The sequence below is a fragment of the Bowmanella yangjiangensis genome (assembly GCF_017255015.1).
GTDB classification, from domain to species: domain Bacteria; phylum Pseudomonadota; class Gammaproteobacteria; order Enterobacterales; family Alteromonadaceae; genus Bowmanella; species Bowmanella yangjiangensis.
In genome coordinates this window covers 1-57,671 of the sequence record NZ_JAFKCS010000013.1, presented here as the reverse complement: position 1 = coordinate 57,671, position 57,671 = coordinate 1, and the positions used below count along the sequence as shown (strand labels likewise).

At 48.1% G+C, this 57,671-nt stretch carries 56 protein-coding genes, 1 other RNA gene and 1 other annotated feature; of the genes, 20 read left to right on the top strand and 37 right to left on the bottom strand.

Going from position 1 to position 57,671, the window contains the following annotated elements:
* The first annotated feature begins 257 nt into the window (after window positions 1–257).
* Window positions 258–380: a sequence feature (His leader region), on the top strand.
* Window positions 381–411: 31 nt separating this feature from the next.
* From hisG to J0A65_RS13620, 11 genes are all read left to right on the top strand, one after another.
* Entirely contained in the window at window positions 412–1,311 is a 900-nt protein-coding gene (hisG, locus tag J0A65_RS13670) for an ATP phosphoribosyltransferase (RefSeq protein ID WP_206594746.1), read from the top strand.
* A 2-nt stretch (window positions 1,312–1,313) separates the two neighbouring features.
* On the top strand, window positions 1,314–2,606 hold the full coding sequence (hisD, locus tag J0A65_RS13665) for a histidinol dehydrogenase (protein WP_206594745.1): 1,293 nt from the start codon (window positions 1,314–1,316) through the stop codon (window positions 2,604–2,606).
* A complete protein-coding gene (gene hisC, locus J0A65_RS13660; RefSeq protein WP_206594744.1) occupies window positions 2,603–3,685 on the top strand; it encodes a histidinol-phosphate transaminase in 1,083 nt (360 codons plus the stop codon). Before hisD ends, hisC begins: the two co-directional genes overlap by 4 nt.
* A complete protein-coding gene (gene hisB, locus J0A65_RS13655) occupies window positions 3,682–4,752 on the top strand; it encodes a bifunctional histidinol-phosphatase/imidazoleglycerol-phosphate dehydratase HisB (RefSeq protein WP_206594743.1) in 1,071 nt (356 codons plus the stop codon). The genes hisC and hisB overlap by 4 nt, the downstream gene beginning before the upstream one ends.
* On the top strand, window positions 4,752–5,342 hold the full coding sequence (gene hisH / locus J0A65_RS13650) for an imidazole glycerol phosphate synthase subunit HisH (RefSeq protein WP_206594742.1): 591 nt from the start codon (window positions 4,752–4,754) through the stop codon (window positions 5,340–5,342). The genes hisB and hisH overlap by 1 nt, the downstream gene beginning before the upstream one ends.
* A gap of 67 nt (window positions 5,343–5,409) precedes the next feature.
* Window positions 5,410–6,147, top strand: coding sequence for a 1-(5-phosphoribosyl)-5-[(5-phosphoribosylamino)methylideneamino]imidazole-4-carboxamide isomerase (hisA, locus tag J0A65_RS13645; RefSeq protein WP_206594741.1), 738 nt, complete (start codon window positions 5,410–5,412; stop codon window positions 6,145–6,147).
* Window positions 6,147–6,920, top strand: a complete 774-nt coding sequence (gene hisF, locus J0A65_RS13640) for an imidazole glycerol phosphate synthase subunit HisF (protein WP_206594740.1) — start codon at window positions 6,147–6,149, stop codon at window positions 6,918–6,920. The genes hisA and hisF overlap by 1 nt, the downstream gene beginning before the upstream one ends.
* Window positions 6,921–6,963: 43 nt before the next feature.
* Window positions 6,964–7,590 (top strand): bifunctional phosphoribosyl-AMP cyclohydrolase/phosphoribosyl-ATP diphosphatase HisIE, encoded by a 627-nt coding sequence (gene hisIE / locus J0A65_RS13635; protein WP_206594739.1) that lies wholly within the window; start codon window positions 6,964–6,966, stop codon window positions 7,588–7,590.
* A gap of 115 nt (window positions 7,591–7,705) precedes the next feature.
* Complete coding sequence (locus J0A65_RS13630) at window positions 7,706–8,239, top strand: cytochrome b (RefSeq protein ID WP_206594738.1); 534 nt, start codon at window positions 7,706–7,708, stop codon at window positions 8,237–8,239.
* Between the two features lie 17 nt (window positions 8,240–8,256).
* On the top strand, window positions 8,257–8,832 hold the full coding sequence (locus J0A65_RS13625) for a YceI family protein (protein ID WP_206594737.1): 576 nt from the start codon (window positions 8,257–8,259) through the stop codon (window positions 8,830–8,832).
* Window positions 8,833–9,054: 222 nt separating this feature from the next.
* A complete protein-coding gene (locus J0A65_RS13620) occupies window positions 9,055–9,630 on the top strand; it encodes a 2OG-Fe(II) oxygenase (protein WP_206594798.1) in 576 nt (191 codons plus the stop codon).
* 36 nt (window positions 9,631–9,666) lie between these two features.
* Here J0A65_RS13620 and J0A65_RS13615 read toward each other — a convergent pair whose 3' ends face one another.
* Both J0A65_RS13615 and J0A65_RS13610 read right to left on the bottom strand, forming a co-directional pair.
* Window positions 9,667–10,803, bottom strand: coding sequence for a 1-acyl-sn-glycerol-3-phosphate acyltransferase (locus J0A65_RS13615; protein ID WP_206594736.1), 1,137 nt, complete (start codon window positions 10,801–10,803; stop codon window positions 9,667–9,669).
* A gap of 118 nt (window positions 10,804–10,921) precedes the next feature.
* Window positions 10,922–11,554 (bottom strand): DUF924 family protein, encoded by a 633-nt coding sequence (locus J0A65_RS13610; RefSeq protein ID WP_206594735.1) that lies wholly within the window; start codon window positions 11,552–11,554, stop codon window positions 10,922–10,924.
* 167 nt (window positions 11,555–11,721) lie between these two features.
* Here J0A65_RS13610 and J0A65_RS13605 point away from each other — a divergent pair, with 167 nt between their 5' ends.
* Window positions 11,722–12,162, top strand: coding sequence for an Hsp20 family protein (locus J0A65_RS13605; protein WP_206594734.1), 441 nt, complete (start codon window positions 11,722–11,724; stop codon window positions 12,160–12,162).
* Window positions 12,163–12,242: 80 nt separating this feature from the next.
* On the opposite strand, the gene J0A65_RS13600 is transcribed toward J0A65_RS13605, so the two are convergent.
* The 19 genes from J0A65_RS13600 to J0A65_RS13510 form a co-directional block, all read right to left on the bottom strand.
* Window positions 12,243–13,019 (bottom strand): alpha/beta fold hydrolase, encoded by a 777-nt coding sequence (locus tag J0A65_RS13600; RefSeq protein ID WP_206594733.1) that lies wholly within the window; start codon window positions 13,017–13,019, stop codon window positions 12,243–12,245.
* 66 nt (window positions 13,020–13,085) lie between these two features.
* Complete coding sequence (gene adk, locus J0A65_RS13595) at window positions 13,086–13,730, bottom strand: adenylate kinase (protein ID WP_206594732.1); 645 nt, start codon at window positions 13,728–13,730, stop codon at window positions 13,086–13,088.
* A gap of 181 nt (window positions 13,731–13,911) precedes the next feature.
* A complete protein-coding gene (htpG, locus tag J0A65_RS13590) occupies window positions 13,912–15,834 on the bottom strand; it encodes a molecular chaperone HtpG (protein ID WP_206594731.1) in 1,923 nt (640 codons plus the stop codon).
* 138 nt (window positions 15,835–15,972) lie between these two features.
* A complete protein-coding gene (gene recR / locus J0A65_RS13585) occupies window positions 15,973–16,572 on the bottom strand; it encodes a recombination mediator RecR (protein ID WP_206594730.1) in 600 nt (199 codons plus the stop codon).
* A 65-nt stretch (window positions 16,573–16,637) separates the two neighbouring features.
* The gene (locus J0A65_RS13580; protein ID WP_206594729.1) at window positions 16,638–16,964 is read right to left on the bottom strand and encodes a YbaB/EbfC family nucleoid-associated protein; all 327 of its coding nucleotides are present in this window, start codon (window positions 16,962–16,964) and stop codon (window positions 16,638–16,640) included.
* Between the two features lie 40 nt (window positions 16,965–17,004).
* A complete protein-coding gene (gene dnaX, locus J0A65_RS13575) occupies window positions 17,005–19,356 on the bottom strand; it encodes a DNA polymerase III subunit gamma/tau (RefSeq protein ID WP_206594728.1) in 2,352 nt (783 codons plus the stop codon).
* The gene (gene apt, locus J0A65_RS13570; protein ID WP_206594727.1) at window positions 19,357–19,893 is read right to left on the bottom strand and encodes an adenine phosphoribosyltransferase; all 537 of its coding nucleotides are present in this window, start codon (window positions 19,891–19,893) and stop codon (window positions 19,357–19,359) included.
* 234 nt (window positions 19,894–20,127) lie between these two features.
* Window positions 20,128–20,856, bottom strand: coding sequence for an HvfC family RiPP maturation protein (locus tag J0A65_RS13565; RefSeq protein WP_206594726.1), 729 nt, complete (start codon window positions 20,854–20,856; stop codon window positions 20,128–20,130).
* Window positions 20,856–21,695, bottom strand: a complete 840-nt coding sequence (locus J0A65_RS13560) for an HvfB family MNIO-type RiPP peptide maturase (protein ID WP_206594725.1) — start codon at window positions 21,693–21,695, stop codon at window positions 20,856–20,858. Before J0A65_RS13560 ends, J0A65_RS13565 begins: the two co-directional genes overlap by 1 nt.
* A 66-nt stretch (window positions 21,696–21,761) precedes the next feature.
* The gene (locus J0A65_RS13555) at window positions 21,762–22,301 is read right to left on the bottom strand and encodes an HvfA family oxazolone/thioamide-modified RiPP metallophore (protein ID WP_206594724.1); all 540 of its coding nucleotides are present in this window, start codon (window positions 22,299–22,301) and stop codon (window positions 21,762–21,764) included.
* A gap of 393 nt (window positions 22,302–22,694) precedes the next feature.
* Window positions 22,695–23,966 (bottom strand): hypothetical protein, encoded by a 1,272-nt coding sequence (locus tag J0A65_RS13550; RefSeq protein WP_206594723.1) that lies wholly within the window; start codon window positions 23,964–23,966, stop codon window positions 22,695–22,697.
* The gene (locus tag J0A65_RS13545; protein WP_206594722.1) at window positions 23,966–24,580 is read right to left on the bottom strand and encodes an energy transducer TonB; all 615 of its coding nucleotides are present in this window, start codon (window positions 24,578–24,580) and stop codon (window positions 23,966–23,968) included. The genes J0A65_RS13550 and J0A65_RS13545 overlap by 1 nt, the downstream gene beginning before the upstream one ends.
* A 1-nt stretch (window position 24,581) precedes the next feature.
* Entirely contained in the window at window positions 24,582–24,983 is a 402-nt protein-coding gene (locus J0A65_RS13540; RefSeq protein WP_188696923.1) for an ExbD/TolR family protein, read from the bottom strand.
* 12 nt (window positions 24,984–24,995) lie between these two features.
* Window positions 24,996–25,520, bottom strand: coding sequence for a MotA/TolQ/ExbB proton channel family protein (locus J0A65_RS13535; protein WP_102796662.1), 525 nt, complete (start codon window positions 25,518–25,520; stop codon window positions 24,996–24,998).
* A 1-nt stretch (window position 25,521) separates the two neighbouring features.
* Complete coding sequence (locus J0A65_RS13530) at window positions 25,522–26,874, bottom strand: MotA/TolQ/ExbB proton channel family protein (protein WP_206594721.1); 1,353 nt, start codon at window positions 26,872–26,874, stop codon at window positions 25,522–25,524.
* Window positions 26,875–26,879: 5 nt separating this feature from the next.
* A complete protein-coding gene (locus J0A65_RS13525) occupies window positions 26,880–27,644 on the bottom strand; it encodes a DUF3450 domain-containing protein (protein WP_206594720.1) in 765 nt (254 codons plus the stop codon).
* A gap of 381 nt (window positions 27,645–28,025) precedes the next feature.
* Window positions 28,026–29,516, bottom strand: a complete 1,491-nt coding sequence (locus J0A65_RS13520) for a sulfotransferase family protein (RefSeq protein WP_206594719.1) — start codon at window positions 29,514–29,516, stop codon at window positions 28,026–28,028.
* Window positions 29,517–29,584: 68 nt separating this feature from the next.
* Window positions 29,585–32,536 carry a TonB-dependent receptor gene (locus J0A65_RS13515; RefSeq protein ID WP_206594718.1) on the bottom strand — a complete coding sequence of 984 codons (2,952 nt, stop codon included), beginning with the start codon at window positions 32,534–32,536 and terminating at the stop codon, window positions 29,585–29,587.
* Window positions 32,537–32,831: 295 nt separating this feature from the next.
* Window positions 32,832–33,926, bottom strand: a complete 1,095-nt coding sequence (locus J0A65_RS13510; RefSeq protein ID WP_206594717.1) for a tryptophan 2,3-dioxygenase family protein — start codon at window positions 33,924–33,926, stop codon at window positions 32,832–32,834.
* Window positions 33,927–34,043: 117 nt separating this feature from the next.
* On the opposite strand from J0A65_RS13510, the gene J0A65_RS13505 reads away from it, so the two are divergent.
* Window positions 34,044–34,319 carry a late competence development ComFB family protein gene (locus J0A65_RS13505; protein ID WP_206594716.1) on the top strand — a complete coding sequence of 92 codons (276 nt, stop codon included), beginning with the start codon at window positions 34,044–34,046 and terminating at the stop codon, window positions 34,317–34,319.
* Window positions 34,320–34,331: 12 nt separating this feature from the next.
* Here J0A65_RS13505 and ffs read toward each other — a convergent pair.
* Together ffs and J0A65_RS13495 are read right to left on the bottom strand one after the other, a co-directional pair.
* Window positions 34,332–34,428, bottom strand: an RNA gene (gene ffs, locus J0A65_RS13500) — signal recognition particle sRNA small type.
* 106 nt (window positions 34,429–34,534) lie between these two features.
* On the bottom strand, window positions 34,535–35,587 hold the full coding sequence (locus tag J0A65_RS13495) for a Leu/Phe/Val dehydrogenase (protein WP_206594715.1): 1,053 nt from the start codon (window positions 35,585–35,587) through the stop codon (window positions 34,535–34,537).
* 220 nt (window positions 35,588–35,807) lie between these two features.
* Here J0A65_RS13495 and J0A65_RS13490 point away from each other — a divergent pair, with 220 nt between their 5' ends.
* Window positions 35,808–36,275, top strand: a complete 468-nt coding sequence (locus tag J0A65_RS13490) for an Lrp/AsnC family transcriptional regulator (protein ID WP_188696899.1) — start codon at window positions 35,808–35,810, stop codon at window positions 36,273–36,275.
* A 38-nt stretch (window positions 36,276–36,313) separates the two neighbouring features.
* Here J0A65_RS13490 and maiA read toward each other — a convergent pair whose 3' ends face one another.
* The 10 genes from maiA to pspA all read right to left on the bottom strand — a co-directional run bounded on the left by maiA (window position 36,314) and on the right by pspA (window position 45,110).
* Window positions 36,314–36,967 carry a maleylacetoacetate isomerase gene (gene maiA, locus J0A65_RS13485; RefSeq protein ID WP_206594714.1) on the bottom strand — a complete coding sequence of 218 codons (654 nt, stop codon included), beginning with the start codon at window positions 36,965–36,967 and terminating at the stop codon, window positions 36,314–36,316.
* Window positions 36,967–37,980: a fumarylacetoacetate hydrolase family protein gene (locus tag J0A65_RS13480; protein WP_206594713.1), complete on the bottom strand. Its 1,014-nt coding sequence runs from the start codon at window positions 37,978–37,980 to the stop codon at window positions 36,967–36,969. The genes maiA and J0A65_RS13480 overlap by 1 nt, the downstream gene beginning before the upstream one ends.
* A gap of 189 nt (window positions 37,981–38,169) precedes the next feature.
* Window positions 38,170–39,726, bottom strand: a complete 1,557-nt coding sequence (tyrR, locus tag J0A65_RS13475) for a transcriptional regulator TyrR (protein WP_206594712.1) — start codon at window positions 39,724–39,726, stop codon at window positions 38,170–38,172.
* A gap of 141 nt (window positions 39,727–39,867) precedes the next feature.
* Entirely contained in the window at window positions 39,868–40,206 is a 339-nt protein-coding gene (locus J0A65_RS13470) for a 4a-hydroxytetrahydrobiopterin dehydratase (protein ID WP_206594711.1), read from the bottom strand.
* 29 nt (window positions 40,207–40,235) lie between these two features.
* A complete protein-coding gene (gene phhA / locus J0A65_RS13465; RefSeq protein WP_332874348.1) occupies window positions 40,236–41,045 on the bottom strand; it encodes a phenylalanine 4-monooxygenase in 810 nt (269 codons plus the stop codon).
* A gap of 169 nt (window positions 41,046–41,214) precedes the next feature.
* A complete protein-coding gene (locus J0A65_RS13460) occupies window positions 41,215–42,168 on the bottom strand; it encodes a TIGR01620 family protein (RefSeq protein WP_206594709.1) in 954 nt (317 codons plus the stop codon).
* A gap of 89 nt (window positions 42,169–42,257) precedes the next feature.
* Window positions 42,258–43,676, bottom strand: coding sequence for a YcjX family GTP-binding protein (locus J0A65_RS13455; RefSeq protein ID WP_206594708.1), 1,419 nt, complete (start codon window positions 43,674–43,676; stop codon window positions 42,258–42,260).
* A gap of 65 nt (window positions 43,677–43,741) precedes the next feature.
* Window positions 43,742–44,161 (bottom strand): envelope stress response membrane protein PspC, encoded by a 420-nt coding sequence (gene pspC / locus J0A65_RS13450; RefSeq protein ID WP_206594707.1) that lies wholly within the window; start codon window positions 44,159–44,161, stop codon window positions 43,742–43,744.
* Window positions 44,158–44,349: an envelope stress response membrane protein PspB gene (pspB, locus tag J0A65_RS13445; RefSeq protein ID WP_232848779.1), complete on the bottom strand. Its 192-nt coding sequence runs from the start codon at window positions 44,347–44,349 to the stop codon at window positions 44,158–44,160. The genes pspC and pspB overlap by 4 nt, the downstream gene beginning before the upstream one ends.
* A 77-nt stretch (window positions 44,350–44,426) precedes the next feature.
* On the bottom strand, window positions 44,427–45,110 hold the full coding sequence (gene pspA / locus J0A65_RS13440) for a phage shock protein PspA (RefSeq protein WP_206594797.1): 684 nt from the start codon (window positions 45,108–45,110) through the stop codon (window positions 44,427–44,429).
* Between the two features lie 210 nt (window positions 45,111–45,320).
* On the opposite strand from pspA, the gene pspF reads away from it, so the two are divergent.
* The 6 genes from pspF to J0A65_RS13410 are packed head-to-tail and all read left to right on the top strand — an operon-like array spanning window position 45,321 to window position 51,712.
* Entirely contained in the window at window positions 45,321–46,415 is a 1,095-nt protein-coding gene (gene pspF / locus J0A65_RS13435; protein ID WP_206594705.1) for a phage shock protein operon transcriptional activator, read from the top strand.
* Window positions 46,415–48,031: an ABC transporter substrate-binding protein gene (locus J0A65_RS13430; RefSeq protein WP_206594704.1), complete on the top strand. Its 1,617-nt coding sequence runs from the start codon at window positions 46,415–46,417 to the stop codon at window positions 48,029–48,031. The genes pspF and J0A65_RS13430 overlap by 1 nt, the downstream gene beginning before the upstream one ends.
* A 1-nt stretch (window position 48,032) precedes the next feature.
* Window positions 48,033–49,064, top strand: a complete 1,032-nt coding sequence (locus J0A65_RS13425) for an ABC transporter permease (protein WP_206594703.1) — start codon at window positions 48,033–48,035, stop codon at window positions 49,062–49,064.
* Entirely contained in the window at window positions 49,051–49,944 is an 894-nt protein-coding gene (locus J0A65_RS13420) for an ABC transporter permease subunit (RefSeq protein WP_206594702.1), read from the top strand. The genes J0A65_RS13425 and J0A65_RS13420 overlap by 14 nt, the downstream gene beginning before the upstream one ends.
* Window positions 49,944–50,939, top strand: a complete 996-nt coding sequence (locus J0A65_RS13415) for an oligopeptide/dipeptide ABC transporter ATP-binding protein (protein WP_206594701.1) — start codon at window positions 49,944–49,946, stop codon at window positions 50,937–50,939. The genes J0A65_RS13420 and J0A65_RS13415 overlap by 1 nt, the downstream gene beginning before the upstream one ends.
* A complete protein-coding gene (locus J0A65_RS13410) occupies window positions 50,936–51,712 on the top strand; it encodes an ATP-binding cassette domain-containing protein (RefSeq protein ID WP_206594700.1) in 777 nt (258 codons plus the stop codon). The genes J0A65_RS13415 and J0A65_RS13410 overlap by 4 nt, the downstream gene beginning before the upstream one ends.
* 76 nt (window positions 51,713–51,788) lie before the next feature.
* Here J0A65_RS13410 and J0A65_RS13405 read toward each other — a convergent pair whose 3' ends face one another.
* The 4 genes from J0A65_RS13405 to J0A65_RS13390 form a co-directional block, all read right to left on the bottom strand.
* Window positions 51,789–53,675 carry a SurA N-terminal domain-containing protein gene (locus J0A65_RS13405; RefSeq protein WP_206594699.1) on the bottom strand — a complete coding sequence of 629 codons (1,887 nt, stop codon included), beginning with the start codon at window positions 53,673–53,675 and terminating at the stop codon, window positions 51,789–51,791.
* Window positions 53,676–53,901: 226 nt separating this feature from the next.
* On the bottom strand, window positions 53,902–54,174 hold the full coding sequence (gene hupB, locus J0A65_RS13400; protein ID WP_206594796.1) for a nucleoid-associated protein HU-beta: 273 nt from the start codon (window positions 54,172–54,174) through the stop codon (window positions 53,902–53,904).
* A 295-nt stretch (window positions 54,175–54,469) separates the two neighbouring features.
* Entirely contained in the window at window positions 54,470–56,839 is a 2,370-nt protein-coding gene (gene lon / locus J0A65_RS13395; RefSeq protein WP_206594698.1) for an endopeptidase La, read from the bottom strand.
* A gap of 124 nt (window positions 56,840–56,963) precedes the next feature.
* The coding region (locus tag J0A65_RS13390) for an AAA family ATPase (RefSeq protein WP_206594697.1) at window positions 56,964–57,671 on the bottom strand (708 nt) is incomplete at its 5' end.

The following is a 57,671-nucleotide window of genomic DNA, read 5'->3' as shown; positions in this document are numbered from 1 at the left end:
ATACTCCCATCGCTCTTTTCTGGTCTGAAGCCACTCTTTTATCGGTCATATTTTAAACACACTTAATCATTGGACTCGAGTTTTTGGGTTTTGTGCCATCAATTTCTAACTACTTATTCTTTTTTGCTTTAACCAATGTCAATTTTTGCACCAATTTCCACTTGCCTTAGGACCATGCCATGCAGTAAGTTAAAGGCCGAACAAAGATAGCCTGAATAATTAATTAGCAACATGATTACTGAGAACCTGAAAGCGATTCATCATCACCATCATATAGCATAACCTTTCAGGTTCGTGCTGGAAGGTCTATGGTTACCTTCCAGTGGCATATCGAACCTAATCAGATACCCCCGGAAGGCAACTTCCGGGGGTTTTTCGTTTTAGGGCTCGTGAAAATTAAGGTAGGAAAATATGACAGACCGCAACAGACTCAGAATTGCCGTACAGAAATCCGGCCGCCTTTGCGAAGGCAGTATGGAGTTACTCAAAGCTATCGGCGTCAAGCTGTCGATTCGCGACCGCTTGTTGATTGCCCATGCCACCAACTTGCCCATCGATCTGCTGCGAGTCAGAGACGACGACATTCCGGGTTTGGTGATGGATGGTGTGGTTGATTTGGGCTTCATCGGCGAAAACGAACTGGAAGAAAAAATGCTTGAGCGTCAGGCCCAAGGTAAACAGTTCCAATATAAGACTCTGGAACGCTTAGAGTTTGGCGGTTGCCGTTTGTCCCTGGCGGTACCGAATGAAATGGATTACCAAAACGTGCAGTCTCTGCAAGGTAAAAAAGTCGCCACCACCTACCCCTTTTTGCTGGAGCGCTTTTTCCGCGAACAGAATGTCGATGCTAAAGCCGTCATGCTTAATGGCTCGGTTGAAGTCGCCCCGCGCGCCGGACTAGCCGATGCCATCTGCGATCTGGTCAGTACCGGCGCAACCTTGGAAGCCAATGGTCTGGTAGAAAAGGACGTCATTTTCCGCTCTAAGGCCGTACTGATTCAACGCAGTGGCGACATGCTGGACAGCAAACAGCAACTTATCGACAAACTACTGACCCGCATTAACGGCGTAATGCAAGCGCGGGAAAGCAAGTACATCATGCTGCACGCGCCAAAAGATAAGATAGAGCAGGTGAAACAGCTTTTACCTGGTGCAGAGAACCCGACACTTCTACCTCTGGCCGGCAATGAAAATAGCGTTGCTGTGCACGTAGTTAGTACCGAAACTTTGTTCTGGGAAACCATGGAAAAACTTAAGGCCCTGGGTTGCAGCAGTATTCTGGTGCTCCCTATCGAAAAGATGTTGGGTTAAACATGCAAGACTGGAATCAATTAACCCAGCAGCAGCAAGCACAGTTATTATCCCGCCCGGCACTGGCCGATAATCAACGCCTTAGCCAGGCGGTGGCGGATATTATCAAACAGGTTGCCGAGCAAACCGACGACGCTTTATTCAGCCTGGCCAAACGCTTTGATGGGGTAGAACTTACTGATCTACGTTTATCCAAGGTCACTATTGAGCAGGCCATCGCCACACTCAGCAATGAACGTAAAGCTGCTATTGAACTTGCTTATCAGAACATACGTAAGTTCCATGCAGCGCAGCGCCCTCAGGATGTCAGGGTACAAACCAGCCCCGGCGTCATCTGCGAGCTTAAACACCAAGCCATCGCTGCAGTAGGCCTTTACATTCCTGGCGGTACGGCGCCCCTGCCCTCCACAGTATTGATGCTTGGCGTGACTGCCCAGGTAGCAGGTTGCCCACGTAAAGTGCTGTGTAGCCCGCCTAACAAGCAAGGTTCACTGGCCGCTGAAATACTTTATGCCGCCACTCTTTGTGAAATAGACGAAATTTATCTGTGCGGTGGTGCTCAGGCCATTGCCGCCATGGCCCTTGGCACGCCAAGCATTGCCAAGGTGGATAAAATATTTGGTCCGGGTAACAGCTATGTTACCGAGGCCAAACAGCAAGTCAGTCGAATTCCAGGAGGCCCTGCCATCGATATGCCCGCGGGTCCTTCTGAAGTGCTGGTTATCGCCGACAAATTCACCAATCCGGCTTTTGTTGCCTCTGACCTGCTCTCTCAGGCTGAACACGGCATTGACTCACAAGCAGTGCTGGTGAGCGATTCAGAACCGCTAATCAGCGCAGTAAAACAAGCCGTTGAGCAGCAGCTTAGCCGGCTAGGCCGCGCTGATATTGCCCGTCAGAGTATGCAACACGGCCGCTATATCCTGACCAGGGATATGGCAGAGGCGGTTGAGGTATCAAATCAGTACGGCCCCGAGCATTTAATTCTGCAGATGGACAATCCACGCAGTTGGCTGGATAAGATCACTAATGCAGGCTCCATTTTTGTCGGCCCCTGGTCGCCTGAGTCTGCCGGTGACTATGCCAGCGGCACAAACCATGTGCTACCGACTTATGGTTATGCCAGAAATACCTCAAGCCTGGGTCTGCTGGATTTTCTGCGCCGCTACACCGTTCAGGAATTAAGCCAGGAAGGCCTCAAGCAGATTGGCCCGGCCATTATGTGCCTGGCCGATGCCGAAGGCCTGGATGCGCACAAACAAGCCGTAGCCCTTAGATTGGATGCATTGAAATGACCGATAGCCTGATTGACGCTTTACAAGCAAAACACCTTAGAGATCTGAAGCCGTATGAGTCGGCGCGACGCTTATTCTCAGGCGGACAAGACTGGTTAAATGCAAACGAATCGCCCTTTGTCGGCGAGTACAACCTGGACAGTCGCAAACTAAACCGCTATCCGGACTGCCAGCCTAAAGCCGTTATACAAGCCTATGCTGCTTACGCTGGTGTCACACCCGAACAGGTTCTGGTCAGTCGCGGTGCGGATGAAGGTATCGAACTATTAATTCGGGCCTTCTGTGATGCCGGACAGGACAGTATTCTTATCTGTCCACCCACTTATGGCATGTATGCCATCAGCGCCGAGACCTTTAACGTTAAGGTAAATAAAGCCCCCCTTAATGCGGATTTTAGCCTCAACCTGGATGCCATGGCCGAATTTGTCGGTAAGGTCAAAGTGGTATTTATCTGTTCGCCGAATAACCCTACCGGTACGCAGGTCGCGCCTGAACAAATCGAGCAGGCGCTGGCGCTTTTTGCAGGTTCTGCCCTGGTCGCCGTGGACGAAGCCTATATTGAGTTTGCGCAAGGCCAGGGCTGGGCTGGGCAGTTAGCCAATTACCCGAATCTGGTGGTACTGCGCACCTTATCCAAGGCCTTTGGTCTGGCGGGCATTCGCTGCGGCTTCACCCTAGCCTCCCCTGCGATTATTCAGGTGCTACTCAAAGCCATCGCGCCCTATCCTTTGGCTGAGCCTGTCGCCCAGATTGCCGCCCAGGCCCTGTCACCACAAGGACTGGCATGGATGCAGGAGAAAGTCGAAGTCCTGAATGTGCTAAGACAACGGTTGCAAGATCAGTTGCAACCCCTAGGCGACTTTGTCCGGGTTGGCGACTGCCAGGCCAACTTTATTTTACTGCGCAGCCAATATAAACAAGGGCTGATGGATGATCTGGTCGCTCAGGGTATTTTGATCCGCGATCAGTCCAAGCAACTAGGGTTGGAAAACTGCCTGCGTATCAGTATCGGCACAGAAGAACAAAATCAGCGGCTCGTGGCCGCCATGCAACGCTTTTTTGAGGAGAAGGCCATATGAGCCAGCAAGCTATTTTATTTATCGACCGCGACGGTACACTGGTAGAAGAACCGGCCATTGATAAACAGTTAGACAGTCTGGAAAAACTGGTCTTTGAACCTATGGTGATTCCAGTCTTAACCCGTCTGCAGCAAGCAGGATTTAAGCTGGTTATCGTCAGTAACCAGGACGGCCTTGGCACCGACAGTTTCCCGCAGGCGGACTTTGATGCGCCGCACAATAAAATGATGGAACTGTTCGCCAGTCAGGGAGTGACCTTTGACGACGTGTTAATTTGCCCGCACTTTGATGCAGACAATTGCAGTTGCCGCAAACCCAAGCTGGGGCTGGTTAAAGACTATCTGCAACAAGGCAAAATCGATTTCACCCGTTCCTATGTGATTGGTGATCGCCCCACCGATATCCAACTGGCAGACAATATGGGAATTGTCGGTATTCGCTATGACAGGCAGGACAACAACTGGCTGGCCATTGAGAAACAATTAAAAGGTCAGGGCCGCATCGCCGAGGTTATTCGTACCACCTCGGAAACCAATATCCGTATTAAGGTGGACCTGGACAATCAGGCCAAATCGCAAATAAGCACTGGCCTTGGCTTTTTTGACCATATGCTGGATCAAATTGCCACCCACGGCGGTTTTACCATGCAGGTTGAGGTAAACGGCGATCTGCATATTGACGACCACCACTCAGTGGAAGACACCGCCTTAGCTCTGGGTGATGCGCTGCGTAAAGCACTAGGTGATAAACGCGGTATAGGTCGCTTTGGCTTTGCCCTGCCGATGGATGAATGCCGCGCCGAGTGTGTGTTAGATATTTCGGCCCGTCCTTATTTAAAGTTCGATGCTGAGTTTAGCCAGGAACGGGTTGGTGAAATGTCGACACAGATGGTATCGCACTTTTTCCGCTCCTTGGCCGACTCTATGGGGGTCTCTCTGCACCTTTCCACCACCGAAGGCAATGCCCACCATCAGGTAGAAAGTCTGTTTAAGGTATTCGGCCGGGCCTTGCGCCAGGCCATCACTAAACAAGGTGATGTACTGCCGAGCAGCAAGGGGGCGCTCTAGTGGAACTCGTGATTGTAGATACCGGCTGCGCCAATATTGCCTCGGTACGCTTTGCCGTTGAGCGACTCGGGTGTCCGGTGACGGTCTCCGATGACCCCGAGGTTATTAAAAATGCCGACAAAGTTATTCTGCCCGGCGTGGGCTCTGCCCCTGCTGCCATGCAAAAAATTGAAGCCAAAGGACTGATCACTGTGGTCAGAGAACTTACCCAGCCAACACTGGGCATTTGCCTGGGCATGCAGCTAATGACCCGTCAGTCTGAAGAGGGTCATGTGGCTTGCCTTGGCATGATTGCCAGTGAAGTTAAACGCATGCAGGTCGGCAACCTACGTTTACCTCATATGGGTTGGAATACCATCACACCCAATCCAGACAGCCCGCTATTTGATGGCATCGCCGATGGCAGCTATTTCTATTTTGTGCACAGTTTTGCCGTATCGGTATGTGATTACACCCTGGCGCGCTGCGAATACGGCATGCCATTCAGTGCCAGTATTGGCCAGGGCAATTTTATGGGTGTGCAATTCCACCCTGAGCGCTCCGGCGAGGCAGGCAGCCGTTTGTTGAACAATTTTATCAGCCAGTGCTGATCCAGACTCGACCGCTGGCAACGCCTTTGGTCAGTCGGGCATTGGCCCGAACAAGACGAGAGAAAACATGATAATTCCAGCCATAGACCTTATTGATGGTGAAGTGGTACGCCTTTATCAGGGCGATTACCAACAAAAAACCCGTTACACCCAAAAGCCACTGGATGTAGCTAAAGCCTATGCCGATGCTGGCGCAAGCTGGCTGCATATTGTTGATCTGACCGGCGCCAAAGACCCGGCCAAACGCCAACTTGGCCTTATCCGCGAATTGGCTGACAGCAAACTAATGAAGTTTCAGGCCGGCGGCGGTATTCGCAGCGAGCAGGATGTGAAGGACTTGCTCAGTACCGGAATTGAGCGCGTGGTAATTGGCTCACTGGCGGCCAAACAGCCGGAGCTCGTAAAGGGCTGGCTGCGTGAATACGGTAGCGATGCCATAGTGTTGGCCCTGGACATCAATATTGATACTCAGGGCAAGAAGTGCATTGCCACGCACGGCTGGCAACAGGACAGCGGTGTGGAGCTGGCCCCCTTGCTGGATGGTTTTTTAGAGGCCGGTGCCAAACACGTACTTTGTACCGATATTGCCTGCGACGGCACTCTGCAAGGCCCCAATCAGGCCTTGTATCAGGAAATGAAAGCCGCCTTCCCGCAAATTATCTGGCAAGCATCCGGCGGGATTGGCAACCTTGAGCATATTCAGGCACTTAAAGGCACCCAGGTCGACTCAGTGATCTTGGGCCGCGCTCTGCTGGAAGGCAAATTTGGACTGGCTGAAGCCATTGCATTATGGGAGCAAAACTGATGCTGGCCAGACGTATTATTCCCTGTTTGGATGTAAAAGACGGCAAAGTGGTTAAAGGCGTGCAATTTCGTAACCATGAAATTGTCGGTGATATTGTGCCGCTGGCTGAGCAATATGCTTTGGCAGGCGCTGACGAATTGGTATTCTACGATATCACCGCTTCCAGTGATGCTCGGGTGGTGGACAAAAGCTGGGTAAGCCGGATTGCCGAAGTCATTAACATCCCATTTTGTGTTGCTGGCGGGATTAAATCGGTAGAAGAAGCTGGCAAGGTACTGGAAATGGGCGCCGATAAGGTTTCCATCAACTCTCCGGCGCTGGCCGATCCCACCCTGATCACAAAGCTACATGACCAATTTGGCCAGCAATGCGTGGTTATTGGTATCGACAGCTATTTTGACCAGTCCTCCAATACCTACCAGGTCAAACAGTTTACCGGCGACGAGAAACGCACTCTGACCACCGGCTGGCAAACCGCTGACTGGGTAAAGGAAGTGCAGCAGCGAGGCGCCGGTGAAATTGTACTCAACTGCATGAATCAGGACGGGGTGCGTCAGGGCTATGACATTGCCCAGTTATCCGCGATTCGTGCTGGCTGTCAGGTGCCGCTGATCGCCTCAGGCGGCGCGGGAACCATGGAGCACTTCAAGGCGGTGTTTGAACAGGCAGATGTGGACGGTGCGCTGGCCGCCTCGGTTTTTCACAAAGGCATCATCGCTATCCCCGAATTAAAACAGTATCTGCGTGCCCAACAAATCCCTATGAGGAGTTAGTAGCGAGGATCGAGCTTCGTAGCTAAAAAATAATGAGACAATTATGATTATCAACCAAGACAATATAGACGCGCTGGCCTGGGACAAGATGGACGGCATGTTGCCGGTTGTGGTGCAGCATGCCATCTCGGGCAAAATTCAGATGCAGGGCTATATGGATCGTGCAGCCCTGCAAAAAAGTCTGGATACCGGTCATGTCACCTTTTTCAGCCGCTCCAAACAAAGGTTGTGGACCAAGGGTGAAAGTTCAGGCCATACACTGGATTTAGTGGAATTGAGCTGTGATTGTGACCAGGATGCCCTGATCGCCCTGGCCCTGCCTAACGGCCCAACCTGCCATACCGGCGACCCAAGCTGCTGGCATCAGGGTGCTACCCCTAGCCTGACCTTTGTTGCTGAACTTGAACAGCTTTTAGCGCTGCGTAAATCGGCTGCACCAGACAGCAGTTACACTGCCAGTCTTTATGCCAAAGGGATCAAACGGATCGCCCAAAAAGTCGGTGAGGAAGGGGTAGAAACAGCCCTGGCTGCCACGGTTGGCGATCTGGAAGAGTTGAAAAATGAAAGTGCCGATCTCCTTTACCATCTGCTGGTTCTGCTGCAGGCCAGTAATATTAGCCTTCAGGATGTTATTCAGGTACTGCAGACCCGTCACCAAAAGCCGGAGTAATCTCCGGCCTTCCTACCTATCCATTCGATTTTATCGATATAATTCCTCGATATTCAGGCATATTAATTTTCATATACAAGCCGTAAGCTATTGCTATCGAATATAAGGAGGTAATTTGCGTAATTCCGAAACCAGCTGGGGGTGGACCAGCATCGTTTTACACTGGCTCAGTGCATTGGCAGTGATTGGCTTGTTTGCGCTGGGTTGGTGGATGGTAGACCTGGATTACTACAGTGAGTGGTATAGAGAGGCCCCGCACCTACACAAAAGTATTGGAATACTGCTGGCCTTAACAACCTTATTGCGACTGTTGTGGCGCTTCAAGAAACCACGCCCTGAGACGCTTGGGAAACCATGGGAAGTGAATCTATCCCATTTCACTCATGTGCTGATGTATATATTGCTACTGGCCATTTTTACCAGCGGCTACCTGATTTCCACCGCCGACTCACGTGGTATTGATGTATTTAACTGGTTCACTGTACCCGGCTTAGGTGAATGGATAGAAAATCAGGAAGATCTGGCAGGTGAAGTTCACGAGTGGCTGGCATGGAGTTTGATAGGTCTAGTGGTACTGCATGCCCTGGCAGCCATCAAACACCACGTTATTGATAAAGACAACACCTTAACCCGAATGCTTAAACCTTGATAAGGAGATTACCTTTTATGAAGAAACAACTACTTGCAGCCAGTCTGTTGGCACTGATGGGCACGGCCCCTTTAGCTCACGCCGCCGACTATGCCATCGACACCAAAGGCGCGCACGCCTCGGTAAATTTTAAGGTAAAGCACATTGGCTTTTCCTGGCTGACTGGACGTTTCAACAAGTTTGATGGCCAGTTCAGCTACGATGCTGAAAACCCAACAGCCTCAACCATTGAAGTAAACATCGACACCACCAGCATAGATTCCAACCATGCTGAACGTGATAAACATATTCGCAGTGGTGACTTCCTGAATGTCAGCAAGTTCCCTACCGCCAGGTTTGTCAGCACTAAGGTGGTAAAGGATGATGACAATGAGTTGAATATCCACGGTAACCTGACGCTGCACGGCGTGACCAAGCCAGTAGTTATCGACGTGGAAAAAGTCGGCGAAGGCAAAGATCCCTGGGGCGGCTACCGCGTGGGTTTCGAAGGTTCAACCACCATCAGCATGCGCGAATTCGGTATTGAACATAAGCTCGGCGACCTAGCCGACACCGTAGAGCTGGAATTGCATGTAGAAGGCATTCGTAAGTAATTCGCTAGTAGCTAGTAAATTAAGGCAGACCCCGGTCTGCCTCATCTTTTCTGCCCCGCCCTCTCCCAAGCAAAAACAGATGACAAGCCGACGAAAACGGAGTAAAAAGCGCCAATTTTAGTTTGTGCCGAGATCCCCTTGAGCGCCCTTATTCAATTACCGACGGAACTTAGTCAGCACAGCCTGGACAATCTCGCTGACAATCTGGCCGAGAAAGGCTACATGGTAATGCCTGAACTGCTGCCCCCGCATATCACCGAATCCTTGCTGTTAGAGGTGTCCGAATATGGTCGACAACATTTCCAACCGGCAGGCATAGGCCGAGAGCAGCAACAACAGCAAAACCAGTTTGTGCGCACAGATGAAATTCGCTGGTTAACCGGTCAGACCGAAGCACAGCAAGAGTTCCTGATGGTAATGGAGCAACTGCGCCTGGGATTAAATCGTCGCTTGTTTATGGGCTTGTTCGACTATGAGTGTCACTTTGCACACTATGGCCCAGGGGATTTCTATAAAAAGCATCTGGATGCCTTTAAAGGGCGCACAAACCGTGTACTCAGTACGGTTTTATATCTCAACCCTGGTTGGACTACCGAAGACGGTGGTGAGCTGCTGATGTATGAGAAAAAGCAAAAAGCCCCTTTTCTTAAACTAACCCCACTGTTTGGCCAGATGGTGATCTTCTTAAGTGAGCGTTTCCCTCACGAAGTGCTAGCTGCCAACCGTGATCGCTACAGTATCGCTGGCTGGTTCAGGGTCAATGCCAGTATCGGCGGCGCAATCGACCCTGCCCGCTAACTAGGAATATTGGACTAAGCCGACTGCGGGTCTGGCTTAGTCAACATGTTCAGGATTGAGCGGTGCCGCATACATGCTCAGCATGCGCTGACGGATTTCTTCTGGCACATCAGCCAAACGCTGGTTAAAGCGCTCACGCTCAACCTTGAGTTGACTGGCACTAAAATGGGCGTTCTCGTGACTGGTATCCAAGCCCAGTTTTTCAGCCGCCAAATGGGTGGTGGTCAAAGTCGGATAAAGCGCGCGAATCTGCTTATCGATTTCTTCTGCAACCTGTTTGGCTGAATCAAACTGCGGCCCCTTTATCGGTTGCCCAAAGCACACTTCGACTTTGCCTTTGTAACCAACAATGCCGCGAGAAATACTGGCCACATCTTCATGGTCTTCCTTCTCATACTGTCCCGTCATAGCTTGCTGATGCAATTCTTTGGCTTTTGCCAGATCGCAGGGATCGTATTCATAACCAATAGCCACAGGCACGATACGTAGTTGACTCAGGTACTCAGAAAATTCCTGCTCTTTGGGTTTATTGAGCATCAACATGGAAATAATCGCCGGGTTGGTCTTATCCACGCCGTCTTTGGCCCGGCCTTCCCGCTGTGCCAGCCAGATATGCGCATTTTCTTCATGCAAGGAATGCTGGATATAGGCAGCGAGTTCTTTACTGGCCTGCAGTTTTTCCCTTTTGCTTGGTACAGAACGTTTAACGATAAAACTCTTGTTCAAACGCATCAGATCTGACACCCAAGGCTTGGTTAACAGGTTATCTCCAATAGCGATACGCACCGTATCCTGCCCCTTTAAATGCAGCGCCCAACAGACAAACGCTGGATCCAGCGCAATATCTCTGTGATTGGAGATAAACAAACAAGGACGCGTCAGGTCGAGCTGCTCCAAACCATGGATACTCAGCCCAGTCGTACTGGTGTCGATCATGCGCTGAATAAAAGGCTCCAGCTGTTTCTGAAAATCACGTACCGTTCGAATAGCACCAAAGCGCCTTTTCAAATGCCAGCGCAATGCCACAGCCAAAGGCTTGCCCAACCACTTAGGCCAATTGGCAAAGCGAAAACGCACCAAAGCATCCAACAATTCAGGATCGTTGAACAATCGCTGCAGCACAGTCTGAACTTCATCGTCCTGATAAGGACGGATTTGAGCAAAGGTATCCATGAACAACCGATTCACGCCATAAAAAACGCGCCAATTTACCTGTAGACAAGCAGAAGCTCAATGCCTTGCATGGTAAATTTTTGTTAACACAGAGCAGCTTAATACCACTATCTTACTTTTATTGGCCGAAGCGTTTACCACCATGCTGCAGGTAGTTTTGTTCTTCTTCACTCGCGACACGCCCCAGTACCTGGTTACGATGTGGAAAACGCCCAAATCTGGCAATGATATCTCGGTGTTCTATGGCATAGCGCAGGGCATTTGAGGCCAATTGCAGTTGCTCGCCCTCAGTATACAACGAGGTCAGCTGCAAAAACTGTTGCACAGACAAGGCCTGTATATCCTGCTGTTCTGCATGTTCCAATGGATGATAGAAGAATATCCGCTCTATTAGCGATAATTGCTGATCATGACCAAGGGTTATTCCCTCCAGGCAAAGTCCCAGAGCCTTTTCATCATAGGCAAAGGCTTGAGCTGTCCCACGGTGAATGTTTCGACTGAATTGGTCAAACAACAGGATCTGTGCCAACCTTCCTTTGGCAGTTTGCAGCCAGTTATCCAGTTTGCCCTGATAAGCCTGTTCAAGCAGGCTGGCATACGCCTTGCGGATATGCTCATCAGTCTGGGGATCTGCGCCATACCAGATACCTGACTTACCCGACTCGGCTATTCCATCCCGAATCTCACCGAACCAGTACATCAGGATCCTATCCGCTTCTTCCGGAATTGTTTTCTCAAAATTATTACTCATATTATTCAATCACTTAGATGTATTTTATGAAATTTCTCAAGATCTTGTATTGAAAGCAACTTGCCCAACCCTATATAGATATTGTCGATGCCTGAGGGGTCGACAAATTAAATCAGCCGCCGCGTTGCGGGGCTACAACAACCCATATTGCTTACGAGGATATGACTATGCGTAATATTGATCTGTCTCCACTTTATCGTTCTTTCATCGGTTTTGACCACCTTGCATCTATGATTGATGCCGCCAGCCGTAACGAAAAGCAGCCTTCTTATCCCCCCTACAATATTGAATTGCTGGGTGAGGACAAGTATCGCATCACCATGGCGGTAGCGGGCTTTGCTGAGTCAGAACTGGAAATCCAGGTTGAAGAGAACACTTTACATGTTACCGGCAACAAAGTGGAAAAAGAGGAAGCGCGTAATTTCCTGCATAAAGGAATTTCAGAGCGTAACTTTGAGCGTAAGTTCCAGCTTGGTGACCATGTCAAAGTGCTGGGTGCCGATTTAAAAAATGGCCTGCTGCACATTGATCTTGAGCGTGTTATCCCCGAGGCGAAAAAGCCTCGCAAGATTGAAATAGGTAGCAGTCTGTTGGAAAACAAAGGCTAAGCCCTAAAGCCCTCACCTCTCTCCCTGGAAGCGGCTCTTATGAGCCGCTTTTTTATCATTCAAGCTCGCTTAACAGACCTTCAGACTATCTGCTTAACCAGAAAATCGATCAACAGCTTGTTTACTTCTTTACTATGGCTGATGGGTGACATGTGTCCACCAGATACCCATAAGCGCTGCACTCTAGGTAAATACTCAACCAGAGCATCTGTAACCGCCAATGCAGAAGTACGGGACTGTTTGCCACTTAGCAGCAATACCGGGCATTGAATTTGGGCGTAATCAGCAAGCTGGTAGGCTTCGCCGGTCAGGCCAATAAAGTCCATTCTGACCTTTTTAACCTGTCCAGCAAAAACCTGCTGAACCGCCAACGGCATAGACTCAAAATAGCCCGCCCCATTCCAGTAGTTAACAAAGCAAGCCCCCGCCTGCGCCGCATCCAAGTGCGCGACCTTTTTCCCCAGCTCCTGCACCTCAAGCCAACCTGCAGATTCGTGTGACAGTAAATGGAAAGCGACCGGCTCGAACAAGCTAAGCGACAGCGCCGCATTAGGCCGCTCGTGAGCAAGTTTAAGCGCTACAGCACCACCAAAAGAATGAGCGCATATATGAAACTGCTCAACCCCTAAGTCAGATAGATGTTGCTCAATGCGCTGCGTTTCGTTCTCCAGACTAAACGGTACGGTAAGTGTTGGAGCAGGCGCCTGACCATAACCAAGCAGGTCAAAATTAACTATGCGAAACGTGTCTTCCAATTGGTCTACTAACTCCCGCCATTGACGGGCACTACTCATCGAGCTGTGCAGCAATACCAGGGCGGGTCCCTCAGGATTACCACTGACATACAGACCTTGCATAGACATTTCCCTTTTCCCCATAAAAAAAGGAGCTGACGCTCCTTTTTGATCAAAAATCAATTTTGATCAAGCAAGCAAGGCAGATAATTCCTGGCTAACTTGTTCAACCGGCTTAGTACCATCTACTTTATGGTAAGCACAACGACCAGAAGCGGCTTCATTGCTGTAATAGTTAACCAAAGGCTTGGTCTGTTCGTGGTAGATACCCAGACGCTTGCGTACGGTTTCTTCCTCGTCGTCAGCACGAATAACCAGGTCTTCACCTGTTACATCATCCTTACCTTCCACCTTGGGCGGATTGTAGGTTACATGATACACGCGACCTGAAGCAGCGTGGACACGACGGCCAGCCATACGCTCGACAATAATGTCGTCTGCTACATCAAACTCAATCACATGGTCAACGTCTACGCCGTTTTCTTTCATGGCATCGGCCTGAGGAATAGTGCGAGGGAAACCGTCTAACAGAAAACCATTCTGGCAATCAGGTTGAGCTATACGCTCTTTTACCAAACCAATAATAAGCTCATCGGAGACCAGTTTACCTTCGTCCATGACTTTCTTGGCAGCAAGGCCGAGCTCGGTGCCAGCACTGATGGCGGCTCTGAGCATATCGCCGGTAGATATCTGTGGTATCCCGAATTTGCCCATTAAAAACTGGGCTTGCGTGCCCTTTCCTGCTCCGGGAGCGCCAAGCAAAATGATGCGCATACCTGATCCTCTTACTGGTCTGTGACAATTATATGAATGAGCTGGGAACTTTACACATTAAGCCCAGGGGTTACAAGCCGAAAACTATGTGAAAAACACCATGTCAGACCATAGTTTTAGCGGTCTTTAACCACAAAGGGCGGACCTGCTGGCCCGCCCTTTTGTTATCAATACTGAAAACTTACTTTACTAGTTCCATCAGCAGCTTGTTTAAGCGTCCCACAAAGGCCGCAGGATCTTTCAAACTGCCCTGCTCAGTGAGTGCAGCCTGGTCAAACAAGACTTCAACCAACTGTGCAAAACGGGATTCATCCTGCAACTCAGCCAGTACTTTCACCAAACTATGCTCCGGATTCAGTTCAAAGTGATAGGTCATCTCAGGAACACTTTGCCCGGCAGCCTGCATCAGCTTAATCATCTGCGTGCTCATGCCATATTCATCAGCAACCACGCAAGCGGGCGAATCGGTCAGACGATGGCTTAATTTCACCTCTTTGACTCGCTCACCCAGTACGGTTTTAACCCGCTCAGTCAGACCAGCAACTTGCTTCTCGGCCTCTTCCTGTGCTTTTTTGGTCTCTTCATCGTCCAGGTCTCCCAGATCCAACTGACCTTTGGTAATGGCCTGGAACGGTTTTTCCTTGTATTCATTCAGATGAGACATCAGCCATTCGTCGATGCGGTCAGACATCAGCAAGACTTCAATGCCCTTCTTACGGAGGATCTCCAAATGAGGACTGGATTTAGCAGCCTGATAATTATCAGCCGTAATGTAGTAGATCTTATCCTGGCCTTCCTTCATACGGGCAAGATAGTCGTCCAGTGATACAGTTTGCGCACTGCTGTCTTCCTGCGTGGAGGCAAAACGCAGCAAGCCCGCAATTTTCTCACGGTTGCTGTAATCTTCCGCCGGCCCTTCCTTAAGCACATTGCCAAATTCGTTCCAGAAGCTCTGGTACTTGTCTTTGTCATTAGAGGCCAGACGCTCCAGCATCTGCAGCACTTTTTTGGTACAGCCCTGGCGCATGGCCTGAGTGATCTTATTGTCCTGCAGAATCTCACGAGAGACGTTAAGCGGTAAGTCGTTGGAGTCCAATACCCCTTTGACAAAACGCAGGTACACCGGCATAAACTGCTCGGCATCATCCATGATAAACACGCGCTGCACATAAAGCTTCAGGCCGTGTTTCTGCTCACGATTCCACAAATCAAAAGGGGCTTTAGCCGGCACATACAGCAGGCTGGTGTACTCTGTCTTACCTTCCACTTTATTGTGCGACCATAGCAGCGGATCGCCAAAATCATGGGAAACGTGCTTATAGAATTCCTGATATTCCTCGTCACTGACTTCAGACTTATCACGGGTCCAAATTGCCGTGGCCTTGTTGATGGTCTCCCACTTACCCGGCTCAGCTGCCACTTTCTCGCCATCAGGCCCTTCCCTCTCTGGCACTTCGTCTTTGTACATCTGCACAGCCACGCTAATGTGATCAGAGTACTTACCTATGATGGAGCGTAGACGCCAGTCATCTAAAAATTCTTTTTCGTCGTCTTTCAGGTGCAAGATAACGTCGGTACCACGCCCGGCTTTTTCAATATCAGCGACAGTGAAATCCCCTTCTCCGGCACTTTCCCACTCCACACCGCGAGACGCATCCTGCCCAGCTGCGCGAGTGCGCACAGTCACTTTGTCAGCGACAATAAAGGCGGAATAGAAGCCCACCCCAAATTGACCAATTAGCTGAGAATCGCGGGCCTGGTCACCAGATAACTTACTGAAAAATTCAGCAGTACCGGATTTGGCAATAGTACCCAGATGCTCAATCACATCATCACGACTCATGCCGATACCGTTGTCGGAAATGGTCAGGGTACCAGCATCTTTATCTACAATCAGACGAACACGCAGATCACCGTCGTTCTCGTAGAGTTTGTCGTCAGACAGCGCGCGGAAACGCAGTTTGTCTGCAGCATCGGCGGCGTTTGACACCAGCTCGCGCAGGAAAATCTCTTTATTCGAGTAAAGGGAGTGGATCATTAACTGAAGGAGTTTTTTAACTTCAGTTTGAAAACCATGGGTTTCTTTATGGGCTGCATCTGCCATAAACGGACATCTCCTAGTACTGTTTCATTTCCGACCGCCATTAGGCCATCGGCATCATTCGCTTCGAACTAGGAGATAAGGACAGATTGTCTGATTTCAACGATGAATGTCGAAATTTATTCTAAGCATGTGCGTTGTTCAAAGCTCTCTGCGACCACTGAAAGCATGCATCAACGTTGAACCATCCAGATATTCCAATTCCCCGCCAACCGGCACACCGTGGGCGATTCGACTGGCTTTTATCTCTCGGCTTCGACACATTTGCGCAATGTAATGCGCTGTTGCTTCACCTTCCACGGTCGGATTTGTGGCTAAGATCACTTCCTGGATCTGGTGCTTATCCAACAGCTCGCCAAGGCTATCCAGACCAATATCCGCAGGCCCAATGCCATCAATAGGCGACAAATGTCCCATCAATACAAAATACAGGCCGTTGAATTCCGCCGTTTGCTCTATGGCCATTACATCCTGGGGAGTTTCTACTATGCAAAGAATTCCCTGTTGCTGACGCTTGGGGCTGGCGCAGATATCACACAAGTCTGACTCGGTAAAATTGCGGCACTGCTGACAATGCTGTACATGCTCCATGGCATTGTGCAGGGCCGAAGCGAGTTCCTGAGCCCCCTCTCTATTGCGCTCCAAGAGTTGAAATGCCATGCGTTGAGCAGATTTCTGGCCAACACCAGGTAAGTATTTCAGGGTACGAATAAGTTCACTGAGTAATGGGCTGAATTTCATGACAACTTTAGAGTTAGGCTAAATGATAAAAGGGACGATTTCGGCCGTCCCTTCATTGGTATCGATTAAAACGGCATCTTAAAACCAGGAGGCAAAGGCATTCCACCGGTCACGCCTGACATTTTCTCTTTTGTGGTTTCCTGGACACGACGTACCGCATCATTGATAGCAGCTGCAACCAAATCTTCGATCATCTCTTTGTCGTCTTCCATCAGACTTTCATCAATATCCACCCGACGTACGCTATGATTACAGGTCATAGTCACTTTCACCATGCCAGCTCCCGCTTCGCCGGTTACTTCCAATTTTGCCAGATCATCTTGGGCCTTTTGCATACGCTCTTGCATCTGCTGGGCCTGTTTCATCAAGTTGCCCATTCCACCTTTAAACATAATCACCTCTTTGCTTTGCGGATAACACTTCCGGTTATCCCTATCTCGGTTTAATACTTTGCGCCGCAACCGACGCTGAAAATTCACTGCGCAGCAAGTTAATGCCGGGGTCGGTTTGCACCACCTGCTCTGCATACGCCTGGCGGGCTTGCCGAATGGCATGAGCCAGGGCAAACGGGGTATTGACCGGGCTCCCTAACTCCACTTTCAGCTCAACAGGACGCTTTAGGGCATCACTTAAATGCTGCTGAAGCTGTTGATGTGCAGAAGGTGAATACAGGTGCGCCTTGCTGCTATGTAACAGCAAATTGACCTCATTGCCCTGTACCTGACAACCAGCATGTAACGCCAACTGCTTAACCAGACCGTTAATCCCCATATGTTCAACCAGACGGCTCCATTTATCCAGCTGGCTGGCATGTAAAACTTTCTGCCCGTCTGATAAAAATGCGGGAACATCCCTATCAACCTGTAAAACCGAAGGATCTTCATCCTGATACGCTGCCAGCAGATCTTCGCTGGCAGACATATCATCATCGATTGACTCAGCCTCATCCGCCGCCTGTTCATCTTCATAAGCCGGCATATCAACCTGGTAGGCCTGCATATCTGGTGCTGAAAAATCTTCGTCCGCATCGCTTATCAGATCTTCATGATGGACAAATTCGTCATCACGCGGATATTCATTTTGTTCCTGTATTGCCTGCTGAGACGCATCGAACATCGCCTCTTCTGGCGTGGTATTTTGCTGGGCACCGAAAGCCGCAGGGAAATTCGCTGGCTCATCATGCCAGGGCGGACTGTCCTCTTCATTCACCGGCAAACTGATATCAGACGCACCTGCGACAGGCTCTGGAGCAGGAATCTCGGCGGCAGTCTCATGCTCAAGTTCTGGTATTTCTACAAATTCAGGCTTGGTATCAGCAACGGGACGACTGAAGTTGATAGTCGGCGCAGCAGATTTTTCCACTGCCACCGCTGGCGCGTTTTTCTCAGCTTGCACCTCTTCACGCAACTTACGTCTCAGCGCCAGTAAACTCTCGGTGGTATTGGGTGCAGCTGCCACAAGTAGCTCAGGCTCAGGCTCAGGCTCAGGCTCAGGCTCAGGCAAAACAGTCTGGGTAGATGCTTCTTCGCCTACAAGTGCTTGTGGACCCAGTGCTTCTGCTTGTTGCCAGACTAACGCCTGGTCATTTTGCAATTGCAGTAGTTCATCAGAGATATCTTCCTCATCATCGGAGGGTATATCAAAAGGAACTGCGGCTTCTTCACTGAGCTGGCGGATTTCCGCTAGCGTTTTTTTTTGAGCCACGGGCTGGAATGCCAGCATTCTCAGCAGCGTCATTTCCAACCCACTGCGACCGTCAGCTGCAAAAGGTAGGTCTCTTCTGCCCTGTAAGGCTATTTGGTAGAGCAGTTGCACTTGCTCAGGAGATACCGCCTTTGCCAATTGGTAGATGGCTTTTGCCGTGACAGTTTCAAGTTTGCAACTGTCTGGGACAAATTGGGTCAATGCCATCTGGTGCAACAGGCTACATAACTCCGCCAGAATCTGGCTAAAGTCAGGAGCCTGCATCGCTAGTGATTCAACCTGCTGCATCACTTCCGCACTTTCACCCTGCACTATGCCATGCAACAACTTCAGTACCTGGTTTTTGTCCAGCAAGCCGAGCATATCGACAACAGTCACTACATTGACTTGGCCGTTCCCTTGAGCAATCGCCTGATCAGTCAGACTCAATGCATCCCGCATACTACCTTGCGCCGCACGCGCCAGTTGCGCAAGCGCCTCAGGCTGAGCACTAATGCCTTCTTGCTGCAAAATATGCGTCAACTGCTGAGCAATCTGGTCTCGTGACAAAGCCTTTAAGTTAAACTGCAGGCATCGGGACAAAATAGTGATGGGTAATTTTTGCGGATCTGTGGTTGCCAGTAAAAATTTGACGTGGGGAGGCGGCTCCTCAAGGGTTTTCAGCAAGGCATTGAAGCTGTGCTTGGACAGCATATGCACTTCGTCAATCAGGTAAACCTTGTAACGTCCCCGGGTTGGACGGTACTGCACGTTGTCCAACAGCTCTCGGGTATCTTCTACCTTAGTACGAGACGCCGCATCGATTTCAAGCAAATCTACAAAGTTGCCTTGGTCTATTTCACGACATGTTGCACATTCTCCGCAAGGAGTGGCACTCATGCCTTGCTCGCAATTTAAACTTTTGGAAAAAATCCGGGCAATTGTGGTTTTACCCACCCCACGAGTACCTGTAAAGAGGTAAGCATGGTGTAAGCGGTTATTATCCAATGCATTCGAAATAGCGGACACAACATGCGACTGACCGACCAATTGCGCAAAATTCGCTGGCCGCCATTTCCGGGCGAGAACCTGGTAACTCACCTAGTCCCCTTCAAATTCGCAAAGATAGTGACAAATAATACCTTGCTCAACTAAACGCTGATAACCGCCCAGGTCCGGTAAGTTGATAACAAAGGCAGCATGCTCAACTTTGCCACCCAACTGACGTACCAATTTCGCCGTTGCCAGCATAGTGCCACCTGTCGCCAGCAAATCGTCCATCAACAACACGTTTTCGCCATGGTGAATTGCATCCTGGTGGAGTTCCAGCACGTCTTCACCATACTCCAATTGGTAGCTTTGACGGATAACTGCACGAGGCAACTTGTTAAACTTGCGAACAGGTACAAAACCACAGCCTAATGCCTTGGCCAATGGCGCACCAAAAATAAAGCCCCGGGCTTCAGTGCCTGCGATCTTGTCAAAGCCGTGATTTTGGTAGTGAGCCGCCAATATATCAATACAAGCGGCAAAGGCCTTACCGTCCTGCATGAGGGAAGTCACATCCCGAAACTGCACACCGGGCTTAGGGTAGTCAGGCACGGTTTTTATGGCTGACTTGATATACTCTATCGTCACGCTATCGCTGCTCTTTTTAGTGATTCAGATAGAAAACGAACCAACCCAGGATCACATGCAACAATGGCAATGCCAAGGTTGTCACTAGCGCAGCCAGAAGATATTTAACGTTAAAAGGGTCTTTGAAATTCTCGTCGTGATGCATGTCTGAAATCTCTTAAAACGGAAGCGGCAAATCTTAATGCAAACTGACAAGGATTAACAGCAGAGGTTAGTATCAAGCGTCAACTGCAACTAAGTCGGTACTAAGATACCTTTACCGACAAATTTATCCAGGGCCTGACGGCACCCTGCTGCAACTTGGTCTGCAGGTAAATGCGGCATCGCATTTTGTAGCTTTTCAATCAGAGCACTAACTTCTTCAGCGTCATCTTCAACGCAAGACAATACAAAAGCGTTGACTTGGTCGATGTTAAGGAAGTGCACATCATCCTCTTTATCCCGAAACACCACATAATAGTGTGGTCCTGAAGGGGTTTCAGGTTGAAATTCTGTGCTTATCTGATGTACGGGATACTCATAACTAAGCACCCAGGCCAGTTCAGATAGCTTTACTGCCGAATAAGGCTGCCCGGCCCAATCACCAGCACTTTGCCCTTTAGCCGTGCTCAATGCCAGCTCAACCCATTCATAATGAGCCAGCTCTGCCATAAAAGGAGGATCGCTAGGCTGAAGCGCGTATTCATTGGCAATAAACTCAACAAACTCCTTACTGATATCCACGAAATAAGGGGAACGACAGGCATGCTTGGCTAAAAACGCCCGGCATAACTGCTGCCAGGTGGAGTCGTCGTAGAGACTACACAAAACAGGAAAACCATTAGTAACAAAGCCACTGACATTGTTAAAAAAAAGCTCCCTGTAGATATTCATTCGTCTGTCTTCAACATCTTCAGGTGCTGGAAAGGTCTCCGGATCCCGGATGTGATTAGCAAATGCGAACTGTTTTGATAAGTGTGACATCAGGCTCGTTGTTCCTGTCTGGGTAAATAGTTCATCTGCAAGGCCCGAATACGCTCCACTTCTTTGAGCAACACAGGTAAAGGAGGAATATTAAAGTCCCGTTCCAACAAGGTGGGCAACACGCCATGGGTTTGGTAAGTCAACTCCAACAGGTCCCATACGGGCTGAATAACATCGGCTCCATGAGTATCAACGATGAGATCGTCAGCTTCATTGTAATGGCCGGCTATATGCAGATAAGCAATTCTGTCAGTGGGCATTGCTTTGAGAAAAGTAACTGCATCATAACCATGATTAACGCCATTGACGTAGATATTGTTTACATCAAGAAGCAACTGGCAATCAGCCTGCTCCAACACCGATAAGATAAAATCTATCTCCGCCATTTGTGCATCTGGCGCTGCGTAATAGGAAACATTTTCAAGCGCCAAAGGTCGCTGCAAAATATCCTGCACTTGCTTAACTCGGTCAGAAACATGCCGCACCGCGTCCTGACAAAAAGGAATGGGCATTAAATCGTAAAGATGACCGGCTGCAGAGCAATAACTCAGATGCTCACTGTAGGTACTGATATTGTATTCATCCAAAAAGCGCTTTACCGCTTTCACAAAGCCAATATCTAATGCATCAGGACTACCAATGGAAAGCGACAAGCCGTGAGTTTTAAACTCATATTGCTGAGTAAGCGCACTCAGTTGCTTTTGATAACGCCCACCCAGTGGCATCCAGTTTTCTGGTGCAACTTCCCAAAAGTCGACGGGTACACAGCCGAATGATTGAACCTCTTCCAGCATCTCTCGACGTAATCCCAAACCAACATTCGTCGCATTTAATGCCATACGATTTCCTCAAGATCTGCACGAAAGCAAAAGGCCGCCTTGGGCGGCCCTCTTTATTCTTATGGCTTAATGGGAACCACCACACTTACCTTCGCCACATTTCCCTTCTTTCTTGGCTTTTTTGCTTTCACCGCACTTACCTTCGCCACATTTTCCTTCTTTCATGGCCTTTTTGCTTTCACCGCACTTACCTTCGCCACACTTCCCTTCTTTCATGGCTTTTTTGCCTTCACCGCACTTACCTTCGCCACATTTCCCTTCTTTCATGGCTTTTTTGCCTTCACCGCACTTACCTTCGCCACATTTTCCTTCTTTCATGGCTTTTTTGCCTTCACCGCACTTACCTTCGCCACATTTTCCTTCTTTCATGGCTTTTTTGTCTTCACCGCACTTACCTTCGCCACACTTCCCTTCTTTCTTGGCTTTTTTGTCTTCACCGCACTTACCTTCGCCGCATTTCCCTTCTCCAGCAAACTGCATATAACCGCTTTCTAAGGCTTGCATTGCAAATGCACCGTTATCTGCAGCCATGCTCACATTTGACAGAGAGCCAATCACTACGGCACCTAAAGCTGTTGCTATACCGGTTTTCTTTATCTGTTTCATATTCAGTTCCTAAGCAAAAATTGTATTAATACAGGTGACTGGCCGAAAGGCACTAACATGATGTTAGACCAATGCAGCAAAAAAATAATTTCACATTTCTTTAAAGAATGAAATTTCAGACTAGAGCAATATTATTCAGGACGGAATACTTTCAGACAAAATAGCCTGAAGCAAGTGAAGCGCTTGGCAAGGACAGTTTTCAAAGAATACAAATATTATGAATAGCCGATACATTAGTCAGCCTAGGGAATAATCTCTCTGTGTTCGTTGTGTATAAGATTTCATTACACTTTCCTCTTCGGGCTTAGGAAAATGTCAATGGTATTTTGGGCCGGATCAGACAAAAAAAAGCCCCGATATCGCGGGGCCTTTTAACTAAGTTCTACTCGAAACTTACAGTTTTACACCGCGGTTACGAGCCTTTTCCTTAATATAAGCTTCCCAGCTCTTCGCTGTGCGTGCCGTTGCGCTGTCATTCATTGCCAGCTTAACGTGCTTGTAGGCTTGCTTAAAATCATTCAAATAAAAGTAAGAAGTCATCAATTCGATATGTAACTTACCTTCATCTTTACCTTTAGCTAGCTCTAACGCTTTATCAAATGCAGGGATGGCATTCTTATAATCTTCAGCTGCGGCTAACAGTGAGCCCTGACGACGATAGTGATCGACATCATTACTCAGTGCAGCAGCTTTGCCGTAGTAATAAGCAGCCTTTTTGATCTCCTTAGCAGAGTGGAAGGCATTTGCCAAACTGGCAAAATTCTTCTCGTCACTCTTAAGCAAACCATCCTTCAGGTGCTTCTCCATGATGGTGGCTGCTTTGTAAGGAATATCATTAGTTGCATACAGTTGACTAAGCACCCGGATTTCAGACTCTTTAGTCAAAAAACCGTTGTTATAGGCAACTTCCAGCATAGCCAAAGATTTCTTAAAGTCCTCAACCTGAGCGTAGAACATACCTAATTGCGACCACCACTGGGCAGTATCAGGGAATTGTCTGACCAATTCCTCTGCGACTTCAATAGTTTGCGGCCACATCTTACGTTCAAAAAATGCTGACAGCTTCAGAACATAAGGGTTCTTATTTGGCTTTTCGTACAAGGCGATAGCTTTGTCTGCTGGCCCTACAACCTTATCCCACTGCTTTAATTCGTAATTCGCGTTAGCCATACGAACATAAACATCAGGATCTTGCTTACAGGTGAAGTCGATGTACTTCTGATACCAGACCAGAGCATCACTGTACTTCTGTTCCTGCAGGTTGAGGTCAGCAACAAGTTTCAAGATAGACGCATGATCGCCATCTGTCAGTTGCTTGTCTTTTACCGAGTTCTGCAAGTAACCCAGGGCTTTCGAAGCTTGCCCTTCCTGCGAAGCCAGAAGCTGACCAATAAACTTGTCAGTAAAGGCACGATCAAAGGGATCCGAAGTATCGATTTCATACAGGATGCTCAGTGCTTCTTGCAACTGTTCATTATTGTATGCTTCGAAAGCTTTCTGAATCTTCTTACCTACGCGTTCACTCGGAATATTAGACGGCCCTTGTTTGTAACCAGGACATACCACTGGTGGTGCAGATTGCGCCTGCACCAACCCAGAGTATGAACAGAGCACCATAGAGCTCAGCACGATTAGCTTACTGATTGGATTTTTCGTTATTTTCATTACGATTGCTCCAACTTAAAGTCCAACTGTACTTTCTGATTAACCTGCTTAACAGGCTTGCCATCTACAACCTTGGGCTTGTACTTCCAACGGCTCAGAGCGCGACGTGCTTCACGGTCAAAGATACGTTTGGGTTCGGCATCGATAACTTCAATGTCTTCAACACCACCTACCTCGTTGATAGTGAAAGACAGTCTAACCCATCCTTCTTTACCGTCACGCGCTGCCTCTATAGGGTACTTAGGCTCGATACGCACAATTGGTGTTGCTTCACCATCGCGCATCAAAGCACCAGGCCCACCAATGGCCACGTCAGCACCACCAACGTCTACACCAGGCAAGTTAAATGACATGCCGTCAGTGTTAGGATCGTTAGCTTCAGGCTCCTGAGGCTGCATTTTAGGCGGCTGCTGCGGCGGCGGTGGCGGCGGCGGCGGCACCCTGGAACGAGTTTGCGTATTATCTTCCGGCTCACTCATGACGACGTCGATTACCGGAATCTCCGGAACCTCGTCAGCAGGCCGTGAAGAATTGGCAATCAGTTTTGCCATTATCACAAACAAGGCAAAGGTAATGGCCGCACCTACTAGTATTGATACTATTAGACGAAGCATATTAATTATCCTTTGCTGCTACCGATATCCTATCAATGCCAGCAGCCTTGATCTGATCCATTACTTCAACAACGACACCGTGTTTGGCTTCAACGTCAGCCTGAACGATTACGACATCAGTCGGCTGTTCAGCCAGCAGGCGCTCAATGTTGGCAGACACACGCTCAACATCAACCATACGCTTATCCATCCATACTTCACCATTTTCATTGATGGCGATAAAGATGTTGGCAGATTTCTGTTTAGTCGCTTGTTCAGCCTTAGGTTTATTTACTTCGATACCTGCCTCTTTTACGAAAGAGGTAGTTACGATAAAGAAGATCAACATGATGAACACGATGTCCAACATGGGAGTCATGTCGATCGTTGCTTCTTCTTCTTCTGCACGATGTTTACGAGCCATATAAATCTCTCTTTAATGATGAGGCAAGCTGTCGACCAACTTCTCTTTAGAAATTTTAACTTTGGCTTCCAGACGTGTGCTGAAGAACACACCGGAAAGCGCCGCAACCATTCCCGCCATAGTGGGAATTGTAGCCATGGAGATACCTCCTGCCATCAAGCGCGGGTTACCCGTTCCCTGCACCGCCATGATTTCAAATACGGTAATCATGCCGGTTACTGTGCCCAACAGACCAATAAGGGGGCACATGGCAACCAAAGTTTTAATCAACAACATTCTCTCACTGAGTTTGTCTGATGCTTGCGAAATCCATGCATCACGAATCTTATGCGCATACCAGGATGTGGTGTCCTTCCTTGCGTCCCAGTCGGTGATGATTTGCTTCATCACCTTAGGGAACACGCTGGTGACGTACCAGTAGCGCTCAATCATCAATATCCACATGAGGAAGAGCGCGGCAGCAACAACATACAGTACGTCACCGCCGGTAGCGATAAAATCCCTGACAGATTCCAAGAGTTCTATCAGGTATAACATATTAAGCTTTCTCCACCTCGGCGTGAGCCGCTACGATACCCGCAGCTTGCTCATCCAGGATATGCACGATTGACTTGCTGCGACCAGCAACAATGCTGTGCAGAAGAATCAGAGGCAGTGCCGCAATAATACCTTGAGCAGTAGTTACCAAGGCCATTGAGATACTTCCCGCCATAATACGAGGGTCACCGGTACCGAACAGCGTAATTTGCTGGAAGGTTGCGATCATACCCAGAACCGTACCCAATAGACCCAACAGAGGGGCTACTGCAGCGAAGATCTTGATGATATTGATACCGGACTCAATGCTTGGCAGCTCGCGCAGAATAGCTTCATCCAGTTTCAATTCCAGGTTCTCAGCATCAGCGCCTTTATTCTCTTGATAAACCTTCAGGATACGTCCTAACGGGTTAGAAGAAGAAGGATTGGCTGTATTGTTCAGCTGTGAACGCATTTTGGCACTAATGGTAGTCAGTGTTACGAACTTGTAGATAGCAATCAGGAAGCCTAGAGCCAACATACCAGTAATAACGTAACCTACTACACCACCTGCATGATAACGCTCAGACAAAGTTGCCTTAGCAGTCAACAGGCCCAAAATAGTGCCGCGAGTCGGGTCAACAAAGAAAGGATTGAAACCAGCTTTGGCATCCATGAAGCTTGATGCATCATCTACCATATAGCTGTCAGGCTGACGTCCAAGTGGCTGTACTTGCCCTTTCTCAGCATTGTAGGTCAGATAACCATCTTTGCTCACCAGGTTGAACGTACCAACACGCACTACTTCCTGACGGCTAGAACCACCATCCAAGCTGATAACATCAGTTTCGAAACGGGCAACTTTGCCAGACTCAGTCATTTCAGTTTGCAGCGCGAACCACAGTTCTTCCAGTTCCTGAATGTTTGGCAGACCTTTACTTTCGGAGGCCATACCTTCCAAGAAAGCTGAGCGACCTGGATACTGAGCACTAACAATTGAGCTAGAAATCAGACCATAGGCTTCACCAGACGACTGACGAACCACACCGAACATCTCACCTAAAGTACCAGTCGCATTTTTCAGCTCCTGCTCTTTTTCGGCTAAACGTACTTCGTTGTCCGCATATTGCTTAGCCAAACGGTCACCACGAGCCTGTTCGGCCTTCAAACCGTCTTGCGCTTTCTTTAACAATGCTTGCTTATCAGCACGAGCAGAATTGAACTCGGCTTCACGTTGAGCGTTAATACGCGCTTCGGAAACACGGTTCTTTTTAACTTGTTCGAGCAACTGATCCAAGCTGGTAGCAGCTTGAACAGGTGCAACGCTCACAGCCATCGCAGCTGCAAGCAGGGCAGATTTGAATAGGTTTTTCATTCTGATTACTCCGCAGCTTTAATTGGCAGTTTGATAAGATCGAAGGGCTCCAACTTACGGCCCATCTTGATAACCTTAACTACGGAATTCAGGTATTCATCACCCAGCTCTTCCCAAGCACGGCTCTGATTGTTCCAGACCCAAGCTTGCTTCTGGTCCAAAGACAACGCCAACAACGCGGTACGGCCCAGGTTGAAGAAGTCAGCAGCAATGTTCTGACCGTTGAACTGAAGCTGTTCCTGATAAACACGGATAGTATTACCGTATTCGTTTTCAATCAGATAGGCTTCCAGAACCTGACGGAACTGCTCAGAAACAGTTACGTTTGCATTACTCATCAGATCACGCAAATGCGCTACACGCGCTTTACGCTCTTCGTAATTGATAGGCAGGTCCAGCTCAATGAACTGTTCCAGCGCATCAATCATGCGATACATCAGAGGAACTACGCCACGCTTAACGCCTTCGATACCGTCGATTTGACGTTGCAGAGAGGCAATACCTTCTTCCTGTGAAGCAACCAAACGAGCCAAATGATCGTTATAGACCTTCAGGTTCTCGGTCTCATCAACGACACCACGGTACTCAAACAGTAATTCTTGAGTTTGCTCATAGATCTTGTCGATCTTCTTTTGGGATTGCGCTGCAGCCGCGTGGATCTTTGCTTCTTCGTTTTGCAAATTTTTAAGAGGGTCTGCAGAGACAACTTGGCTGCCACCTAGTGCGAAGGCACCGATAACGGCAGAAGCAATTAGATTTCTCTTGCTCATTTTGGACATAGTTCCCAACCAATTTCTTTTCTTGAATCCCCGAGACCAGCCTGGTCCAGCCGACCACGAGGGGCTTAAAAACGGTTCTATTAATAATATTTGAGAAGGCAGGCCATACCGAAGATGGACCAACGAAGCCCGCCGACTCGAACGCCGAATGTTCACATGGAACGATCAAAATTGTCAAGGCTAGCTGTCTATTTGTCAGTGACGAAACCGCAAGCAGCAAAGAGCGGGGCCAAGATAGGACGTTTCAATGATTGATATCACAGCGCCAAACACTTGGTTCCGCCAGTACTTTCGCTTAACAAGTAAACAACATATTCCTTTCATTGTTAAGAAGATAACTTTTGGTTTCAGGTAATTAACCAAGTTGCGAAGCTAATTTGCTTTTTGGGCACCGCGCAATACATCCAATCTGAGTGTAAATTTCTCCATTTGGCGCTTAACTGCTTCCCCATCGCCCGTGATCGTTTTTGAAAGAGGTTTGCGAACCTGACTGACACTGGCCGTTTTGACCAGTCCCTCTGCAATGTGGAAGTCTGATTTGACAGGCTGTTCTGAGACTTTGAGGTGTCTCAATATATTGCTCATAGTTTCCTCAAACTTGTTAACCAGATCAACGTACTTTATTGGCACTAAAGCGCTCTGAGACAACCAGTGTTCTTTAAGTTGATAATGGATATGAAAGTGCTCTGCAATCTGTTCCAGATCTAAACTCCACTCCAATCCCTGACTAAAATGCGTTCGGAAACATGACCATGCTGAATCCAATGGTTCACGTTCAATATGGATAATTGTAGATTGCGGAAATAAGCGCTTAATCAATCCAACATGCCATATGTTACTTAAACTTTTATCAATGCACTGTGTAAAATCCCCCCCCAGTGCAGTAACCTCTCTTATATACAATCTCTTAATCTGATGTCTCTGCTCAGCCGTCAAATTCTGCTCACCAGCAACAGATTGAGCTGACTGCCCAGCTTTCCCGACAACAAAAGCCACAGCCTTGGTTAAGGTCTCACATTCACCAAGCCCGAAACTCCCCGAATACCCTTTTAATGCCTGCTCTAGTAAGGTGGTGCCGCTACGAGGAAGCCCTACGATAAAAATGGGCTTTATTTCTGGCTGACCAGGGTCTGGCAAAAACGGTGGCAATTCGGTGGTTTTTATGAGCTTATCTGCGGCTTTAAGTTCCTGCTCAAAGCTATAAGAATTACCTCGGGTATCGGAACTCGCCGCTCGCTGTGCTGATAAGAACGCGAGGTCATATTCTCCGGCCGAGAACTCCAGCTTTGAAAGTGCTGAATATAGGCATGCCAAAGATTGGCTTGGCGGTGTCTGCCGCAAAAACATGGACTCTGCTAGTTTCCGCATTTGTTGATACTCGGCACCGTTAAATGTAACGGATGTATCGGCGTTAACCAAGTTTAGCCATGATTCACCAGAGGCTGGATAACTCTTCAGTACTTGCCTGGCACTAGCGCTTGCTTGAACAAAATCACCAAGCTGCAGTTTTAACGTCGCCTTGAAGTGTAAAACTGCTGGAGTATAAGCATGTAATGGCAGAGCCCTCAGTGTGGACTCAACATTTGCAATGTCCCCGCACTCCAACATCATGGCTAGTTTCTTCACGAAACTTTGGGATCCGGGTTCTGGTTCAAATTGAGCCAGTGCTGACAGTGCCAGTTTAGGATGACAAGCCATATATGCCACCCGGCTTATCCCCAGCCAGTCTTCATTCAAGGAGACTTTGCTTTGAATTAGTTTCTCGATAAGCGCTTCGATTAAGACATCATCACTTTGTTTCAAAGCACCAACCAACTGCGTCAACGCTGTATTTATCCCTGTCACAACACACCACTTCTTCATTTGTTTTAGGCTGAAAATAAGAAGCCCCGCTATACGGGGCTTCGTTTACTTATTTGCGTTGTACTAGATTAGAAGCGCAGGTTTGCACTTAAGCGTACGAAACGCGGCGTTTGCCAATTTGACGGGTTACCAAAGTCTGCATCAATGCCAGGTTTAACATAGGCCCCCTGAGTTGGTGCCGCTTCGTCATCACGAATCTCAAAAACTTCGGTCACACCGTCGTTATTGAATACGTTGAAAACGTCTGCACGCAACGTCAGATCGAAATCACCCAGGTCCATTTGGTAACTAGCGGTTAAATCCAACTGCCAAGTACTTGGTGTGGTACCCAACGAGCCACGAGGAACCAATTCACCTTGAGAGTAGAATGATTCTGAGCCGTAGATACGGGCAAATTCATCAGTGGGGTGATAACCAAAAGCATTCTTCGGACGGCCACTTTGCCACTGGAAGTTAGCACCAAGTTGCAGGTCATCAGTCAACTGATAAGAACCGAATACCTTAACCGCATGGCGTCTGTCGTTCGGCAGATTACCATAGGCACCATCAAGCAGACCCGGCTGGTCAAACAAGGTTGTAAGACCTGCATCATCCTGACCATTATCCGAACGAACGTAACCCTCGTTGTTACCCCAGCTGTGTGACCAGGTGTAAGCGGCTTTCATCATCCATACGCCATCCCAGGCTTTTTCTGCTGTGATGTCTAGCTGACCAAAGTTACGAACGGACTCTGGGTAGTTTAGATCTGAACTAGGAATAGTATACGCCTGCTCTTTCAGCGGGCCGTCACCATCCGGATCGGTGGTCACAGTAATATCAGCACCAGGGTTAGCCAACACATAGTAATGGAAGCCTGAACACTCAGTACAAGAGCTACCAAACTCACGTTCCAGATACTTGTTGAAGCCATAGTCTATCGCTACGTCTTCAATAGTAGTGGACAGCTCGCGATAGGTCGCCTGAATTCCCATGCTCCATTCATCGTTCAACTGGAACTGATAACCGGCAATAAACTCATCCGAGTACATGGAATCCAGATTCGCATCTACGATAGCATCCGCAGAAGGTACATCGCCGTTAGAGAACACATCATCCGGGCGGGTTTGTGCGCCATCAAAATTCGGAATTTCCAGCGTTGAATCTGCAAAACCGGTCCACTCACGATATTCCTGGATATAGGTTTCTGCACCTGACAAGCGGATGTTGGTGTTGGCAGCCACCGGCAGATAGTAACGACCGTAGTTCACCCAAATTTTGGAGTCACCGGTTCCGGTTGGATCGTAAACCGCACCGGTACGCAATCCCCAATTATTATCAAGCTTAACAAAGGTATCGCCTGCACCGTTCTTGTTTTCAAAAGAGTCGTTACGCACACCTAAATTAAGTACCAGGTTATCGCTTACCTGCCATTGGTCCTGAATATAGAACGCCGTATTTTTGTTCTCGAACTCACCACCGGATGCATAAGTACGACGGCGTACTTCATAAGGTGATGGGTTTGCTGGATCGGTAACATCATCCATATAAATCAGGTAGTAATAGTTACCCGAGTTAACGGTGGTTTGCACTGCGGTTAAGGTTTCTGTATCAATACCAAAACGGATCTCATGATCGCCCAGATACCAATCTGCATCGACACGCAATACTTCACGCTCATCCTCGCCGGTACCGAAGGTAAAGTTGGCCCAGTTACCACCAATGACAAATGCTGCATTACTGTCCAAACGACGATAAACCACAGGGTTCACATCCAAGGCACTTGTAGTAGAACGGTTGTATTTGTTCAACCCCCACTGTGCAGATACCGAGAAGTTGTCTGTCAGGATACTGGTGTACTTAACCGTGTAGTTTTTGCCACCATTTTCCGTAAAACCAAGCGTCTGTCTGGACGAATCTATCTGACCGTTTGTGGCGAAATCAACATAGTTCTCCTCTTTACTTTCATCAGAGAAGGCTGTGACTTCCAAAATGTTGGAATCATTAATGTACCAGTCAATCTTGGCAGCCCAGAATGCATCCTTATCTTCGTCTTTATACACTTCCTGAAGTAGGTCTGCACCGCTTTGAGTTTCGCGACCACGATACTCAAAAATGTCTGAACGAGGATTGTACAAAGCATAGTAGAACAAGCGATCTTCAATAATCGCACCACTTGCCCAGATATTTACATCCCAGTAATCATTTTCATCATAACGGTTATCAAGACGGGAAAGTCCGTCGGCAGTGTAGGTGGTGGGCTTGTCCGCACGTAGTGAGTCGGGTTCCCAATAGGCATTCATACCGAATTTAAATTCGTTGCTACCGCTCTTGGTTTTTGCGTTGATAACACCGCCCGTTACACGACCAAACTCAGCTGAATAACCGCCGGTTTTAACTTCAAAGGTCTCGAACATGTCGAACGGCGGCTCACTAGAGCCTACACCAGTACGGAAGTTGGTAATATTCAGGCCATTCACGTAAAACGCGTTTTCTGCAACGGAGGCACCACCGATAGAAGGCAAGTCACCGAATGCACTGTCCCCTTTGGTTGTCCCAGGTGCTAACAAGGCTACACCAGTAAAATCACGGGGCACGGGAACTTTTTCCAGTACCATTGCATCTACAGTAATACCCGTGCTGGTACTGGTTACGTCAACCATAGACACCATAGAACCAGTAACAGAAATAGTTTCAACGTCTTCGCTGCTAAGCTCAATATCCATATTGACTTTGCCGCTGATACCTACCTGAACCTTCTCTTGAACTAAGGTCTGGTAACCATCTTTTTCAGCAGTAACCTTATAGGCTCCTGGTGGCAGCAAAGGAAAACGGAAAACACCATTATCACCAGTTGTAACAGAACGTTTCAGACCGGTTTCAATGTTTTCGATGGTAACAGTTGTGCCTGAAAGAACAGTACCGCTGGTCGTAGTTGCACTACCTGTGATAAAGCCGTTGGTATCTGTCGCCATTGCAGGTACAGCAAGGCCTAAGCTTGCCGTAACAGCCAAGGCTGTCAGGCTTCTTCTGAATGTAAACATATATTGTCTCCCTGGACCACTTCTAGTTTTGTTTGTGGCAATTTTTAATTCCGCTTAAGCGGATATTTTTTGTAAGGGGTAGTGAACCCCTGATTGATAATATACACGTGACTTCAATACGGTCAACCGGCACTTTAGGATGCATTTAAGCTCTCACCCCGTCCAAAGAACACAAAATAATCCATTTGTAACAATTTCCTTACACAAGCAGAAAGCAGGCAAAAAAGCAATCCGTTACATTTCAATGTCAAACTGCGAAATTCAGACTTCTCCCATGCCCTTGATATTCTTAGAATTAACTCTTTACTAAAGCAAAACCCAATTGGTTTTTTACCTTGCTAGGCAGTTCCGGCAGGGCCGCTTTGGGTAGCATGAATGTTGCCATATTGAAAAAATCTTTAAAAATGCGATTCGATTCGGTCGTACGTTTTAAATACTCATGTCCCGAAGATCCCCCCGTGCCAATCTTTCCGCCTAGCATACGCTGCACCATCATTGCATGGCGGTAACGCCAAATAGTTAACTTCTCGTCAATCTCGGTGAGGCAAGTAATGAATTGATAAGGCAGGTTAAATAGGGGCTCTTCGTTATATTGGTTGATAAAGAGAGCGGCAAGTAAGGCTCGCTGCGACAATCTGAAATGTCCCTGGCTCTGCCAATGGCTATATTCCTGCTCATCCCACAAAGCCGCAAAAGTATCGCGGGTGGATTGCAGCTCTTTAAGTTCCTGACGCATGTCCTTTTCGGTCAGGGTTGGATTGCTGCGGATGATTGCCTCATCGCTGACTAACATTTTATCAGTCGCCTGGCGATACAGAGTCCAAAATTTGAAATCATCGAACTCCAGCAAAGGCAGACGTTCCAACCAACGCTGGGTCAATTCAAACAAGCTGTCTTTCTTCTCCAAGGCTTCTAGAAAATCTCTGTCCTTTGATTCCAGGCGGTTATAAAAAGACTGCTTATCAAAATCGATGCGGAACTCCCTTTTCAGGCCTAAACCAATCTCCAGCATTTTGAACTGAATACTCTGAAAACCAGAAGCCGGTACCAGATAGTCCCGAAAAGCCAGGAATTCCTGGGGACTCATGGTCTCCATCACACTTATTTGGTCATTAAGTAGACCCTGAATACTAATAACTCGCTTTAGTCGATGTACAACTGTAGTCAACTGCTGATCCTTCACCTGTTGCTCAGAAAACACATCAATGACGGAGGATAGTTCATGCAGGATTTGCTTAAACCAAAGTTCATAAACCTGATGAACAATGATAAACAAAGTTTCATCGTGTGCAGCTTCACCGTATTTAGCACTTTGCAAGTGCTGTGCACTCAGCAACTTATCCAAATGCAGGTAATCACCGTAGTAGCAGGGTTCCAGATTCTTTTTCATGATTATTATCCGTTATTCTGACAAACTGGAGTTTACCATCATGATATGGCGGTTGTGTCTGGCTGGATGACAAATCATCAACTAGCCTTCTGGAATCAATTCTGAACGGGATAAACCATGAAACTAGACGACGATATTCATAATTATTACGAGCATTTAGTATTAGAAAGAATAGAGAAGCTCGGATTGCATAAAAACCAAGATGATGATTTTATCGCCGACTTGTGTTGTCTGACGTTAAATCAATGTCCTGCCAAGTATATTCGATTTGAAGTTGATATGGCCTTTTACATCTCGGTAAGCGAGCGACAACAGATGGAAATGAACGTTGCAGAAGCCATGGAGAAAGCCCTGAAGTATCTGGATTCAGACGATGCGAAGAAGAAAGCTTAGTGGAGGTGGCGGTCCCACCAGCCACATCCCGGCACATGAGTCCTTTACTGCGGCTGCTCCCTTCCGGGCCTGACCGGGTTCATAAAGTATCATTGCGAGAGGACCGACAGGACCACCATTGATAAGCTTTAAAAAGCGTACACGCCGCTTGTAAAGCGGCGCGCATTATCCCCGATGCCCACACAGGTTGCAAGGGCACAGAGCGGATTTAAGTCTTAACGGTTCAGAAAACGCTCTTCGGCCATGCGATTAGCTTCCAGGTTGGTCGGCAAACCTTGCTGCTCCGCGCGCTGATATATCTCAACCAAAGTATCGCCAATACCTTCGATATGCTCTCGCATGGCTTGTGCGTTGCTATCCATCTTCTGATGATAAATATCGATAACACCGCCAGCATTAATTACGTAGTCTGGTGCATACAAGATACCTTTGTCTTTCAACATGTGACCATGACGCTCTTCAGCTAGCTGGTTGTTGGCAGCGCCCGCAACCACACGAGCCTTGAGTAGAGAAAGACTGTTATCATTAATGATGGCACCCATGGCACAAGGAGCCAGCACGTCCACATCCAAACCGAAGATCTCATCAGGAGACACCACAGTAGCGCCTAATTCCTGAACGGCCCGATCTAGGTTATCCGGATAAATATCCGTGACAAAAAGCTTGGCCCCTTCTTTATGCAGATGCTCTGCCAAGCGGTAACCAACGTGTCCAAGTCCCTGAATAGCCACTTTCACCCCATTTAAGTCTGAACCCAAGGCATGGCGCACTGAAGCACGTAAGCCAACAAATACACCATAGGCAGTCGAAGGTGCAGGGTTACCATCAGCCTCCCCGCCATCGTAACGGAATTTAGCCTGCGTACCTGCAATAAAGTCACTGTGCTTAGCCATCAATTGCAGGTCACGAACCGCAATACCTGAATCCTCAGCGGTGATGTATTTGCCGCCCAGGCGCTGAACAAATTCGCCCATCGCCAACATCATGGCATCAGATTTATCCTTACGAGGATCACCGATAATTACTGACTTACCGCCCCCCAACTTGAGGTTGGCCATGGCAGACTTGTATGACATGCCTTTTGACAATCTGAGTACGTCAGTTAACGCCTCTTCACTGCTGGCATAAGGCCACATCCGACACCCGCCCAAGGCTGGCCCTAAATTAGTGTTGTGCACAGCGATGATGGCCTTTAATCCTGACTTGGCATCATGGAAAAACACCACCTCTTCATGATTGTCGTAGGCCTTGTGATCGAAAACAGACATATTGTTACCCTGTAAAAATGCGGGATGTTAGAAAATTGTTGCACATGGTAGCGCATAGAACAGAGGACATGTCTTGCTAACTTTAGCCCATGCCCAGCCTCAATGAGCAACACCAATCTTAAAAATCGAACCTGAGTAGGAGGCTCATCCTAGTAATTTCAGTTGAAAAACGCCTTGTTTTTCCGCATCCTTGAGCCACTTTATAAACCCTCTGTGCTTTATGAAATTAGATAAATTTGATCGCGAAATTCTCCGGGTGCTACAAAAAGACGCCACCGTCTCCATGGCTGAACTCAGTCAGCGGGTGGGATTATCCCATACGCCTTGTTGGCGCAGGGTTAAACGCCTGGAGAGTGATGGCATTATTAAACGTAAAGTCACCCTGCTTGACGGTAAGAAACTCAACCTTGGTGTGAGTGTTTTCATCTATGTCACACTTAAAAATCATGACGAAGAATCTCTCAATGGCTTTGAAGCTGCCGTTCAACATATTGCTGAAGTCGTGGAATGCCACACCACCAGCGGTGAGAAGGACTATTTGCTCAAAGTCGTGGTAGAGAGCATTGAAGAATATGAGTTGCTGCTAAAAAGCAAGCTCACTCACCTTCCCTGCGTGGATCATCTAAGTTCTACCTTTGCCCTGAAGCAAGTTAAGAACACTACCGAACTGCCCATCAAGAACCAATAATAATGATTTGCCCGGCTTGCCGGGCAAAGCCGCTTTAACTATTGAGCATCAGGTTGATTTTCCGGCTTTGCAGCAACAAACTCAGGCAACTTGTTGCAATTCTCATGAATTCGCTGAATCAACGGAAAACTGGCCATATCCGCACCAAAACGCAGCGCATTGTAGATTTGCGGCACTAAACAAACGTCCGCCAAACTCAGATCAAAGCCAAAACAGTATTTGCCCGCCGTGGTCTGCAAGCGTTTTTCAATCCCAGCAAACCCCTTTTCAATCCAATGACGACTCCATTCAGCTTTGCCGTCAGCATCAACTTGGTAGTGGCTTTCCAAATATTGCAATACCCGCAAATTTGCCAGGGGTTGAATATCCGCAGCGATATCCTGCGCCAGCGCCCTCACCCTGGCCCGTTGCAGTTTATGCTCCGGCAGAAGCTTAACCGCAGATGGATACTTTTCATCCACATACTCAATGATCGCCAGTGACTGGTTGAGAATAATATCCTCATCTTCATCTACCAGAGTTGGCACCAATTCAGATGGATTTAATCCCTGATAACGAGCCTGATGTTGTTCTCCACCATCTTTAACAAGATGCACTGGCACATATTCATAAGCAATACCTTTGAGATTAAGCGCAATACGGACCCGGTAACTGGCCGATGAACGCCAATAACCATGCAATTTAATGCTCATTATGGATACTCTCTGATGTATTGATCTATAGCGCCAAACAGACTGCTGCCCTGCTCATCGAGCATTTCAATGCGAATTCTGTCGCCAAACTTCATAAAAGGGGTGCTAGGTTTACCTTCACGTATGGTTTCAATCATGCGTACTTCAGCAATACAAGAATAGCCAACACCGCCATCTTCTATAGCACTGCCGTATTCTGTTCCCTGCTTGTTGGACACAGTTCCGGACCCAATAATTGCACCGGCTCGCAAATTACGGGTTTTAGCCGCATGAGCAATTAACTGACCAAAATCAAAAGTCATGTCGACCCCTGCATCGGGTTTGCCAAACAACTTGCCATTCAGCGTGGATTGCAACGGAAGCTGCAGTTTAAATCCTTGCCAGGCATCACCTAACTCGTCGGGCGTAACGGCCACAGGAGAAAAAGAAGACGCAGGCTTGGATTGGAAAAATCCAAATCCTTTCGCCAACTCTTGTGGAATCAAGCCTCGTAGTGATACATCGTTGACCAGCATAATCAGTCGAATGTGATTGCCCGCTTCCAGTGAAGATACGCCCATTGGCACGTCGCCGGTAACAACCGCGACTTCGGCCTCAAAGTCTATGCCCCAGGCTTCATCGGCCACTAGAATATCGTCATTGGGTCCGATAAAGTCATCAGAGCCCCCTTGATACATCAGAGGATCCGTCCAGAAACTTGGCGGTAATTCTGCACCACGCGCTTTTCTGACTAACTCAACATGATTCACATAGGCACTGCCATCGGCCCATTGATAAGCTCTGGGCAAGGGAGATGCGCACAAGCCTGGTTCAAACACCATTACATCATCCAACTGACCTATGTTCAGTGCGTGATAAGTGGCCTGCAGATGCATGGACAAGGTATCCCAGTTATCCAAAGCATATTGCATGGTTGGTGCAATATGGGTCACCGCAACAGCAGATTGCAAATCCTTGCTGACGACGACTAATTGTCCATCGCGGGTGTCATTTTTAAGTGTCGCTAGTTTCATACTTCTTTCTTTATTTGTTCGAAATGCTTAAGCACAGTAAGTTTGCAAAAGGCGCACCTACCCTGAATGTCACTCTTACTACTTAACAACAGGTGAGAGTTAAATTAAAGCGCATGATATACAGTTAAGTGAGTCTGGCTGTCTATCTCGGCGTAAAAATGCATTTACGCCGAAGATGTTCCGGCAAACTTAAACCTTTACGGTTTTCTTACTGATCCCGTACTCTCTGAGCTTATTGGCGATAGCTGTATGACTCAGTCCCAGCTTACGGGCCAACTGTCGGGTGCTTGGATAGGTCGGATACAAGCGACGCAACAAGTCTTTTTCAAAGCGTTTAACTTCCTGATCCAGTGTACCTTCCACTTCGCTGGAGAAATAACTGGAACTGGCCATAGTGTCAGGCAACTGGATATCTTCTTTGCTTAACTCATCGCGTTCCAGCAGTGTGAGTGCACGATACAACGCATTCTCCAACTGCCTTACATTACCTGGCCAGGGATAACCTTGCAGAAAGTCAACACAGGACTTATTCAGTTTAGGTGGCCTGCGTCCCAACTTAACGCTTTGGTTCTTCAGGAAGTGCTCGGCCAAACCAATCACATCGCTCTTTCTTTCCCGCAATGATGGGATAGCCAAACTTAAAACATTAAGCCGGTAATACAAGTCTTCACGAAAACGCCCTTCTACCACCATCTGCGCCAGGTCTTTCTGCGTGGTTCCGATAATACGAACATTCACCACCAGTTCCCTGGTGTCACCAACCCGGCGATAGGTACCATCTTGTAAAACACGTAAGAGCTTGGCCTGCAATGACAACGACATGTCACCCACTTCATCCAGGAACAAGGTGCCGTTTTCTGCCTGCTCCAACAAGCCACTTTTTGCCTGGCTCTGCCCATACGCACCTTGCCCGTAGCCAAACAACTCTTGCTCGGCCATATCATCCGGCATTGAGGCGCAATTCAGCACAACGAATTCATGGCCTCCGCGACGACTGGCTTGATGGCAAGCTCTGGCAATCAGCTCTTTGCCCGTTCCGGTTTCTCCTACAAGCAATATTGGTGCATCCAGTTCAGCCATTTTTTTGGCTTCCCGCACCACTTTTTTCATTTGTGCGCTGCTTGCGTGGATTTCATTAAAAGAATCACCACTGGCTTGATGAAATACTGTCAGTTGCTGCCCCAGTCGATACTCAGATTTCAGCAACAGAACGGCACCGGCTAACACCGAGTCGGCTTCGCCGTCTGCCACCATCACCGGCAGAATGTCAGCCAGAAAATCCTGCTCAATGAATTTAACCTTTTGGGTTTGTGCAAGTACCTGTTTACCGTCCAGCCAACGTCCAAAATTGAACCCTTTAACAAACTCGGCAATATCTTTGCCGACCAGTTCATCCTGCGAGCTTTCAAGGCTGGAGACCGCAGCTTCATTCACCAATAGGATATTGCCGCGACTATCGATAGAAAAAACCGGATCCGGTAAAGTGCGCAGCAAAGCTCTAAGTTGATTTTGCTCGCGCTCGATAGGCATAAATGGCGTAGTTTTGACGTCCTCAATGCCTTCGATACGACGGATTTTGGGCATCAAATGCTGAAATTCTGCAAATTCAACATTCGGAAAATGCAAAAAGATCTTACCGCTGCTGTCGATCTCTATGCCACGCAGGTTGATTTCATATTCAACCAGTATATCCAGCACATCCTGGGTAATCCCAAGTCGATCCTGACAGCTGATCTCCAAACGCATAGACAAATCCAATGTGACGAGGTTGTAAACATTTTATGACATTCAAAAGGGCGAGAACAGCGAAATCTGGTATACCAGTCTGAAGAAAAGGTAGGAAGCTGGGATGGTAAGGCTTCGGCAATATACCGAAGCCTGGGCTAGTTACTTCAGCAGAGCGTCAGTTTTCGCCGCGCAAATAAAATCATTCTTGTGTAATCCGTTAATCGCATGAGTCCACCATGTAACAGTTACTTTACCCCATTCAAGCAGGATAGAAGGATGGTGGAACTCAGCCTCAGCCAATTCAGCCACCTGGTTGGAAAATGCCCAAGCCTGCTTGAAGTTCTTGAAGGTAAACTCACGTTCTAACTGCATAACATTATCCCGGACCTGAGGTACCCAATCAGGAATATCACGTATCAGCTCGGCCAGTTCCTGCTCAGATACTTGTGGGGCATCTGCTCGGCAGGCTTCACATTTTTGTTGGGTTAAATTGCTCATGGTTTTGTTGTTCTCCAATAATACTTACTTCAACTGGCCATCTTTTGCGGCTTTGGCGGAAACTTAGGTGCATGCAAACCAAGTTGTTTAGCCTCTTCCACCAGCGCCATCATGTCCATCTCAGCTAGCCCAAATAAATCGTCCAAACCATTCAGGGTGTAGTAAACCGGCTGCATGATATCAATTCGGTACGGAGTACGCAGTGCTTCCAGCGGCACCATATCATGGCGCTCAGGCTTGTCACTTTCCAGGGCATACAAGGTTTCACCTGGCGAGGAAAGAATTCCACCACCGTAAATTCGTAAGCTATCAGCCTGTTTTAACAAGCCAAATTCCACGGTAAACCAATACAACCTGGCCAGATAAACGCGATCTTGCTTACTTGCCGCATAGCCAATCTTTCCATATGTATGGGTAAAGTGGGCGAATGCTTTGTTTGTTAACAGGGGACAGTGACCAAATATCTCATGGAATATATCCGGCTCTTGCAAATAATCGAACTCTTCCCGGGTTCTGATAAAGGTAGCTACCGGGAACTGCTTGTTTGCCAGCAACTTAAAAAACTCATCAAAGTTAATCAGTGCCGGCACCTGTGCGACCTGCCAGCCCGTCTCTCTGGCAAGTACCTCATTGACTTCATGTAGCTGGGGAATTCTGTTATGCGGTAAATTAAGCAGATCCAGGCCATGCATAAACTCATCACAGGCTCGCCCGCGGATAATCTGCAACTGACGCTCAACCAAATCATGCCAAATCTGGTTTTCTTCATCGCTCCAGTGGATAACCCCATTCGCATCCGGCTGACGGGAAACATATTGGGTACTTTTACTCATACAAATCTGTCGCTTGTTGTTCGCTTCGCCCTGATACCTGCATCAGGGCTATTAAGTTGGACGTGAGTCTACTCAAATAGTGGCAAAGAAAAAGCGACTGGCACGTTAGCCAATAGTTTCAACTGTAACAGTTTTTTTACAAGGTCAGGTTTACCCCTCCCCTGGTACCTATTGTCTAAGCGTTTTGTCCATCATTACGACTGACGGTCTTAGTGGAATCATCTATGCCACGGAATTGCGTTAAAACGCCAGAGGCAATCACACTGATCTTCGGCTCTGTTTCACTGACGAAAGGCAAAGGACGACAGTGTTTTAATGCCTGTACACCAAATCTTGCAGTCAGCACGCCAGCACCCAGCCCCTGGGCCACCCGGGTTGATAATTTTGCCGTCAGGCTGCCCCCCAGCGCCCAGGCCGAGGCTTCGGCCAAAAGTTCACTGGCCCCTGCATATAACATAGTGCGTACGGTCTTTTTCAATAATGCAATCTTGCTCAAGTATCCGGTTTTCACCCCATAGCAAGCACAGATCTTGTTGATCATGCGAAGATTTCGCCACAGCACCAACAACATATCCAACATAACAAAAGGACTAACCGCAATGAGTGCAGCCGAGGCTTTGGCCTCGCGGCTAATTTCATCTAACGCCCTTTTATCGGCAGGTGCCATAACCTGCTGCTCGAAGAGTTGAATCACTTCCCTGTCGGCATAATGCTGTTCAAGTGAAGTCAGCCAGTTTTGCCCATCCGCTTGAGAAGCAGATGGCATTTTAGCTAAAAGATCCCGACAAAAATTCCCTGCCTCACCAATCGCCGGGCTTTGGCTAAAACCCAACGCTATTTGCTGCAGATGCTCCCGCTGCTCAAGTTTGCGAAAACTTAACCATTCACGACCAATAGACCAACTGACACCAACGATCCCAGAAAGCAGCAAAATGGCCCAGGCCATGGCGAGTAAGTCCAAGGCTAACCAGCCTTGCCACAAATTTACCCCTAATTGCGCAGTGCCCAACAGCAGTGCCAGAAGTAACAGCCAGAAAAGTTTGCCGGGCCTAACACTGTCGAGCTTCGGAGCGGGTTGCACATCTGATTCGACAGGTAAGGTCAGTTCCACCTCATCTTCTATATGCATGGCCTTCCTGATAGTTTCAGGCCCCCTCTCTGGGCTTTCATTATCTAGTACAACTCTAGGCTTTAACTGAGTCTCCGGAGACATATTATTCATACCAGCTTATCTCCTAACAAAAACTCCAACATTTGATCCATGCGAATGTGTGGTAAGGCGGTTAATGGGTCTCTAGCCGGCGGAGCAAACTGCGGAAACTCAAATCCTTGTTTCTGCCAGAAGGTAGGAGCGGGTCGACGGGATGGTACATCGCCAGGATAGAGGGTTAAGGTTTCACCTTGCAGGCCATGCCCGGTGAGCACACTGAGCCTTTGTCCTTGATAAAGAGTTTGTCCAACCTGAGAAGCGCGAATGGCAGCGAGCGCTGTTGTCTGTAATTTAACGCCCTGATACTGCATATCTTGCCTGGCGCTGTGCACCATAGACTCAAGCAAACGAATCAAATTATCATGCTGGTCTGGCGTCACATGGTCGGCTTTACTGGCAGCAAAGATTAGCTTATCAATGCGCGGTGAAAACATTCTGCGCAGCAAAGAATTTTTACCGTAATCAAAGCTCTTTAGTATCCAGTTGATTGCCTGCTGCAACTCATCAAATGCCTGTTCCCCGCGATTAAGTGCCGATAAGCAATCCACTAATACGATTTGCCGATCTAAGTCGCTGAAATACGCTTTATAAAATGGTTTAACCACTTTGCTGCGATATTCATTATACCTGTCTACCAACAGTGCCAAATTGCTCCCTGCAGGAAGACTTTGCCAGTCAATGTCTGTCTGGTTGGCAATATAGGGCACAAATTGCAGTACCGGTGCACCTTCCAATTCACCGGGCAAGACAAAGCGTCCCGGCTGAATTAGCTCTAATCCCTGCTGTTTGCACTCTGCCAGGTATTGTCTGAACAGGGTGGCTAAACCTTGGAGCTTTAACTCGTCTCCCTGCCCCAGCCATTTCATCTCCTGTAAAGCTGCACGAAAGGGCTCACTGAGACTGACTCTGGCGCCTTCTTGCATTTGCTTAACACAAAATGCGCTCCACTGAGCATAATCCATACCCAGCAGGGGTAAATCCAGTAGCCATTCTCCTGGATAGTCGAGTATGTCCAAAATCAGGGTTGATTGATCAAACAGATACTTACTGACCCCTTGTCCGGGTTTATAGCGAAGATGCAAACGGATCTGGCTGACACCGCGAGTAGGTGTAGGCCAGCTTGGTAACTCCGCATTCAAGGCGTCCATCCCTTGCTCATAGGCAAATCTGGCCAAACGAAGATCGGGCTGAGTGACACGTTTAGCACCAATTAGTCGGCTTTCTTTGCTGACAGTGAAGAAAGGCAGGTTGGCCGACCCCGTGCTCTCTAGCAATTGATTGACCAGGGACGTAATAAATGCCGTTTTGCCTGCGCCGCTAAGACCGGTTACCGCCAGTTTAACGTGTTGGTCAGCTAAGCGACTGGCAGCCTGATGGGCCTTACCCTGCAAACGTTCAAAAAAGCTTTGTATGCCGCTGTCTGTCATCCTACATCCTGTTTCAAATACAAAAATGGGCGGTTACCCGCCCCTCCACGCTAATGGTCACAATATTACAAACGACTGATTTCTCTGTTCAATTGATACTCAGAAGAAGTGACATAGGTCTCCATTTTACGCAGACGCATCTCCAGTCTGTCAAAACGTCCCTTAATATCCTTAAACGCCTGACGAGGAGGCTCTCCTGCTTGCCACACCTTAGACTTAACCTCTACATGAGAATTGTCCTCTTCACCGCTATACCAACCCTTGCCCTGTTGATTGACTGACGCTTCCGTCACCGGCTTTTTATCCAGAATAAACCAGGCAGCAATATAAGCCATGATGAAAAACGGTCCAGAAAGTAATACCGCAGAGACCAAAATGATTCGAATCAACCAGGCTTCCCAGCCGAAGTAGTCTGCAATTCCTGCACAGACACCGGCAACTTTACCTTTTTGACTATTGCGAAACATTTCACCTTTGGTTTTCATGCCCGGTTCCTCCACTGCGGCGCTTCGGCATCCAGAATAGCTTCCAATGTCTGAATGCGATCAGCCATCTTCTCCGCCTTGTCGGCCAACTCAGTCAGGGTTGTAAACTCTTCCTTAGACAAGCCCTGTGCTACTTGTTTCTTACTGCGGTAATGCAGAATTAACCAGATGGGCGCCACAAAAATCATAAATATGATGATGGGCGCTACTAAAATACCTATGACATCTTCCACAATCTTCTCCTCAACCTAGGCTGCCTATAGGCTTAGTCTTTACTTGCTGCTTTGGTGCTTTTTTTATTCAATTTCTTTTTCAGCTCTGCCAGCTCATCGTCTACTTTATCACCGGCTTCCAGCGCAGCAAATTCGTCGGCTAAGGTCTTCTGGCCAAGATCATAGGCTTCAATTTGACTCTCTAAATCATCGATCTTGCGCTCATACCGCTCAAAGCGTCCCATAGCATCATCGACTTTACTGCTGTCCAGCGTGCGCTTCACCTCAAGTCTTGATTGCGCAGTCTTCTGACGCAAAATAATAGCTTTCTGCCTGGCTTTCGCATCAGCTAACTTTTCCTGCAACTGCGCTGTCTCACTCTGTAGTTTAGCAATCTGATCTTCAACCAGTTGCAGTTCTTTTGTCAGTGCTTCAGCATGCTCAGCGGCTTTTTTCTTTTCAACCAACGCTGCTCTGGCTAAATCGTCACGGTCTTTACTTAGTGCCAGCTCAGCTTTAGCTTGCCAATCATCAGCCTGATGCTGCAGTTTACTGATTTGCGAGCTGATCTCTTTTTTATTGGCAATGGTTTTTGCTGACGTGGAACGCACTTCCACCAGCGTATCTTCCATTTCCTGAATAATCAGGCGCACCATTTTTTCAGGATCTTCCGCCTTATCCAGTAATGCGTTGATATTAGAGTTCACTATGTCGGTGAAACGAGAGAAAATACCCATGATGTCTACCTCTTTCTTCATGATTTGAATGGAAATGGACTTACACTTCCAACCTTTGTAGATGCTATACAAATAACAGGCCAATCAGACAAACAAAGATAACCCTTTGCTTTTATAGGGAATATTTATTTTCTGGGCTTTTCATGCCAGCTAGCATAATATTGATATCAACCACTAATTAGTCGATTACACCACTTTTTAAGGAACACAGTGAGCAGGTTTCGCCAACAAGATAATCTGTTGGGACAATCCAACAGCTTTTTGGAAGTTCTGGAGCAGATATCTCAAATCGCCCCACTTAACAAACCCGTGTTGATCATTGGGGAACGAGGGACAGGTAAAGAGTTAGTTGCAGCCCGTTTGCACTATTTATCCGGGCGTTGGGATCAGGCCTATTTAAAGCTCAATTGCGCAGCCCTCAACGATAATTTGCTTGAAAGTGAGCTGTTTGGTTATGAAGCTGGTGCTTTTACCGGCGCCGCAAAACGCCGCGAAGGCCGTTTTGAAACCGCCAATAACGGCACCTTATTTCTCGACGAATTAGCCAATACCTCAGGGCTTATCCAGGAGAAATTACTGCGTGTGATAGAATATGGCGAGTTTGAACGGGTCGGTGGCTCAAAATCGGTCAAAGTGGATGTGCGCCTGGTCGCCGCAACGAATGAAGATCTGCCAAGTCTGGCAGAACAAGGTGAGTTCCGTGCAGACTTGCTGGACAGGTTAGCTTTCGACGTTATTACGCTTCCGCCACTTCGGGAACGCCCCGAGGATATCATGATGTTAGCCGAAAACTTCGCTATCAATATGGCCAGAGAGCTTGAGATGGAGCTGTTTAGTGGGTTTACCGAAAAGGCCAAACGCACACTGATGGAATATGACTGGCCGGGCAACATTCGTGAGCTAAAAAATGTGGTAGAGCGCGCTGTTTATCGTTGCAATAACCCACATTTGCCCGTCCACCAGATAGTGCTAGATCCCTTTGACTCTCCCTTTCGTCCAAAAGGACGGGTTAAAACATTGGACCGAATCCAGCCTGCAGATAAGCCTAGCGAGCCGACGCCGCCCAAAACTGTTGCAGCAGAACCAGTACCCGCCACCAATGGTTTTGGTATGAACTTCAACTTTCCGGTTGATCTTAAAACCCTCTCTCAGGACTTTGAAATTGAACTCATTCGCCAGGCATTGGCAGATAGCCAGTTTAATCAGAAGAAAACCGCTGATAAACTTGGCCTGACCTACCACCAATTGCGTGGCTATCTTAAAAAGTACAATCTGCTGGATGGCTCGTCGAGAGAGCTGGATTGATGAAAAACAGAACCTGCCTGGGTCTCATGTTGTCATGCATAGTGAGCGTAGGCTGCCAAGACCTGAATGATGCTGAGGTCAAACAAAAAGGGTTAATTTACTGCTCTGAGGGTAGCCCTGTGACCTTTAATCCTCAGCTAGATATTTCTGGTACCACCGCCGACGCAGCTGCACACCAGTTGTATAATGGTTTGCTGGACTTCGATCCAGAAACCAGCAAAGTTATTCCAGCTCTGGCGGATAGTTGGCTGGTCAGTGAAGATGGTCTGACATACACCTTCCAACTACGCAAAGACGTACAGTTTCACCAAACTGATTATTTTACCCCAACCCGGCCTTTCAATGCCGACGACGTACTATTTAGCATCAACCGCTGGCGCTTACCTTCGCACCCTTATCACAAAGTTTCTGGTGGTATATATCCATACTTTGAGAGCTTAGGACTACAGGATATTGTTGCTGAAGTAAACCGCCTCAACGGCTACCGGGTAGAGATAAAACTACGTCACCCCGACAGCTCATTTTTAGCCACACTAGCCACCGATTTCGCCGTGATGCTATCTGCGGAATATGCCGATAATATGTTACTCGCCGGGACACCGGAACTGATAGACAGTCAACCTATAGGCACGGGCCCGTTTAAGTTTGAACATTTCAGAAAAAACAATTACATCAGGTACTACAAACACCCTGACTACTGGAACGGCGAGGTCTATCAGGAGCAGTTGATATTTGACATTACCCCTACCAGTTCCATGCGTTTGGCCAAACTGATTACCGGGGAATGTGATGTCATCGCTTTTCCTGCCCAAACAGAACTGCGCATCGTCGATCAGCGCCAGGATCTAGTGCTAGATGAGAAACCAGGCCTGAATGTGGGCTTTTGGGCGTTCAATTCTGCTCGCCCTCCCTTTGATGACCCAAGAGTGCGTCGCGCCCTGGCCATGGCGGTAGACAGAAAAGCACTGCTTGATGCGGTCTATTCAGACAGTGCCGTTGCATCAAAAGGCTTATTACCACCCACATCCTGGGCTTTTGACGAAAATCAGCGTGAGATTCATTACAATCCGGCGCTTGCCAGACAACTATTGGATGAAGCAGGGATTAAACGTGGTTTTCGCATGAATATCTGGGCCATGCCGGTACAACGTGCGTACAACCCCAATGCCACTAAGATGGCCGAGCTTATCCAAAGCTATCTGGATAAAGTTGATATAAAAGCAGACATTGTCAGCTACGAGTGGGCCACCTTTCGCCGATTACTCAAGCAGGGTATGCATGACTCAGTTCTGATTGGTTGGTCTGCAGATAATGGCGATCCAGATAATTTTTATCGTCCGCTGCTAAGCTGCTCGGCCATTGCATCAGGTACCAATAGAGCAAACTGGTGTCTGCCCAAGTATGATGAGCTGATAAATGAAGCGTTACGCTATACGGATGAGGACAGCCGTATGCATTACTATCATCAGGTAAATGAGCTTTTGGTAGAGCAAATGCCATTGGTACCTATTGCCCACGCTTATCGTTTTCAGGCTTACCGGGAAGGTATAATCGGTATGCAAATCAATCCGTTCGGCGGGATTCGGTTTGGCCAGGTTCGTAAGGAAGGGCGCTGATATGTTTGTTTATCTGGGACGTCGCCTTAATCTCCTATTTATCACCTTGCTGATCCTATGCATCGCCTCTTACACCCTGGCATTTTTGTTTCCTGGCGATCCACTGACAAACCTGTCAGGTAACCCGACCACATCTGATGATCAAACCCAGCAACTGCGTATGATGTACGCCCTGGATAATGGCTATATTGCTGGATTTTGGCAGTATCTGAAATTAACCCTGTCGGGTGAATGGGGCCAGAGCCTGACCTCACAAAACCCAATATTCTCGGATATTTGCCAGTTTCTGCCAGCCAGCTTGGAACTAAGCCTATATGCCATGGCAGTTTCACTGCTTATTGGGATCCCTTTAGGTATTGTGGCCGGATTAAATCATCGCCGCTATACAGACATGGGTATTCTCTCAGTCAGCTTAATTGGCTTCTCTATGCCGGTATTTTGGCTGGCACTGTTATTGATATTAGTGTTTGCCCTGCAGTGGGGGGGATTACCAATGTCAGGACGGGTAAGCCTTATCTATGACATCCCTCATCAAACCGGTTTTATGCTGGTAGATATTTTACGTGCCGATATTGCTAACAAACAGCAAGTACTGATGGACGCTTTACACCACCTGTTTCTACCCACTCTGGCCTTGTCCATCGTCACCAGCTCACTGGTAATACGCCTAACCCGTCGCTCAGTCATCAATGTAATGGGCAGTGACTACATTAAGGCGGCCTACGCCAAAGGGCTAAGCAGAACCCAGGTATTCTGGCACCATGGTATGAAGAATGCCCTGCTCCCTATCATGCCGCAATTGGCCATGCAATTTACCGTTTTGCTAACCAATGCCATGATTGTGGAAGTCATTTTTTCCTGGCCAGGCATAGGAGAATGGATGATTCAGGCGATATACCAGAGGGACTTCCCCGCGATCCGGGGCGGTATGCTGGCGGTATCGGCCTTGGTTGTCATAGTGACTATTAGCGTAGATTTGCTAATACGCATGATCTACCCGTTAAGTAAGAAGCAGCTCCATGCCCAAGTCTAGTTTTTACGACGAAGAATTTTATCCTTCACCGGTGCGCCAGACCTGGAATGAATTCCAGCGTAATCACATTGCCCTTGCTGGTCTGTGGTGTCTGGGATTTTTTGTGCTCCTGGTGTTGCTCGGCCCTTGGTTTCTCCCCTTTGGTCCCCTGGATCAAAACACCGATGCCATACTGCTGCCACCCGCCTGGGATGCCAATGGTGATGTGACTCATTTGTTTGGAACTGATGGGATTGGCAGAGATTTACTTACCAGGGTAGTACATGGTTGCCAGATTACCTTTGGCGTCAGCTTCTTCCTGGTGCTATTGGCCATGTTGGTCGGCTGCAGTATAGGAGCTTATGCAGGGATGAGTCATGGCTTGCGGGCAAGTATCATCAACCACCTGTTGGATGCCATTATGGCCATCCCTACCCTGCTCATTGCCATTATCATTGTGGCTATCCTTGGAACCGGGTTAATGAACAGCATGTGGGCCATCACCCTGGCGCTTATTCCGCAGTTTATTCACCACACTCGCGATATGGTCAGAGGTGAATATCGCAAAGAGTATGTCACCGCAGCGCGTCTGGATGGCGCCAGTGATGCCCGAATATTTTTTCACAGCATATTGCCGAATATGATCGAAATGCTGGTCGTAAAGGCCACCATGGCCCTGTCAGTGGCCATTCTGGACATTTCCGCATTGGGTTTTCTAAACCTGGGGGCCCAGTCCCCTTCTCCCGAGTTAGGTGCGATGCTGTCTGATGCATTGGAAACTGCTTATGTCGCGCCCTGGAGTATTTCTCTGCCAGGTGCTGCGATCTTTTTAATGGTGCTCTCCATCAATCTGGTGGGTGATGGCCTGCGTACCGCATTGAAAAACAGGGTGAATCAATAATGCCACTGTTAGATATCAAAAACCTGACTTTAGAGATTGATACCCCGCTCGGCTGGGTCAAGGCGTTGGATAAGATAAATCTAAGCATTGATAGCCGCGAAGTACGCGCATTAGTTGGCGAATCTGGTTCAGGCAAAAGTCTGGTGGTAAAGTCCATTGTTGGGGCCTTGTCTGATCGTTGGAAGGTCACGGCCGACCGGATGAACTGGAAAGGACAGGATCTGTTATCCATGTCTGACAGCCAGCGACGCTCTATCACCCGCAGTGAAATATCTGTGGTGCTGCAAAACCCGGCAACCTCTCTCGATCCCTCTGCAACATTACGTGAACAGATAGAAGAAAGTATTGCCGATTCACAATTAAGTAAAGGCTGGTTCTGGCAACGTAGACAACAAAGACGAGAGATTTCAGCACAGCAATTACATAAGGTTGGCATTCGAGATCATGATCTCTGCCTTGGCAGTTATCCCCATGAGGTGGCAGAAGACATCAGTCAAAAATTTGCCCTCGCCATGGCATTAGTGTCTAACCCCAAATTACTTATCGCAGATAATCCGACCATGGGCATGGAACCTACAACCAAAGTCCAGGTCCTGCGTCTGCTGGCTAAGCTGAATAAAACCCGAGAATTAAGCATACTGTTTGTCAGTCATGACTTACTGGCCATTTCAGCCATGGCAGACACTATGACGGTGCTCTACTGTGGGCAAACCGTAGAAAGTGGCAAAATGGGGCAATTAAAAAGGCGTCCACTGCATCCATATACTAAAGCCTTACTGGATAGCGCCCCCAGTTTCAGGCGTGATCTACCACCAAAGGCAGCTCTTTCCAGCTTGGACGGCACCATTCCTACCTTGCAACATTTACCTATTGGCTGTCGTCTCGGACCTCGCTGTCCCAGAGCACAAAAGGAATGTGTAAAAATGCCCGATGTGCGCCGCATCCACGACCATCACTACGCCTGCCATTTTCCCCTGCACAGGGATAAGATATGAACCCGTTACTGACTGTCTCTAACCTCAGTTATTGTAAGAAAGATAAATCCTGGTTCGCCAAGCAAGAGCGTTTCAGTCTGGCTCCGGTCAGCTTTGAACTTAAAGCTGGCGAGACTATGGCCATTATGGGTGAGAATGGCTCAGGAAAGTCCTTGTTGGCCAAATTACTGGTTGGCGTAGCGCGTCCCAGTGCCGGGGAAATTCTGTTAAATGGTGAATCACTGCATGATAAGCGTCAGCGCTTTCAGGCTATCCGCATGATTTTTCAACACAGTAAAGAATCGCTGAATCCCGCTCTGACGCTGGGTAGTTTGTTGGAAGAGCCATTGATTCTTAATACGGACCTGGATGCGCGTGAACGTAAGCGCAAAATAGAAGAAACCCTGAAACTGGTAGGCATGCTGCCGGAACACCAATATTTTTACCGCCATATGTTATCTGAGGGGCAAAGGCAACGGGTTGCCGTAGCACGAGCTCTTATTCTTAACCCCCAGGTTTTAGTGGCTGATGAACCCTTTGCCGCCCTTGACCCGTCGGTTCGCTCGCAAACTGTCAACTTGTTGATGAAGTTACAACGAGACCTGGGACTGGGTTTTATATTTATCTCACACAACCTGGGTATTGTACGGCATATCAGTGATCGCATTCTGGTACTGGAAGCCGGCCAGTTGGTGGAGTCTGGAAAGACCGATGTAATATTCAACTGGCCTAAGTCTGACTACACTCGTCGCTTGATTCACGCTTACCAAGCGCTGATCAGTCGTGATGATTAACCCCTATTCAGGAAAACGACAATCCCCCAGACATAAAAAAACGCTGCAATTGCAGCGTTTTTTTATTTCAACCACATTACTGAACGGCGTGGATCTCAATATCCGCTTTTTCCTTTAGCGCCTCAATAAAGTCCACATAAAGCTGCTGGCTGCGACCAGAAGTCAAACGCTGCTCCAACCCTGCCAGCATTGCCTCTTCCGCTTTAGCAGCCTGATGAATAGCATCAAGACGGACGATAGCGACATTACCGTCAGCAGTGTTAACTGCAGCCATTTTCGCATCCATACCCAGCTTGAACGCTTGCTCTACAACAGCGGCAGGCAATAAAGAGCCATAACGCACCTGATTCGCTTCGCTTGCCCAAACCAAGGCCTTTTCGTCAAGCTTGGACTGAATATCCTCGCCACTGGCAGACAAACTCACCACTTCATCGGCCCATTGCTTGGCCGCACTTTGCGCCTTATCAGCCTTTAATTGCGCAAGGATTTCTTCAGACACCTCAGCCAAAGGACGAGTACGCTGAGGTTGATGCTCTGCGACGCGCATCACGATTAAATGATCAGGGGTAACATCAATGACTTCACTGTTGACGCCTTCTTCGATCAGCTCATCAGAAAAAGCGACATTCAACACCTGGTTTCCTGCGAATACCCCCTGCGCTTCTGCACGACTGAAGATGTCACTGGTTTGTAATTCTTTACCTAGCAAGCCTGCAACATCTTCCAGATTATCTGGTTGTTCAAAGGCCATCTCTGCGACTTGTTGATGCAACTGGTAAAACTCTGCTTGCGCCTTATCACGTTTAACCTGTGCAACAATCTCGTCTTTAACAGCATCCAAAGGCTGCACTTCTTCCGCTTTGACACCGGTCAGCTTAATGATGTGCAAGCCAAATGAACTCTCTACCACATCGCTGATATCGCCTTCTTGGGTCAGTGCAAAAGTTGCTTCTTCAAAGGCAGGATCCATCACATCCCGACCAAACCAATCCAAGTCACCACCATTTTCAGCACTAAAATCATCAGCAGAGAACTCTTTAGCCAACGCGGCAAAATCTTCGCCGCTCTTAGCCCGTTTCAGCACCTCTTCGGCTTGCTCTCTGGCTTTTTGCTCATCATCACCAAACTCAATCAGGATGTGCGAGGCACGACGCTCAGCCGCGGTGCGGTATTGCTCCATATTGGCTTGATAAGCATCGTTAATCTCTTGTTCGGAGACGTCAATGCCAGCCATCAGATCCTCAACTTTAAGCTCTAGGTAACGCAGAGATACGCGCTCTTCGGTATCAAAATTACTGATATTGCTTTGATAATAGTTGCTAACATCTTCTTCAGATACTGCTACGCTGTCCAAAAACTGCTTGGCAAATATCATCACATAGCTGATGTCTCTTTGCTGCTGCTGCAGCGCGTACACCTGCTCAACTTCGCTATCTAAGCTAAATTCACTGCCAAGCAGCGCGCTGACCAGTTGCTGGCGAGTCATGTCCAGACGGATTCGCTCACGAAAATCCTGCGGCTGCATGCCTGCCTGGCGCAAAATAGCCTGATACCTGTCATTGTTGAAAATGCCTCCAACCTGAAACTCAGGCATAGCTAACAAGGCATCTTTTACCTGAGCATCGCTGACACGCATACCCAGGTCTGCGGCGGTTTGCTCAACCAGTTTGTCCGCAATCAAGCGATCCAGCAGACCACGCTTGAAGGTTTTCATATATTCAGTGTCGGCCATCAAATTGGCAAAGGCTTCACCATATTGATTTTCCATCCTGGCTCTTTCGTTCTGATAAGCATTCTCCAGGCTGGATTGGCTGATATCGTCACCATTGACCGTTGCAACCGGGACATCGGTCTTGGCATTTAAATAGCTACCAACACCAGCCAAGGCGAAGGTTAATATCACCAAGCCCAATATAGCTTTGGCCCAAAATCCTTGGGATCCTTCTCTGATTCTCTCTAACATCTTGGTCTTTAAACTCCAATTCGCTCCAGCACCGCTATCGGTGTGGTCAGCACTTAGTCAAACGGGTGGGATTATAACCCAGCATGGCTGGAAACAGAATGCCATTGGCAGTGGCAAAATGCGCAGTTGACAGGTCGCTGACATTAAACCCAACTTTGCTTCTTTGCTGCGCATAAATAAAAAAAGCGATGATTTCTCATCGCTTTTTTTAAACCGAAAAATCGGATTAGTTGCAAGCATCCTTCAGAGCTTTACCAGCTTTGAAAGAAGGCACTTTGGCAGCTGCGATTTGAATGGTCGCACCGGTCTGAGGGTTGCGGCCGCTACGAGCAGAACGCTCACGCACGGAGAAAGTACCAAAGCCAACCAGAGCAACTTGATCACCGCCTTTAAGCGCTTCAGTTACTGCGTCAGTCAGGGCGTCAAGAGCACGGCCTGCAGCAGCCTTGGAAATATCCGCGCCAGCAGCGATTTTATCGATTAGTTGAGACTTATTCACAATATCATCCCCTTCAATTGTTATTATATTGCTAATTCGCAAACACTTGTTGCGAAATTGTTATAACAAGCTTGAATAGCAACTTCAAGCCAAGTTTTCGTTAATCTTTCAGTTACTGAATCGCTGCGATCCCTTTCGTGACAAGGCTTGAAGCGAATTCGAATTTAAGGCTACCACAACTTTTGTGGGAGGGAAGCCCCACAAATCAAAAAAAACGCAAAAAGCCACGTTTTACAGCAACTTTTTGCGCTTATTGCCTCATTACAGGGCTTTTTTTGCTTGTGCGGCAATCCGACTAAGAGGTTTTAGCCTCTTTGGCTTTGATCACTTCGAAGCCTTCAGGATTGTTTTCGAGTGCCAAAACTAACACTTCATCAATCCATTGCACCGGGTGAATATCCAAATCCTGCTTCACGTTATCCGGAATTTCCTTCAAATCGCGCTCGTTCTCTTTAGGAATAACCACAGTTTTAATGCCACCACGGTGGGCGGCCAGTAGTTTCTCTTTTAACCCACCGATAGCCAGCACTTCACCTCGTAAGGTAATTTCCCCTGTCATCGCCACATCGCAGCGAACCGGGTTGCCAGTTAGCGTCGATACCAGTGCAGTACACATGGCGATCCCCGCACTTGGGCCATCTTTAGGGGTAGCCCCTTCAGGCACATGCACGTGAATATCGCGCTTTTCATAGAAGTCTTCATTAATACCCAGCTTGCCAGCACGACTGCGCACCACCGTCATGGCAGTTTGAATAGACTCCTGCATCACATCACCTAAGGAGCCAGTGAAGGTAGTTTTGCCCTTACCGGCAACGGCAGCGGTTTCAATGGTCAGCAGATCACCGCCCACTTGTGTCCAGGCCAAACCGGTAACCTGACCAATCTGGTTATTCTTGTCAGCCTTACCGTAATCAAAGCGCTGCACACCAAGATAGTCAGCCAGGTTTTCCTGGGTCACCACGACCTTCTTAATAGACTTGTCGAGCAAGATATTCTTCACCGCCTTACGGCAGATTTTGGAAATCTCCCGCTCCAGGCTACGTACCCCGGCTTCACGGGTGTAGTAACGAATCACGCCCAAAATGGCCGACTCTTCGATGATTAGCTCACCTTTTTTCAGGCCATTACGGCTCATCTGTTTTTCAATCAGATGGCGGGTAGCAATATTCAGCTTCTCATCTTCGGTATAACCCGACAGACGAATCACTTCCATCCTGTCCAACAAGGGGCCTGGGATATTCATACTGTTGGATGTCGCCACAAACATCACATCCGACAAGTCGTAATCAACTTCCAGATAATGGTCGCTGAAACTACTGTTCTGTTCTGGATCTAGTACTTCCAATAGCGCGGAAGCAGGGTCACCACGCATATCCGAAGACATTTTGTCGATTTCGTCGAGTAAAAACAGGGGGTTCTTCACCCCTACTTTGGCCATTTTCTGAATCAGTTTGCCAGGCAGTGAACCTATATAAGTGCGGCGATGCCCGCGAATCTCCGCTTCATCACGCACGCCGCCCAATGCCATGCGTACATATTCACGGCCAGTGGCCTTGGCAATGGATTGACCAAGTGAGGTTTTACCGACGCCAGGAGGCCCTACCAAACACAGAATCGGTCCTTTGAGTTTACGAACGCGTTGTTGCACGGCCAGATATTCAAGAATGCGTTCTTTGACACGCTCCAGGCCATAGTGATCGGCATCCAGTACTTGTTCAGCGGCAGCCAGGTTTTTCTTCACCTTACTGCGCTTATGCCAAGGTACAGACACTAACCAATCAATATAACTGCGCACCACTGTCGCTTCGGCCGACATAGGTGACATCATCTTCAGCTTTTGCAGCTCAGCCGATGCCTTTTGCTTAGCATCCGCCGACATTTTTGCCTCTTCAATTTTCTTGCTCAGGCTTTCAAACTCATCCGGCGCTTCGTCCAGCTCGCCCAGTTCTTTCTGTATGGCTTTCATTTGCTCATTCAGATAGTACTCACGCTGACTCTTTTCCATCTGCTTTTTAACCCGGGTACGGATCTTCTTTTCCACTTGCAGCAGATCGATCTCGCCTTCCATCAGCGCCATTAAGTACTCCAGGCGCTCGTTGACCTGCGCCATTTCCAGTACTTTTTGCTTTTCCGCCAACTTAAGCGGCATATGGGCGGCCATGGTATCGGCTAAACGCGCGGCATCATCAATACCGCTGAGCGATGTCAGTACCTCTGGCGGAATCTTTTTATTCAGTTTGACATAACCTTCAAACTGCGAAATCGCTGAGCGAATCAGTACTTCCTGTTCGCTATCAGCCATCGCATCGTCTTGCTGCTTAATAACCTCGGCAACAAAAAACTCTTCTGTTTGTAAGTAGGTCTGGATCTCACCGCGCACATTCCCTTCAACCAACACTTTGACCGTGCCATCGGGCAACTTCAAAAGCTGTAAAATAGTGGCAATAGTACCGACCTTATAAATATCATCGGTCTGCGGCTCATCAATAGCAGCGTCTTTTTGAGCAACCAAAAAGATCTGCTTGTCATTATTCATGGCAGCTTCCAGACACTGGATGGATTTTTCCCGGCCAACAAACAGCGGGATCACCATGTGCGGATACACCACCACATCCCTTAATGCCAGGACGGGCATTTCGACACGTTCAGGTCGCTCAGTCGTCATACTCAATCTCTTATCGTTCTAATCTAAACTGGAAGTTATATGGGGATAGTCAGGGGAAGTTCAACGAATGCCCTGTCATATTTGTCATCCTAGCAACAAAAAAGGCCCCTGTGGGGGCCTTAATTTATTCAGATGCCGCCTTTTTTTCTTTGGCGTTATCATAAATCAATATGGGTTTGGACTCGCCGCGGATCACGGACTCGTCAATGACCACTTTACTGACATTAGTCATGGCCGGCAGCTCATACATAGTTTCCAGCAGAACGCCTTCAACAATCGAACGCAAACCACGGGCACCGGTTTTACGTTCCATGGCTTTGGTCGCAATGGCATGCAACGCATCATCACGGAATTCCAGCTCAGTATTCTCCATAGAGAATAATGCGCCATATTGTTTGGTTAGCGCGTTCTTAGGCTCTCGTAAGATCTGAATCAAGGCTTCTTCATTCAGCTCTTCGAGTGTCGCCACTACAGGCAAACGACCGATAAACTCAGGGATCAAACCATATTTGATCAAGTCTTCCGGTTCAACCTGCTGGAACAGCTTACCTAAACCGTCTTTACGCTCTTTGCTGCGCACCTGAGCGACAAAGCCGATGCTAGTACCGGTTTGCATGCGCTGTTCGATAACTTTGTCCAATCCGGCAAAGGCACCACCGCAGATAAACAGGATCTTGGACGTGTCTACCTGCAAGAACTCTTGCTGCGGATGCTTACGCCCGCCTTGCGGTGGCACAGAGGCAATGGTGCCCTCAATCAGTTTAAGCAGCGCTTGTTGCACCCCTTCACCTGATACATCACGGGTGATAGAAGGGTTGTCCGACTTGCGGGA

Excerpts from the sequence above, each read along its gene's own strand:
- J0A65_RS13565 (WP_206594726.1), bottom strand. The coding sequence starts at position 20,856 with ATGTCACACTTATCAAAACAGTTCGCATTTGCTAATCACATCCGGGAT.
- pspC (WP_206594707.1), bottom strand. The coding sequence starts at position 44,161 with ATGAAAACCAAAGGTGAAATGTTTCGCAATAGTCAAAAAGGTAAAGTT.
- htpG (WP_206594731.1), bottom strand. The coding sequence starts at position 15,834 with ATGGCAGATGCAGCCCATAAAGAAACCCATGGTTTTCAAACTGAAGTT.
- J0A65_RS13610 (WP_206594735.1), bottom strand. The coding sequence starts at position 11,554 with ATGAGTAATAATTTTGAGAAAACAATTCCGGAAGAAGCGGATAGGATC.
- J0A65_RS13490 (WP_188696899.1), top strand. The coding sequence starts at position 35,808 with ATGAAATTAGATAAATTTGATCGCGAAATTCTCCGGGTGCTACAAAAA.
- J0A65_RS13415 (WP_206594701.1), top strand. The coding sequence starts at position 49,944 with ATGCCACTGTTAGATATCAAAAACCTGACTTTAGAGATTGATACCCCG.
- pspA (WP_206594797.1), bottom strand. The coding sequence starts at position 45,110 with ATGGGTATTTTCTCTCGTTTCACCGACATAGTGAACTCTAATATCAAC.
- J0A65_RS13480 (WP_206594713.1), bottom strand. The coding sequence starts at position 37,980 with ATGAAACTAGCGACACTTAAAAATGACACCCGCGATGGACAATTAGTC.
- J0A65_RS13510 (WP_206594717.1), bottom strand. The coding sequence starts at position 33,926 with ATGAAAAAGAATCTGGAACCCTGCTACTACGGTGATTACCTGCATTTG.
- J0A65_RS13505 (WP_206594716.1), top strand. The coding sequence starts at position 34,044 with ATGAAACTAGACGACGATATTCATAATTATTACGAGCATTTAGTATTA.
- J0A65_RS13535 (WP_102796662.1), bottom strand. The coding sequence starts at position 25,520 with ATGTTATACCTGATAGAACTCTTGGAATCTGTCAGGGATTTTATCGCT.
- J0A65_RS13520 (WP_206594719.1), bottom strand. The coding sequence starts at position 29,516 with ATGAAGAAGTGGTGTGTTGTGACAGGGATAAATACAGCGTTGACGCAG.
- hisA (WP_206594741.1), top strand. The coding sequence starts at position 5,410 with ATGATAATTCCAGCCATAGACCTTATTGATGGTGAAGTGGTACGCCTT.
- J0A65_RS13560 (WP_206594725.1), bottom strand. The coding sequence starts at position 21,695 with ATGGCATTAAATGCGACGAATGTTGGTTTGGGATTACGTCGAGAGATG.
- J0A65_RS13605 (WP_206594734.1), top strand. The coding sequence starts at position 11,722 with ATGCGTAATATTGATCTGTCTCCACTTTATCGTTCTTTCATCGGTTTT.
- J0A65_RS13405 (WP_206594699.1), bottom strand. The coding sequence starts at position 53,675 with ATGTTAGAGAGAATCAGAGAAGGATCCCAAGGATTTTGGGCCAAAGCT.
- hisF (WP_206594740.1), top strand. The coding sequence starts at position 6,147 with ATGCTGGCCAGACGTATTATTCCCTGTTTGGATGTAAAAGACGGCAAA.
- hisC (WP_206594744.1), top strand. The coding sequence starts at position 2,603 with ATGACCGATAGCCTGATTGACGCTTTACAAGCAAAACACCTTAGAGAT.
- hisIE (WP_206594739.1), top strand. The coding sequence starts at position 6,964 with ATGATTATCAACCAAGACAATATAGACGCGCTGGCCTGGGACAAGATG.
- J0A65_RS13540 (WP_188696923.1), bottom strand. The coding sequence starts at position 24,983 with ATGGCTCGTAAACATCGTGCAGAAGAAGAAGAAGCAACGATCGACATG.
- J0A65_RS13410 (WP_206594700.1), top strand. The coding sequence starts at position 50,936 with ATGAACCCGTTACTGACTGTCTCTAACCTCAGTTATTGTAAGAAAGAT.
- recR (WP_206594730.1), bottom strand. The coding sequence starts at position 16,572 with ATGAAATTCAGCCCATTACTCAGTGAACTTATTCGTACCCTGAAATAC.
- J0A65_RS13525 (WP_206594720.1), bottom strand. The coding sequence starts at position 27,644 with ATGAGCAAGAGAAATCTAATTGCTTCTGCCGTTATCGGTGCCTTCGCA.
- J0A65_RS13555 (WP_206594724.1), bottom strand. The coding sequence starts at position 22,301 with ATGAAACAGATAAAGAAAACCGGTATAGCAACAGCTTTAGGTGCCGTA.
- J0A65_RS13430 (WP_206594704.1), top strand. The coding sequence starts at position 46,415 with ATGAAAAACAGAACCTGCCTGGGTCTCATGTTGTCATGCATAGTGAGC.
- J0A65_RS13600 (WP_206594733.1), bottom strand. The coding sequence starts at position 13,019 with ATGCAAGGTCTGTATGTCAGTGGTAATCCTGAGGGACCCGCCCTGGTA.
- pspB (WP_232848779.1), bottom strand. The coding sequence starts at position 44,349 with ATGATTTTTGTGGCGCCCATCTGGTTAATTCTGCATTACCGCAGTAAG.
- J0A65_RS13425 (WP_206594703.1), top strand. The coding sequence starts at position 48,033 with ATGTTTGTTTATCTGGGACGTCGCCTTAATCTCCTATTTATCACCTTG.
- J0A65_RS13545 (WP_206594722.1), bottom strand. The coding sequence starts at position 24,580 with ATGCTTCGTCTAATAGTATCAATACTAGTAGGTGCGGCCATTACCTTT.
- J0A65_RS13530 (WP_206594721.1), bottom strand. The coding sequence starts at position 26,874 with ATGAAAAACCTATTCAAATCTGCCCTGCTTGCAGCTGCGATGGCTGTG.
- J0A65_RS13495 (WP_206594715.1), bottom strand. The coding sequence starts at position 35,587 with ATGTCTGTTTTCGATCACAAGGCCTACGACAATCATGAAGAGGTGGTG.
- hisG (WP_206594746.1), top strand. The coding sequence starts at position 412 with ATGACAGACCGCAACAGACTCAGAATTGCCGTACAGAAATCCGGCCGC.
- tyrR (WP_206594712.1), bottom strand. The coding sequence starts at position 39,726 with ATGCGTTTGGAGATCAGCTGTCAGGATCGACTTGGGATTACCCAGGAT.
- J0A65_RS13455 (WP_206594708.1), bottom strand. The coding sequence starts at position 43,676 with ATGACAGACAGCGGCATACAAAGCTTTTTTGAACGTTTGCAGGGTAAG.
- J0A65_RS13620 (WP_206594798.1), top strand. The coding sequence starts at position 9,055 with ATGGTAATGCCTGAACTGCTGCCCCCGCATATCACCGAATCCTTGCTG.
- hisD (WP_206594745.1), top strand. The coding sequence starts at position 1,314 with ATGCAAGACTGGAATCAATTAACCCAGCAGCAGCAAGCACAGTTATTA.
- J0A65_RS13460 (WP_206594709.1), bottom strand. The coding sequence starts at position 42,168 with ATGCATATAGAAGATGAGGTGGAACTGACCTTACCTGTCGAATCAGAT.
- J0A65_RS13580 (WP_206594729.1), bottom strand. The coding sequence starts at position 16,964 with ATGTTTAAAGGTGGAATGGGCAACTTGATGAAACAGGCCCAGCAGATG.
- J0A65_RS13515 (WP_206594718.1), bottom strand. The coding sequence starts at position 32,536 with ATGTTTACATTCAGAAGAAGCCTGACAGCCTTGGCTGTTACGGCAAGC.
- J0A65_RS13550 (WP_206594723.1), bottom strand. The coding sequence starts at position 23,966 with ATGAAAATAACGAAAAATCCAATCAGTAAGCTAATCGTGCTGAGCTCT.
- J0A65_RS13470 (WP_206594711.1), bottom strand. The coding sequence starts at position 40,206 with ATGAGCAATTTAACCCAACAAAAATGTGAAGCCTGCCGAGCAGATGCC.
- lon (WP_206594698.1), bottom strand. The coding sequence starts at position 56,839 with ATGACGACTGAGCGACCTGAACGTGTCGAAATGCCCGTCCTGGCATTA.
- maiA (WP_206594714.1), bottom strand. The coding sequence starts at position 36,967 with ATGAGCATTAAATTGCATGGTTATTGGCGTTCATCGGCCAGTTACCGG.
- hisB (WP_206594743.1), top strand. The coding sequence starts at position 3,682 with ATGAGCCAGCAAGCTATTTTATTTATCGACCGCGACGGTACACTGGTA.
- J0A65_RS13615 (WP_206594736.1), bottom strand. The coding sequence starts at position 10,803 with ATGGATACCTTTGCTCAAATCCGTCCTTATCAGGACGATGAAGTTCAG.
- adk (WP_206594732.1), bottom strand. The coding sequence starts at position 13,730 with ATGCGCATCATTTTGCTTGGCGCTCCCGGAGCAGGAAAGGGCACGCAA.
- J0A65_RS13625 (WP_206594737.1), top strand. The coding sequence starts at position 8,257 with ATGAAGAAACAACTACTTGCAGCCAGTCTGTTGGCACTGATGGGCACG.
- J0A65_RS13420 (WP_206594702.1), top strand. The coding sequence starts at position 49,051 with ATGCCCAAGTCTAGTTTTTACGACGAAGAATTTTATCCTTCACCGGTG.